Origin of the sequence: Rhizobium sp. 32-5/1 (assembly GCF_029537235.1) — a bacterium.
In the GTDB taxonomy this organism is placed as follows: domain Bacteria; phylum Pseudomonadota; class Alphaproteobacteria; order Rhizobiales; family Rhizobiaceae; genus Pararhizobium.
Window position 1 is genome coordinate 2,187,501 of sequence record NZ_CP120638.1, and the last position, 57,671, is coordinate 2,245,171.

General features: G+C 60.6%; 43 protein-coding genes and 11 pseudogenes (2 of these 54 cut by a window edge). 27 read left to right on the forward strand and 27 right to left on the reverse strand.

Annotated elements, in window-relative coordinates:
• From hrpB to P6U16_RS11280, 3 genes and pseudogenes are all read left to right on the forward strand, one after another.
• A protein-coding gene (gene hrpB, locus P6U16_RS11270) for an ATP-dependent helicase HrpB (protein WP_277703821.1) crosses the window boundary here: on the forward strand, nucleotides 1-1,888 show its 3' portion. It extends 575 nt beyond the left edge of the window; the window shows 1,888 of its 2,463 coding nt (coding positions 576-2,463); its start codon lies beyond the left edge, outside the window; the stop codon is at nucleotides 1,886-1,888.
• Nucleotides 1,889-1,920: 32 nt separating this feature from the next.
• Nucleotides 1,921-3,225 carry an ActS/PrrB/RegB family redox-sensitive histidine kinase gene (locus P6U16_RS11275; RefSeq protein ID WP_277700680.1) on the forward strand — a complete coding sequence of 435 codons (1,305 nt, stop codon included), beginning with the start codon at nucleotides 1,921-1,923 and terminating at the stop codon, nucleotides 3,223-3,225.
• Between the two features lie 133 nt (nucleotides 3,226-3,358).
• Nucleotides 3,359-3,903, forward strand: a pseudogene (locus P6U16_RS11280) (ActR/PrrA/RegA family redox response regulator transcription factor).
• Nucleotides 3,904-3,909: 6 nt separating this feature from the next.
• Here the strand turns inward: P6U16_RS11280 and P6U16_RS11285 are convergent.
• Nucleotides 3,910-4,443 carry an MmcB family DNA repair protein gene (locus P6U16_RS11285; RefSeq protein ID WP_277700681.1) on the reverse strand — a complete coding sequence of 178 codons (534 nt, stop codon included), beginning with the start codon at nucleotides 4,441-4,443 and terminating at the stop codon, nucleotides 3,910-3,912.
• A 177-nt stretch (nucleotides 4,444-4,620) separates the two neighbouring features.
• Between P6U16_RS11285 and P6U16_RS11290 the strand changes: the two genes are divergently transcribed.
• Entirely contained in the window at nucleotides 4,621-5,283 is a 663-nt protein-coding gene (locus P6U16_RS11290; protein WP_277700682.1) for a L,D-transpeptidase, read from the forward strand.
• Between the two features lie 810 nt (nucleotides 5,284-6,093).
• On the opposite strand, the gene P6U16_RS11295 is transcribed toward P6U16_RS11290, so the two are convergent.
• Both P6U16_RS11295 and P6U16_RS11300 read right to left on the reverse strand, forming a co-directional pair.
• Entirely contained in the window at nucleotides 6,094-8,256 is a 2,163-nt protein-coding gene (locus P6U16_RS11295) for a malate synthase G (RefSeq protein ID WP_277700683.1), read from the reverse strand.
• 105 nt (nucleotides 8,257-8,361) lie between these two features.
• Nucleotides 8,362-10,360, reverse strand: a pseudogene (locus P6U16_RS11300) (hydantoinase/oxoprolinase family protein).
• A gap of 156 nt (nucleotides 10,361-10,516) precedes the next feature.
• Here P6U16_RS11300 and P6U16_RS11305 point away from each other — a divergent pair.
• On the forward strand, nucleotides 10,517-11,131 hold the full coding sequence (locus tag P6U16_RS11305; RefSeq protein ID WP_277700684.1) for a hypothetical protein: 615 nt from the start codon (nucleotides 10,517-10,519) through the stop codon (nucleotides 11,129-11,131).
• Here the strand turns inward: P6U16_RS11305 and P6U16_RS11310 are convergent.
• From P6U16_RS11310 to hslV, 4 genes and pseudogenes are all read right to left on the reverse strand, one after another.
• Nucleotides 11,128-12,078 (reverse strand): DUF1402 family protein, encoded by a 951-nt coding sequence (locus tag P6U16_RS11310; protein ID WP_277700685.1) that lies wholly within the window; start codon nucleotides 12,076-12,078, stop codon nucleotides 11,128-11,130. The two genes, P6U16_RS11305 and P6U16_RS11310, sit on opposite strands and share 4 nt — an antisense overlap.
• A gap of 414 nt (nucleotides 12,079-12,492) precedes the next feature.
• Complete coding sequence (hslU, locus tag P6U16_RS11315) at nucleotides 12,493-13,800, reverse strand: ATP-dependent protease ATPase subunit HslU (RefSeq protein ID WP_277700686.1); 1,308 nt, start codon at nucleotides 13,798-13,800, stop codon at nucleotides 12,493-12,495.
• A gap of 14 nt (nucleotides 13,801-13,814) precedes the next feature.
• Nucleotides 13,815-14,316, reverse strand: a pseudogene (locus tag P6U16_RS11320) (GNAT family N-acetyltransferase).
• A complete protein-coding gene (gene hslV / locus P6U16_RS11325; protein WP_277700687.1) occupies nucleotides 14,306-14,830 on the reverse strand; it encodes an ATP-dependent protease subunit HslV in 525 nt (174 codons plus the stop codon). The pseudogene P6U16_RS11320 and the gene hslV overlap by 11 nt, the downstream one beginning before the upstream one ends.
• Before the next feature lie 221 nt (nucleotides 14,831-15,051).
• On the opposite strand from hslV, the gene hisB reads away from it, so the two are divergent.
• From hisB to coaA, 7 genes are read left to right on the forward strand one after another with little or no spacing between them, the layout of a single operon-like run.
• Nucleotides 15,052-15,660 (forward strand): imidazoleglycerol-phosphate dehydratase HisB, encoded by a 609-nt coding sequence (gene hisB, locus P6U16_RS11330; RefSeq protein WP_277700688.1) that lies wholly within the window; start codon nucleotides 15,052-15,054, stop codon nucleotides 15,658-15,660.
• A gap of 44 nt (nucleotides 15,661-15,704) precedes the next feature.
• Complete coding sequence (locus P6U16_RS11335; protein ID WP_277700689.1) at nucleotides 15,705-16,190, forward strand: DUF2628 domain-containing protein; 486 nt, start codon at nucleotides 15,705-15,707, stop codon at nucleotides 16,188-16,190.
• On the forward strand, nucleotides 16,190-16,840 hold the full coding sequence (gene hisH / locus P6U16_RS11340) for an imidazole glycerol phosphate synthase subunit HisH (protein WP_277700690.1): 651 nt from the start codon (nucleotides 16,190-16,192) through the stop codon (nucleotides 16,838-16,840). The genes P6U16_RS11335 and hisH overlap by 1 nt, the downstream gene beginning before the upstream one ends.
• A gap of 1 nt (nucleotide 16,841) precedes the next feature.
• Complete coding sequence (gene hisA, locus P6U16_RS11345) at nucleotides 16,842-17,585, forward strand: 1-(5-phosphoribosyl)-5-[(5-phosphoribosylamino)methylideneamino]imidazole-4-carboxamide isomerase (RefSeq protein WP_277700691.1); 744 nt, start codon at nucleotides 16,842-16,844, stop codon at nucleotides 17,583-17,585.
• A complete protein-coding gene (gene hisF, locus P6U16_RS11350) occupies nucleotides 17,582-18,358 on the forward strand; it encodes an imidazole glycerol phosphate synthase subunit HisF (protein ID WP_277700692.1) in 777 nt (258 codons plus the stop codon). The genes hisA and hisF overlap by 4 nt, the downstream gene beginning before the upstream one ends.
• Nucleotides 18,359-18,376: 18 nt before the next feature.
• Nucleotides 18,377-18,700: a phosphoribosyl-ATP diphosphatase gene (locus tag P6U16_RS11355; RefSeq protein ID WP_277700693.1), complete on the forward strand. Its 324-nt coding sequence runs from the start codon at nucleotides 18,377-18,379 to the stop codon at nucleotides 18,698-18,700.
• A complete protein-coding gene (coaA, locus tag P6U16_RS11360) occupies nucleotides 18,697-19,692 on the forward strand; it encodes a type I pantothenate kinase (RefSeq protein ID WP_277700694.1) in 996 nt (331 codons plus the stop codon). Before P6U16_RS11355 ends, coaA begins: the two co-directional genes overlap by 4 nt.
• 3 nt (nucleotides 19,693-19,695) lie before the next feature.
• Here the strand turns inward: coaA and P6U16_RS11365 are convergent, their stop codons facing one another.
• The 5 genes from P6U16_RS11365 to P6U16_RS11385 all read right to left on the reverse strand — a co-directional run bounded on the left by P6U16_RS11365 (nucleotide 19,696) and on the right by P6U16_RS11385 (nucleotide 23,485).
• Nucleotides 19,696-20,307 (reverse strand): alpha-ketoglutarate-dependent dioxygenase AlkB, encoded by a 612-nt coding sequence (locus P6U16_RS11365; protein WP_277700695.1) that lies wholly within the window; start codon nucleotides 20,305-20,307, stop codon nucleotides 19,696-19,698.
• A gap of 11 nt (nucleotides 20,308-20,318) precedes the next feature.
• Nucleotides 20,319-20,603 (reverse strand): hypothetical protein, encoded by a 285-nt coding sequence (locus P6U16_RS11370; protein WP_277700696.1) that lies wholly within the window; start codon nucleotides 20,601-20,603, stop codon nucleotides 20,319-20,321.
• Between the two features lie 154 nt (nucleotides 20,604-20,757).
• A complete protein-coding gene (lysM, locus tag P6U16_RS11375) occupies nucleotides 20,758-21,231 on the reverse strand; it encodes a peptidoglycan-binding protein LysM (RefSeq protein WP_277700697.1) in 474 nt (157 codons plus the stop codon).
• Between the two features lie 95 nt (nucleotides 21,232-21,326).
• Complete coding sequence (arfB, locus tag P6U16_RS11380; RefSeq protein ID WP_277700698.1) at nucleotides 21,327-21,761, reverse strand: alternative ribosome rescue aminoacyl-tRNA hydrolase ArfB; 435 nt, start codon at nucleotides 21,759-21,761, stop codon at nucleotides 21,327-21,329.
• Between the two features lie 113 nt (nucleotides 21,762-21,874).
• Entirely contained in the window at nucleotides 21,875-23,485 is a 1,611-nt protein-coding gene (locus tag P6U16_RS11385; protein WP_277700699.1) for a phosphoenolpyruvate carboxykinase, read from the reverse strand.
• Between the two features lie 338 nt (nucleotides 23,486-23,823).
• Here P6U16_RS11385 and P6U16_RS11390 point away from each other — a divergent pair, with 338 nt between their 5' ends.
• The 12 genes and pseudogenes from P6U16_RS11390 to trxA all read left to right on the forward strand — a co-directional run bounded on the left by P6U16_RS11390 (nucleotide 23,824) and on the right by trxA (nucleotide 41,704).
• Nucleotides 23,824-24,555 carry a response regulator transcription factor gene (locus P6U16_RS11390; RefSeq protein ID WP_071832510.1) on the forward strand — a complete coding sequence of 244 codons (732 nt, stop codon included), beginning with the start codon at nucleotides 23,824-23,826 and terminating at the stop codon, nucleotides 24,553-24,555.
• Between the two features lie 186 nt (nucleotides 24,556-24,741).
• A complete protein-coding gene (locus tag P6U16_RS11395; protein WP_277703822.1) occupies nucleotides 24,742-26,505 on the forward strand; it encodes a sensor histidine kinase in 1,764 nt (587 codons plus the stop codon).
• A 35-nt stretch (nucleotides 26,506-26,540) separates the two neighbouring features.
• The gene (locus tag P6U16_RS11400; protein ID WP_277703823.1) at nucleotides 26,541-26,966 is read left to right on the forward strand and encodes an HPr kinase/phosphorylase; all 426 of its coding nucleotides are present in this window, start codon (nucleotides 26,541-26,543) and stop codon (nucleotides 26,964-26,966) included.
• 147 nt (nucleotides 26,967-27,113) lie between these two features.
• Nucleotides 27,114-27,515: a PTS sugar transporter subunit IIA gene (locus P6U16_RS11405; RefSeq protein ID WP_277700700.1), complete on the forward strand. Its 402-nt coding sequence runs from the start codon at nucleotides 27,114-27,116 to the stop codon at nucleotides 27,513-27,515.
• A gap of 17 nt (nucleotides 27,516-27,532) precedes the next feature.
• On the forward strand, nucleotides 27,533-27,805 hold the full coding sequence (locus tag P6U16_RS11410) for an HPr family phosphocarrier protein (RefSeq protein WP_277700701.1): 273 nt from the start codon (nucleotides 27,533-27,535) through the stop codon (nucleotides 27,803-27,805).
• A 174-nt stretch (nucleotides 27,806-27,979) separates the two neighbouring features.
• On the forward strand, nucleotides 27,980-29,380 hold the full coding sequence (gene ahcY, locus P6U16_RS11415) for an adenosylhomocysteinase (RefSeq protein WP_277700702.1): 1,401 nt from the start codon (nucleotides 27,980-27,982) through the stop codon (nucleotides 29,378-29,380).
• A 399-nt stretch (nucleotides 29,381-29,779) separates the two neighbouring features.
• Nucleotides 29,780-32,266, forward strand: a pseudogene (locus P6U16_RS11420) (ATP-binding protein).
• 6 nt (nucleotides 32,267-32,272) lie between these two features.
• Nucleotides 32,273-33,780, forward strand: a pseudogene (gene tsaE, locus P6U16_RS11425) (tRNA (adenosine(37)-N6)-threonylcarbamoyltransferase complex ATPase subunit type 1 TsaE).
• 9 nt (nucleotides 33,781-33,789) lie between these two features.
• Entirely contained in the window at nucleotides 33,790-34,524 is a 735-nt protein-coding gene (locus P6U16_RS11430; RefSeq protein WP_277700703.1) for a nucleotidyltransferase family protein, read from the forward strand.
• A pseudogene (gene addB / locus P6U16_RS11435) lies at nucleotides 34,525-37,715 on the forward strand (double-strand break repair protein AddB). It begins immediately after the preceding gene.
• Nucleotides 37,705-41,276, forward strand: a pseudogene (gene addA, locus P6U16_RS11440) (double-strand break repair helicase AddA). Before addB ends, addA begins: the two co-directional pseudogenes overlap by 11 nt.
• 59 nt (nucleotides 41,277-41,335) lie before the next feature.
• The gene (gene trxA / locus P6U16_RS11445) at nucleotides 41,336-41,704 is read left to right on the forward strand and encodes a thioredoxin (protein WP_277703825.1); all 369 of its coding nucleotides are present in this window, start codon (nucleotides 41,336-41,338) and stop codon (nucleotides 41,702-41,704) included.
• Nucleotides 41,705-41,758: 54 nt separating this feature from the next.
• Here the strand turns inward: trxA and P6U16_RS11450 are convergent, their stop codons facing one another.
• The 5 genes from P6U16_RS11450 to P6U16_RS11470 form a co-directional block, all read right to left on the reverse strand.
• Nucleotides 41,759-43,102 carry a folylpolyglutamate synthase/dihydrofolate synthase family protein gene (locus P6U16_RS11450; RefSeq protein WP_277700704.1) on the reverse strand — a complete coding sequence of 448 codons (1,344 nt, stop codon included), beginning with the start codon at nucleotides 43,100-43,102 and terminating at the stop codon, nucleotides 41,759-41,761.
• A gap of 146 nt (nucleotides 43,103-43,248) precedes the next feature.
• Nucleotides 43,249-44,166, reverse strand: a complete 918-nt coding sequence (gene accD, locus P6U16_RS11455) for an acetyl-CoA carboxylase, carboxyltransferase subunit beta (protein WP_277700705.1) — start codon at nucleotides 44,164-44,166, stop codon at nucleotides 43,249-43,251.
• Nucleotides 44,167-44,216: 50 nt separating this feature from the next.
• Complete coding sequence (gene trpA, locus P6U16_RS11460) at nucleotides 44,217-45,056, reverse strand: tryptophan synthase subunit alpha (protein ID WP_277700706.1); 840 nt, start codon at nucleotides 45,054-45,056, stop codon at nucleotides 44,217-44,219.
• A gap of 4 nt (nucleotides 45,057-45,060) precedes the next feature.
• Nucleotides 45,061-46,281, reverse strand: a complete 1,221-nt coding sequence (gene trpB / locus P6U16_RS11465; RefSeq protein WP_277700707.1) for a tryptophan synthase subunit beta — start codon at nucleotides 46,279-46,281, stop codon at nucleotides 45,061-45,063.
• Nucleotide 46,282: 1 nt separating this feature from the next.
• Entirely contained in the window at nucleotides 46,283-46,975 is a 693-nt protein-coding gene (locus tag P6U16_RS11470) for a phosphoribosylanthranilate isomerase (RefSeq protein ID WP_277700708.1), read from the reverse strand.
• 128 nt (nucleotides 46,976-47,103) lie between these two features.
• Here P6U16_RS11470 and P6U16_RS11475 point away from each other — a divergent pair, with 128 nt between their 5' ends.
• The 3 genes from P6U16_RS11475 to P6U16_RS11485 are packed head-to-tail and all read left to right on the forward strand — an operon-like array spanning nucleotide 47,104 to nucleotide 47,931.
• The gene (locus P6U16_RS11475; RefSeq protein WP_277700709.1) at nucleotides 47,104-47,397 is read left to right on the forward strand and encodes a ribbon-helix-helix protein, CopG family; all 294 of its coding nucleotides are present in this window, start codon (nucleotides 47,104-47,106) and stop codon (nucleotides 47,395-47,397) included.
• Nucleotides 47,312-47,677: a type II toxin-antitoxin system VapC family toxin gene (locus tag P6U16_RS11480; RefSeq protein WP_277700710.1), complete on the forward strand. Its 366-nt coding sequence runs from the start codon at nucleotides 47,312-47,314 to the stop codon at nucleotides 47,675-47,677. The genes P6U16_RS11475 and P6U16_RS11480 overlap by 86 nt, the downstream gene beginning before the upstream one ends.
• 53 nt (nucleotides 47,678-47,730) lie before the next feature.
• A complete protein-coding gene (locus tag P6U16_RS11485) occupies nucleotides 47,731-47,931 on the forward strand; it encodes a YqaE/Pmp3 family membrane protein (protein ID WP_277700711.1) in 201 nt (66 codons plus the stop codon).
• A gap of 12 nt (nucleotides 47,932-47,943) precedes the next feature.
• Here the strand turns inward: P6U16_RS11485 and P6U16_RS11490 are convergent.
• The 10 genes and pseudogenes from P6U16_RS11490 to P6U16_RS11535 form a co-directional block, all read right to left on the reverse strand.
• Nucleotides 47,944-48,704, reverse strand: a pseudogene (locus tag P6U16_RS11490) (M48 family metallopeptidase).
• Nucleotides 48,705-48,802: 98 nt separating this feature from the next.
• Nucleotides 48,803-49,231 (reverse strand): DUF2852 domain-containing protein, encoded by a 429-nt coding sequence (locus P6U16_RS11495; RefSeq protein ID WP_277700712.1) that lies wholly within the window; start codon nucleotides 49,229-49,231, stop codon nucleotides 48,803-48,805.
• A 147-nt stretch (nucleotides 49,232-49,378) separates the two neighbouring features.
• A complete protein-coding gene (phaZ, locus tag P6U16_RS11500; protein ID WP_277700713.1) occupies nucleotides 49,379-50,653 on the reverse strand; it encodes a polyhydroxyalkanoate depolymerase in 1,275 nt (424 codons plus the stop codon).
• Nucleotides 50,654-50,872: 219 nt separating this feature from the next.
• Nucleotides 50,873-51,706 carry an amidohydrolase family protein gene (locus P6U16_RS11505; RefSeq protein WP_277700714.1) on the reverse strand — a complete coding sequence of 278 codons (834 nt, stop codon included), beginning with the start codon at nucleotides 51,704-51,706 and terminating at the stop codon, nucleotides 50,873-50,875.
• Nucleotides 51,703-52,721 (reverse strand): annotated as a pseudogene (locus tag P6U16_RS11510) (zinc-binding alcohol dehydrogenase family protein). The gene P6U16_RS11505 and the pseudogene P6U16_RS11510 overlap by 4 nt, the downstream one beginning before the upstream one ends.
• A gap of 67 nt (nucleotides 52,722-52,788) precedes the next feature.
• Nucleotides 52,789-53,763, reverse strand: coding sequence for an ABC transporter permease (locus P6U16_RS11515; RefSeq protein WP_277700715.1), 975 nt, complete (start codon nucleotides 53,761-53,763; stop codon nucleotides 52,789-52,791).
• A gap of 49 nt (nucleotides 53,764-53,812) precedes the next feature.
• Nucleotides 53,813-55,348 carry a sugar ABC transporter ATP-binding protein gene (locus tag P6U16_RS11520; RefSeq protein WP_277700716.1) on the reverse strand — a complete coding sequence of 512 codons (1,536 nt, stop codon included), beginning with the start codon at nucleotides 55,346-55,348 and terminating at the stop codon, nucleotides 53,813-53,815.
• Between the two features lie 125 nt (nucleotides 55,349-55,473).
• A pseudogene (locus P6U16_RS11525) lies at nucleotides 55,474-56,462 on the reverse strand (ABC transporter substrate-binding protein).
• Between the two features lie 313 nt (nucleotides 56,463-56,775).
• The gene (locus P6U16_RS11530; protein WP_277703826.1) at nucleotides 56,776-57,210 is read right to left on the reverse strand and encodes an RbsD/FucU domain-containing protein; all 435 of its coding nucleotides are present in this window, start codon (nucleotides 57,208-57,210) and stop codon (nucleotides 56,776-56,778) included.
• A 77-nt stretch (nucleotides 57,211-57,287) separates the two neighbouring features.
• Nucleotides 57,288-57,671, reverse strand: a pseudogene (locus tag P6U16_RS11535) (aldo/keto reductase); it runs 635 nt beyond the window's last position.

Genomic DNA, 57,671 nt, shown 5'->3' on the forward strand with positions numbered 1-57,671 from the left:
TCAGGACCGGTCCACCAGCGAGCGCATAGAAGATGCCGTGACGCGGGCGATCGTCGATGCTCACCGCAACGAGGAAGGCTCGATCCTCGCCTTCCTGCCAGGGCAGGCGGAAATCACCCGCACCGTCGAGCGGCTGGAAGGCCGCTTCGATGCCGATACGATGATCACGCCGCTTTATGGCAATCTCAGCCAGAAGGAACAGGACGCGGCCATCCGGCCGGCGCCTGCCGGCAAGCGCAAGATTGTGCTGGCCACCTCGATTGCCGAGACCTCGATTACCATCGACGGCGTGCGCATCGTCATCGACAGCGGACTTCAACGCCTGCCTGCGTTTGAGGCTTCGACCGGCATAACCCGGCTGGAGACTGTGCGTGTCTCGCGTGCATCGGCGGACCAGCGCGCCGGGCGCGCCGGGCGCACGGAGCCGGGAATGGCGATCCGCCTGTGGCATGCCGGACAGACGGCCGCCTTGCCTGCCTTTACGCCGCCGCAGATGCTGGCGAGCGATCTTTCGAGTCTGGCGCTCGACATGGCGCATTGGGGCGTGACCGACCCGGCGCAACTTGCCTTTCTCGACCAGCCGCCGGACGCCACCTGGCAGGAGTCGCAGGCCCTGCTGCGCCAACTCGGTGCGCTCGACAAAAACGGCGCCCTGACGCCGCGCGGAAAGCAGATCCGGGCACTCGCCCTGCCACCGCGACTGGCGGCCATGGCGGTGACCGCCGCAGCGGAAGGTCATGCCGAAGAGGCCTGCCTGCTGGCCGTGCTTCTGACCGAACAGGGGCTGGGCGGCGGCAGCATCGACCTCGAGGACCGCCTGCGCCGTTTCCGTACCGAGCGTGGCGACCGGGCCGAAGCCTCGCGCGGCCTTGCCCGGCGCATGGCCCGCGACTTGAAGCCGGCGATACGGGAAGACACGCCGCTGCAGCCGGGCATTCTGCTGATGTGGGCTTTTCCCGACCGGATCGCGTTGCAGCGTGGCGGTCGTGGACGTTTTGTCATGGCCAATGGCCGTGGCGCAGAACTCCCGGAGACCGAGCGTCTGGCCGGCGCCTCGATGCTGGTCATTGCCGACCTCACCGGGCGGGCCGGCGGACAACGCATTCTCGCCGCCGCCGAAATCAGCCGCGCCGATGTCGAGGCCTATATGCCGGACGCGATCAAGCGTGAGGATCAGACGACATTTGACCGGCCAAGCCGGCAGGTGCGGGCACGTCGCGTCACGCGGCTCGGGGCCATTCTGTTCGACGAGACGCCGCTGCCACGGCCAAGGGGCGAAGCATCGGCGAGAGCCCTGGCCGAGGGCGTTCGCCAGCTTGGTCTTTCGAGCCTGCCGTTTTCCAAGGAGGCAACGCAGTTGCGGGACCGGATCGGCTTTCTGTTCCGGACGCTGGGGGAGCCCTGGCCTGATATGTCGGACGCGGCGTTGCTTTCCGGCCTCGAGGACTGGTTCGTGCCTTACCAGCATGAGACGCGCGGCCTTGACGACGTGACACCGTCCAGCCTTTCAGAAGGTTTTCTGGCGCTCGTTCCGCACGCGGTGAGCCGCGATCTGGGGCGGCTCGCGCCGACGCATTTTGAAGCGCCGACGGGCCAGCGGCATCCGATCCGCTATGACGGCGAGGAACCGGTGCTGGCAATCCGGGTGCAGGAACTGTTCGGTTTGAAGACGCACCCGTCGATCGGCGGCGGTCGCCTGCCGCTGCTGCTGGAGCTGGTGTCACCGGGGCAACGGCCGATCCAGACGACGCGCGACCTGCCGGGTTTCTGGGCCGGCTCCTGGAAAGACGTGCGGGCCGACATGCGTGGACGCTATCCAAGGCATCCGTGGCCGGAGGACCCGGCCAATGCCGCGCCGACGACACGCGCCAAGCCGCGTGGTACATGACTGAAGCAATGACGGCAGGTGGAGACGATGGAATGACCATGGCGGTGCTTGAAGAGGACGACTCGACAAAGAACCGGACATTGCGACTGCAGACGCTGATCCGGTTGCGCTGGCTGGCAGTCGGCGGGCAATCGACCGCGGTCATTACCATCGGGTTCTGGCTGCAGTTTCCCTTGCCGCTCATCGCCTGCTGCGCGTTGATTGCGGCCCTTGCCTGGCTCAACGTCTATCTGACGGTCCGTTATCCGCCGTCGCACCGGTTGAAACCGCCGGCAGCCTTCGTGCTGCTCGGGCTCGACCTGATGCAGCTGACGGCCTTGCTGTTCATCACCGGCGGGCTTGCCAATCCATTCGCGCCGCTGGTCTGCGTGCCCGTGATCATCTCGTCGGCCTCGCAACCGAAGCGCTTGAGCATCGCGCTGGCGCTGGCGGCCATCCTCGGCATTACCGCACTTGCCTTTTCACCCTTTCCTCTGCCCTGGTATCCCGGTGTCGTGCTTCTGGTGCCGCCGGTGCTGACGGCAGGCTTCTGGTTCGCGATTGTCTCGACCACGGCCTTTGCCGCCTTCTACACCTATCGCGTCTCGCTTGAGGCAAGCGAGCTTTCGGACGCCTTGACGGCGACAGAGCTGGTGCTGCAGCGGGAGAAGCATCTCTCCCAACTTGATGGCCTTGCAGCCGCGGCCGCCCATGAACTCGGGACACCGCTTGCGACGATCAGCATCGTTGCCAAGGAGATGGAGCGCGAACTCGGCGATGATCCGCGCTTCGGTGAGGACGTGCACCTCTTGCGCAGCCAGAGCGAGCGCTGCCGCGATATCCTGCGGCGCCTGACGACGCTCTCCTCCGAAAACGAAGCGCATATGCGGCATCTGCCCCTATCCTCGCTGATCGAGGAGGTCATGGCGCCGCATCGCGAATTCGGCATCCGCATCAATCTCGTCGAAATCGGCGAACGCAATACCGAGCCGGTCGGCAATCGCAATGCCGGCATTCTCTACGGGCTTGGCAATCTGCTCGAAAATGCCGTCGATTATGCCAAGTCCGAGGTGACAGTCACCGTTCGGCATACGCCCGAGACGGTAACCGTGACCATAGAGGACGATGGGGACGGTTATGCGCCGGACGTTCTGAGCCGGATCGGCGAGCCCTATGTGACCAAACGCCAGAAGGACGACAGCGCCGGCGGCCTCGGGCTTGGGCTGTTCATCGCCAAGACGCTGCTGGAACGATCAGGTGCCAAGCTCTCTTTCGAAAATGGTGGTCCGGACAAGCCGGGCGCTCGTATCAACGTCGAATGGCCGCGGCATCTGATGGACACGAAACTGACAAAATGACTTTACGGCCTGCGTTGAACGTCGGATAAGCGGCCCTAGCTGAACAGAAGAAACGGCGATAAAATCGCCATGGATCGCGAAAATGTCGGAAAAACCCACAAGTTCATCTGCCGTCGATGGCAATGATGTGAAAATGGATGCCAGCGCCATCGGTCCGGATACGTCGCTGCTGCTGGTGGACGATGACGCGCCGTTCCTGCGCCGTCTCGCACGCGCCATGGAAGCGCGCGGTTTTTCGGTCGAGATTGCCGAATCCGTAGCCGAAGGCATTGCCAAGACCAAGACGCGTCCCCCGAAACACGCCGTCATCGACCTGCGGCTGGGGGACGGCAGCGGCCTCGACGTGATCGAGGCAATCCGCGCCCGGCGCGACGACACCCGCATCATCATGCTGACCGGCTATGGCAACATCGCGACGGCGGTGAATGCGGTGAAACTTGGTGCGGTCGATTACCTTGCAAAGCCGGCTGACGCCGATGATATCTTCGCCGCCCTTGTGCAGCGGGCCGGGAACGGGCAGAGCCGCCGGAAAACCCGATGTCGGCCGACCGGGTTCGTTGGGAGCATATCCAGCGCGTCTATGAAATGTGCGAGCGCAATGTGTCGGAGACCGCACGCCGGCTCAACATGCACCGCCGGACCCTGCAGCGGATCCTGGCCAAGCGGGCGCCGAAGTAACGCGCTCTATCCTTTGTCGTCGAGCGCGCCAGAGACGATCGCCCTCATCGAGGCATCCATGTCGCCCTTGCGATCGGCTGCCCATTCCGCCAGCATCAGCCTCTGGGCGGCGACCCTTGCGAAGATCAGCGAAACCGATTTTCGTGTCGGCGCCGGCAGCCGGTGTTCCGGCGCATCGCGGATCAGTTCGGCGGCATAACCGTCCGAGACGATCAGGCCGCAATCTTCCGGGAAGATATCGAGCGGCACGCCCGGATGGGTGGCGAAGAACAGGCGGTCGGAATGCAGCCTGTAATCAGGCCATTTGCGGTCCACCCTGAAGTCCTCGATCGAGGTTTTGATCTCGACGATCCAGACCTCGCCTTTCGGGGACAGGGATGCGAGATCCGCCCGTCGGCCGCTGGCGAGCGTCAGTTCCGGCAAAACCGCGTGCCGCAATTCGTGCAGGAAGCGCTGCGTTCCCCGGCGCACCATCATGGCGCGCTGGGACTGGCGCCCATCGATCAGCGGGTTGTCATTGTGGATAGAGAGAATCGCCATGCCGGAAGTCTGGCACAGGGGCGGTTTTGTTGCAAAAACAATCCAGCGAGATTTTGCAAGCTCCAGCGAAAATGCTGCAACGCATTCCCTTGCAATCAAGGGGCCGATCGAAAATAAACCATCATTACTGATGGTCGAATCGACCCAGCTATTCCTTGCAGAAATTAAGAGAACCCCATGCGCATTCGCAATGCCCTTCTGCTGTGCAGCCTCGCGGCAACCCTCATCCTGTCCGGCTGCTCCACGTCGCCCATCAGTCCCGTCGGTGAAACAGTCGCCACCAACCAGATCTTCTCGAATGGTTACGGCGCCGTCGAAGATCACGGCTATGCGCTGCCGGCTATCCCGATCTCCAGGGTCAACGAACGCTTCCATCGCCAGATCGTCGATTACGCTACGAAGGAAAAGCCCGGTACGATCATCGTCAACACGCCGAACCGCTTCCTCTATTTCGTGCTGCCGCGCGGCAAGGCCGTGCGCTACGGTATCGGCGTCGGCAAGTCCGGCTTCGCGTGGGAAGGCAAGGCCTATGTCGCCTGGAAGCAGGAATGGCCGACCTGGCACCCGCCGAAGGAAATGGCGGAGCGCAAGCCGGATGTCGCGCAATATGTCGAGGCCGGCATGGGTCCAGGCCTGCGCAACCCCCTCGGGGCCCGCGCCATGTACCTCTTCAACGACGAAGGCAAGGATACCTTGTTCCGCATCCATGGTTCGCCTGAATGGGCCTCGATCGGTACTGCCGCTTCCTCGGGCTGCATCCGCATGATCAACCAGGACATCATCGATCTCTATGCCCGCGTTCGGCCGGGCAAGAACACCCGGGTCATCGTCCAGCAGTAACGGACGGCCCCTCTTGCCGCAAACGCTTCCATCCACGCGCGGAGCTTCCGCCGTGGGTTGAATGCTGGTTCGGCCGGGGCACGACACATGCCTCAGGTTATAGATAGTAAGGTAACACGCGCCGTGCCCCGTTTCGGTGTCTTTTGCCGCGCTTCTCAGGTTCTTCTGCGCTTTCGTCCTTTTGAGACGAAAGCCTCCAATGCCCCAGCCCGACCTCTTACCGCCCGGCCTTTCAATGAGGCGGAGCATTGCCCTGGACCGTCTTTCAACGGCGGGGCATGCCCGGCACGCCTGGACCATCCAAATGTCCGGAGGAGAACCGCCTTTCATGCAGCCCCGGTCTCAAGCGGGCGTTCCGCCATCCCCCAGGGGCACCGGTCCCGCCTCGCCGGCAACGCTCATCCGGTGTATCCGATGGCGGGACGAGGCCATTGTAAGCACAGGTGACAAGCGCGGGGATTTGCGGGGATGATATTTTTCGGGAGCGGGCGGATCGGTCACAACGAGGCGGCAGGCCGTTGGGGCTTGGTCATGGATCCTCGGGTCAAGCCCGAGAATGACGGAGGGTGAGGACGATGTCGCGAGAGCAACTGGCTCTGTCGGCCAAGGGGTTATTGTCCCAAATCTCCCAGCTCGTCGTCCTCGGGCCTGACCCGAGGATCCATTCGCAGGCATCATGGGCAGATGGCGGGCACCAACCTCTGTCGGTACCCGACATCTCCCCCTCAAGGGGAGATTGACCGCAAATTTCCTGCGTCCCTAACTTCAAGTCTGCGGGAAAAGAATGATTGCCCTTGAGGGCAAGGGCAATCAGCTCCCCCGCCGTTGTTTCAGTTCCAGCCGGCGGCGGTGCAGGACCGGTTCGGTGTAGCCGTTTGGCTGCCGGCGGCCCTCGAGAACGAGTTCAACGGCGGCCTGGAAAGCAATGGAGCCGTCGAAATTGCCAGCCATCGGCGCATAGAGCGGATCGCCGGCATTCTGGCCATCGACCACGGCCGCCATCCGGCGCATCGTCTCGATGATCTGCGATTTTGTCACCACGCCGTGGTGCAGCCAGTTGGCCATATGCTGGGCGGAAATGCGCAGCGTGGCCCGATCCTCCATCAGGCCGACATTGTTGATATCAGGCACCTTGGAGCAACCGACGCCCTGATCGACCCAGCGGACGACATAACCGAGGATGCCCTGCGCGTTGTTGTCGAGTTCGCGCTGGATTTCCTCTGCCGTCCAATTGGGACGCGATGCGACCGGAACGGACAGAATGTCGCTCAGCTTTGCCCGCGGCCGGCTTTTCAGCGTGGTCTGAACCGCGGCGACGTCGACCTTGTGATAATGCGTGGCATGCAGCGTCGCTGCCGTCGGCGACGGGACCCAGGCCGTATTGGCACCAGCCTTGGGATGTCCGATCTTCTGCTCCAGCATTGCGGCCATAAGGTCGGGCATGGCCCACATGCCCTTGCCGATCTGGGCATGGCCGGCAAGCCCGCATTCCAGGCCGATATCGACGTTCCAATTTTCGTAAGCCGCGATCCAAGCCGCCTGCTTCATATCGCCCTTGCGGATCATCGGGCCGGCTTCCATCGAGGTGTGCATCTCGTCGCCGGTGCGATCGAGGAAACCGGTGTTGATGAAGACGACGCGCTCGCGGGCAGCACGGATGCACGCCTTGAGGTTGACGGTGGTGCGCCGCTCCTCGTCCATGATGCCCATCTTGATGGTGTTTTCCATCATGCCGATCGCCTGCTCGACGCGGGCGAAGATTTCGCTGGCAAAGGCAACCTCTTCCGGGCCGTGCATCTTCGGCTTGACGACATACATCGAGCCCTCGCGGGAATTCATCCGCCGGCCATTGGCGCCGATATCGTGCAGCGCGATCAGCCCGGTGATCATCGCATCCATGATGCCTTCCGGAACCTCGTTTCCGTGACGATCGAGAATGGCCGGATTGGTCATGAGGTGGCCGACATTGCGCACCAGCATCAGCGAACGGCACTTGACCTCGAAGGGCGAGCCATCAGGCGCCGTATAGGTAAAGTCACTGTAGAGCTTGCGTTCAACCGTCTCGCCACGCTTCTGGACGTTTTCCTTCAGGTCGCCCTTCATCAGGCCCAGCCAGTTGCGATAGACGAGGATCTTGTCTTCGGCATCGACGGCCGCGACCGAATCCTCGCAATCCATGATCGTCGTCAGCGCGGCTTCCATATTGACGCCGGCAATGCCGGCGGGATCGGTCTTGCCGATCTCCCATTCGCGATTGAGAATGATTTCGATGCCGAGGCCATTGTTCTTGAGAAGCAGGTGGCGCCAGCCCTCGTGCTCCGCATGGCCAGCATATTGCTCCGGGTGCTTCAGCGAAACGGCGCGGTCGCCCGTCGCCAGACGCAGTTTGGCACCGGCTTCGATATCGGTGATATCGGCCCAGCGGGCGCCGTCGAGCGGTGCGGCCGCGTCGAGGAAGGCCTTTGCCCAAGCGACCACCTTTTCGCCGCGGACAGGATTGTAGTTCTTGCCCTTTTCCGCACCATCCGTTTCCGGGATCACATCCGTTCCGTAGAGCGCGTCATAGAGCGATCCCCAGCGGGCATTGGCAGCATTCAGCGCATAGCGGGCATTCATGACCGGGACGACCAGTTGCGGGCCGGCAATCGTTGCGATTTCCGAATCGACATTGGCCGTCGAGACCGCGAAATCAGGCCCCTCGGGCAAAAGATAGCCGATCTCCCGAAGGAAGGTCTCATAGGCCTGCATGTTGATCGGCGCGCCGTTCTGGCGGTACCAGACATCGAGCTTTTCCTGCAGCGCATCGCGCTTTTCCAGCAGGGCCCGGTTCCTTGGCGTAAGATCATGGATAAGGGCGGCAAAGTCGGCGAAGAAACGCCCGGCGTCGACGCCCGTGCCGGGCAGCGCTTCTTCAACGAGAAACGCATGCAGCGCCGTGTCGATCTTCAGTCCGTTCGTTTCGGTCCAGGCCATGTCAAACTCCTGCTATTGGTACGGTAATGTTGCGGCAGTTTCTCACGGTTTCATTTCCCGTCAACCGCGCGAAAATAGGAATGATTCTTTCCATAATGGAAACAATCACCCATGGGCAACACGTGGCCGGCCACTGGCGGAGGCGATGAAACGGGCCTCGACGAGCTTACGACTGCCCTCGATCGTCGGCGCGTCGATCTCCTCGCGGATCGTCACCACCGGGTCCGCGGCGCCGTTTGCGCGGGCTGACTGAAGAGCGCCCGTCTCCGCCCGATCGCGGGCCTCGGCAAAGGCCAGCGTTTCGTCCAGGAAGCGTCCGCTTGGTCCGGCGCCGTTGACGATGAAGATGCCCTCTTCCGGCGTCGTCACGAAAACCGTGATCGATGTGCGGACCTGCCCGACGACGGCACCGACGGCATTGGCAACGCCGGCATCCTCCGGGATGGACGATTGCGCGCCGAGCATGTCTGCGATAGCCGGGTAATAAACCGGGGCCGAGGCCCCAAGCCCGATCAACGGCCGGTCGAGTGCCAGCGAAAACCCGACGATACCCGGCGAGCGCTTCAGTGCCCGATCCACCGCCAGCGACACGGCCGGATCGATCGCCGCACCGTCTTCCGCCAGGCAAGCAGACAGGATGACCTCCGCCGACTGCCGCGTCAGGCGCTCGACGATCATTGTGGAGAGTTCCTCCGGCGAGGCGGCGATCGGGCGGCCCTGGCCGTCCTTGATCCGGGCGGCAAGGGCTGCCCCCAGTCGCGCCGCCTGCGCATTCCACTGCCCCTGCCGGCCAAGCACGTGCATGGCGTCCGATGGTGTCAGTCCGCAGATATGCACCAGTCCGCGCGACACCAGCCGATCGAGCGTCGCCTTTTGCGGCATGCTGGTGAGGAGAATATCGAGCGCCTCCGGTACCGTCCCGATCCGATCATAGAGCGCCAACTCCTGCGGCTGCAGGCCACGCCAGATGATCCGGCAAGCCGGTGCGCACGGCAAGCCGCCCATCATGGCGACCGAGATGTGAGGCGCGCAGCTGTCGTTCCAGAACTGCGATGACCGCATCGGGATGGTGCGTGGCCGCAAGGCTCAGGGGCAGAAAGCGGCGCGGGCCGAGATCGATCCTGGCGTTAAGGCCACGCTCGTTGATGCGGACCTCGGAATCGCCGCCGAGCCCGAAGGTGCGCATGGCAACCGCCTCGACCATGGTGCGGAAGCCGCCGACGACAGCGCCTTCGGAATCAAGCCGCGGCTTTCCCTTGTCGAGTACGGCAACATCGGTGGTGGTGCCGCCGATATCGGAGACGACGGCATCGTCGAGACCCGTCAAATGCCGCGCACCGACCAGGCTTGCGGCCGGTCCCGACAGGATCGTCTCGATCGGCCGCAGCCGCGCCTCGTCTGCCGAGATCAGCGCGCCATCGCCCCGCACGACCATCATCGGCACATGGATGCCACGCGAAGCGAGGAAGCCTTCGCAGGCGCCGATCAACCGGTCGAGCATAGAGACCAACCGCGCATTGAGCAGCGTCGTCAGGGCCCGGCGCGGCCCTCCGAGCTTCGAGGACAGTTCGTGGCTGCAAGTCACCGGTAGATGCGAGACTTCGCGGATGCGATCGCGAACCCTTTGCTCATGGGCCGGATTGCGCACGGCGAAGTAGCCCGCGACTGCGAAGGAGGAGACCTGAGTGCTCAGTTCCGGCAGGGCCGCGTCGAGCGCCGTCATGTCGAGCGGCGTTTCGCCGCCATGCACATTGTGGCCACCGGGCAGGAAGATCACCGGATCGGAACCGAGCGCTTCCGCCAGGCCATCGCGCTTCAGGTCTTCCGGGCCAAAACCGATCATCACCAGACCGGCGCGACCGCCCTGTCCTTCCACCAGCGCGTTGGTGGCAAGCGTCGTCGACAGAGACACAAGGGTGATGGCCGATGGGGAAACACGGGCCTGCTCCAGCACCGATTCGACCGCACCGGCGATACCGATTGCCAGATCGTGACGCGTCGTCAGGGATTTCGCCTTGGCGACGACGCCATCCGTTTCGCTGAAGAGAACGGCATCCGTATAGGTGCCGCCGGTATCGATGCCGAGGAGAAGATGTGCAGTCAAGGAAACGTCCATTTAAAAAACACGGCTGAACGGCGCCGGCGAACCGGCTTCAAGAAACATGCGTCCGGTGATATGACATCTTTCGGCGAAAGACCATTGCCACAAGAACAGGAAGACAGGCTGGAAGCGACATCCGGCGGAAAAGGAACGATGCGAATGCGAGTGAATATCCGGATGATCGCAAGGCTCTTGATCCTTCCGCTTTCCCTTGGACTTCCTTTGAGTGCTCAGGCACAGGACAGCGACGAGGAGGAATACAAGCCGGAGCTTCCGGATGTCGCGATCTACAAGGCGATGCTCGACGCCAACAAGCAGACGGGCTGGGTGCAGTTCCGGGAGTATGGCGACAAGCAGCTGATCTACTTCAGCGGGTTGCAGGTGATGCATTGCCGGCTGTCCGAGATCCGCTATTCGGTCAACAGCGATTCACTGGACAAGCGCTTTCCGCTGGGTGCCTGCGATCCGCAACTGCCCTTCAATCTGCCTTCGGACAACACCAACGAATATGTCTACATCTCGCTGGCAGCACAGGAAGCGCAGACGATTGCCGTCCAGGTGGTCTGGGATGACGGCGCCGGCAGCGAGATCATCGTCTACAAGCCCTGCGACAATGTCGGCGATGCCAGCTGCGCCCGGATCAAGACAATCAAGAAGCCGAAGAAACAGTTGCTGGAGCCTGGTATCTCCGATTCGCCGATCCGCTCGACCCAGACCGCGCCGCGCGGCAAGACTTTCAACGAGCCGACACCCTCAACGGCAGCCCGCCCCTAGAGCAGGCCGCGCAATTCGGCGAGCTTGTCGTTCACCAGCCAGCCATAATAGTTCTCTTCCGGCCAGCGGAATTCGCCGCCATTGTTCTTCGCAGCAAGGGCCGCCGCGCGCTGGTCCGGATTGCCGACATTGTAGAGCGTCGCGGTGATGCCGGGATTGCTTGAGATGTCGATGCCCGCGATCGAACGATAGGCATCAATCGAATGACGGATGGATGCCGCCATATAGGTCAGCGAAATATCCGGATCCATGATCGCCTTGTAGACGCCGTTTGCATCGTTTGCATCCAAACGCTCATAGCCAGAAACACGGGCAACCATGTCGGTTAGCATCAGCGCCGTCAGAGGATTGATCTGGCCGAGGCCGAAGGTCTGCCCGGCATAGAAGGGCTGGAAGAATACGGCGCTGAACCGGTTGTTCGGGAAAGACGTGCCACCCACCGACTTGCCGCGGAACTGGCGGTCCCAGATGTTTTCGCGGCAGCTCCAGAGAGCATAGGAATTCTTCTTTGAGGCACAGTTCGAAAATTGCGGACGGGCGACGAAATCGTCGATCGTTTCGTCTTCATAGCCAAACCGGAAGCTGTCTCCCGCATAGGCGGCGGCCTTGACGTAATAGGACTGCAGACGATCATAGGCATCGACATTGTAGGTATGCTCACCGACGATCGCACCGACCATGTGGATCGGATCGATGCCGTATGCGCGGGCGATCGACTTGATCTTGCCGATCAACTGGCGGTCGGTGGCCAGAAGATTGCGCACCTTCTCATATTTCGCATCGAAGGAGGTACGCCCTGCCTTTGTACGGCGCACCGAGGCGCCGGGGATATCCGGCTGCTCCTGGAAACGATTGCCTTCCGGCACTGCGCGCCCGCCAGCGGCCAGGACCGGACCACCGGTGACAAGCATCGCGGCAACGAGAAGCATGGAGACGATAGGGCGCACGGTGTGTTTCCTGTAAACCTGTGGGCTGAATGCGCGGCGACGCATGGGGCAAAATCGTGTCGGAATCATGCCCGAGACGGACGAAGGCATATCTTGTGAAGCAGACGCAGACAAGAAGGGCACTCGACCGCTGGACGTAATTTGGGGTGCGGAGGAATTCCTCGATACGGCTGTTTCGCTGGGGGCCAACCCCACTCTCCGTCATCCTCGGGTTTGACCCGAGGATCTGGTTTAGCAACTGATTTGGCGAAAAATTCACATTATAACAATGCGTTATGCGACGCTCCTATGGATTCTCGGGTCAAGCCCGAGGATGACGGGGGCAGGGGTATCGTCCGCGCAAAACTGCGGCTTCCACCTGCCGCCGACCAAGATGCTCGACGGCAAGCTTTACCCATCCACTTGGATAGCCGCTTACAGAATATAGCGCGACAGGTCGGTATTGGCAGCAAGATCGCCGACGTGCTTCTTTACGTACGCGGCATCGATCGTTAGCGCCTCGCCAGATTTGTCGGGTGCGGCGAAAGAGATCTCGTCGAGGACCCGTTCCATTACCGTTTGCAGCCGCCGTGCGCCGATGTTTTCGACGCTGGTGTTGAGCTTGACGGCAACATCGGCCAAAGCATCGAGCGCGTCCTCGGTAAAGTCGAGATTGACGCCCTCGGTTTCCAGCAGCGCCTTGTACTGGCGGATCAGGCTGACCTCGGTTTCGGTCAGAATCCGGCGGAAGTCCTCCTTGGTCAGCGCCTTCAGTTCGACGCGGATCGGCAGGCGTCCCTGAAGCTCGGGCAGCAGATCCGAGGGTTTCGAAACGTGGAAGGCGCCGGATGCGATGAACAGGATATGGTCGGTTTTCACTGGACCATACTTAGTCGCAACCGTCGTGCCTTCGACCAGCGGCAGCAGGTCTCGCTGTACACCTTCGCGCGACACGCCAGCCCCCATGCCGCCATCGCGCGCGGCGATCTTGTCGATTTCGTCAAGGAAGACGATGCCGTCATTTTCGGCCGAGCGGACTGCTTCGCGCTGAATCTCGTCATTGTCGAGCAGCTTGTCGGATTCGTCGTTGATCAGGATGGCGTAGCTCTCCTTAACGGTGGTGCGCACTTTCTTGGTGCGCGGCCCCATCGCCTTGCCGAACATTTCCGACAGATTGAGCACGCCGATATTGGCGCCGGGCATGCCAGGGATCTCGAAGCCGCCGCCGGGGGTGGCGGTATCGGCGATCTCGACATCGATTTCCTTGTCATCAAGCTCGTTGGCACGCAGTTTCTTGCGGAAACTGTCGCGGGTCGCCGGCGAGGCGGTGGCGCCGACCAGCGCATCAAGAACCCGCTCCTCAGCATTCAGATGCGCCTTGGCCTTGACGTCGGCGCGCTTCTTTTCGCGAACCAGACCGATGCCGACCTCGACCAGATCGCGGATGATCTGCTCGACATCGCGGCCGACATAGCCGACTTCGGTGAATTTCGTCGCCTCGACCTTGATGAAAGGCGCGCCGGCGAGCTTTGCCAGACGGCGCGAAATTTCCGTCTTGCCGACGCCGGTCGGTCCGATCATCAGGATGTTCTTGGGCATGACTTCGTCGCGCAGCTCGTCATTCAGCTGCTGACGGCGCCAGCGGTTGCGCAGCGCAATCGCCACGGCACGCTTGGCGTCGTGCTGGCCGATGATGAACCGGTCGAGCTCCGAGACGATTTCGCGAGGTGAAAATGTGGTCATGGGAAATCCGTTCTTTAAGGCTTGTCCAGCACCATGAAATGGGCGGGACCGTAGATGGAATGGCGCGTCTCCAAAAGCAGAAACCCGCTTTCTCGTAGGCGCGAATGGCTTGCGCATTGGCCGGATCGGGATCGATCACGATGCGCCTTGCACCGCTGGCGAAGAGCTCGGCGCAGAACTGGCGGATGATGGCACTGCCATGACCTTTGCCCGGCAGGTCGGGATTGCCAATCGAGATATCGATACCAAGCGTGCCTTGCGGCTGGTCGCGATAGGGGTGGCCGTCTTCCAGATGCGGATCGTAGCTCTGCAGATAGGCGATCGGTATTCCGTCCAACTCAACGATCAGCGGGCGCGTCTCGATACTATCCATCGCCGCAGCAATGCTTTCCAGTTCTTCCTCGGATCGCCCCACCATTTTGCGACGTGCGGCTCTGCCAGCCAAAGGCCAAGCATGGGAAAATCTTCCCGGCGCACGTCGCGAAATCTATAGCGGGGCGGGTCCTCAGGCTGCATCGAGCGTTTCGACGACGATATTGCCATTGGTGTAGACGCAGATGTCGCTAGCAATCTCCATTGCCCTGCGTGCGATCTCTTCCGCCGTCTTGTCGGTGTCCATCAGCGCCCGGGCCGCCGCAAAGGCATAGTTGCCGCCCGAACCGATGGCGATCGTGCCATGTTCCGGCTCAAGCACGTCGCCATTGCCGGTGATCGCCAGCGTGATCGACTTGTCGGCGACCAGCATCATCGCTTCGAGATTGCGCAGATACTTGTTGGTGCGCCAATCCTTGGCAAGCTCGACGGCGGCGCGCATCAACTGATCGGGATACTGTTCGAGCTTGGCTTCGAGCCGCTCCAGCAAAGTAAAGGCATCGGCCGTGGCGCCGGCAAATCCGGCAACGACCTCGCCCTTGCCGAGGCGGCGCACCTTGCGGGCGTTGCCCTTCATTACGGTCTGGCCCAGGCTCACCTGGCCATCGCCCGCCATCACCACCTGCCCGCCCTTCCGGACAGTAATAATCGTTGTCATGAAACCCTGCCTGCCCGGATGCCGGGCGCTTTTAAGGAGCCGTACATCGGCCCTGTTGACGACTATGTAAGTGCGCTTTTTACGATTGCAAATAGCCCCGGTTCACTCCCCCTCATGCCTGATCCTGGATCGTTTCGCATCCAAGAGAATCATGGCGGCAGTTCTGGATATTTCATCCACCGCCTGATATGGAGCGGCTCTGTCACATTCTGGAGAACCTGATGGCCGACCAGCAGTCAAGCCGCAGCGCAAACGTTTCGCGCAAGACGAATGAAACGTCGGTGACCGTATCCGTCAATATCGACGGCACCGGCGCCTCGACGATTTCGACCGGCGTCGGCTTTTTCGACCATATGCTCGATCATCTCTCCCGGCATTCGCTGATCGACATGGACATCAAGGCCGATGGCGATCTGTATGTCGACGACCACCACACGGTGGAAGACGTCGGCATCGTGATCGGCCAGGCGCTGTCCAAGGCCCTGGGCGACCGGCGCGGCATCACGCGCTATGCCTCGATCGATCTGGCCATGGACGAGACGATGACCAAGGCGGCCGTCGATGTTTCCGGTCGGCCGTTCCTCGTCTGGAACGTCGCCTTCTCGGCGCCGAAAATCGGCACCTTCGATACCGAACTGGTGCGTGAGTTCTTCCAGGCGCTGGCCCAGCATGCCGGCATCACGCTGCATGTGCAGAACATCTACGGCGCCAACAACCATCATATCGCCGAGACCTGCTTCAAGGCCGTTGCGCGTGCTTTGCGCAGCGCGACAGAGATCGATCCGCGCCAGGCAGGCCGTGTTCCCTCGACCAAGGGCACGCTGGTCTGAACCGGATTGCCTGAAACTGCGTTTAGGGAAAGTCGGCTGACACCATGTCCGTTTCCTATCTGGTTCTGACACCGCCCGGCACAGCCGGAAATGACGAGAAGGCCCGCTTTGTCGCGGATCGCTTCGCGTGGCTTGGCTTCGTCTTCCCCGCCATCTGGCTGCTGATCCAGCGGCAATGGGTGGCAGGGGTCGTCGTCTTCGGTCTGCAGCTTGCGCTCGGGTTTGCATCCGCCGTGCCGCATCTCTTCCTCGCAAGCCTTCTCCTGGAGCTGGCGCTTCGCCTGCTTGTCGCCTTAGAAGGGCCTGCTTTCGTGGCTGACAGACTGGCGGCTTCAGGCTGGACCTTGCGTGCGGTCATCCCGGCTGACGACCCGACGACGGCGGAGATGATGTATTTTCACGCGGCCGAACCGACGGGGCATCAAACGCCGATGCCCGTTGTTGCATTGCCGGAACTGGCAGGCGGCGCGACCGCCCGCACCCATACCCGTCCCGGCTTTGGCCTGTTCGGCTCCTACGGAGAACGCTGATGCGCGTCGCCATAATCGACTACGGATCGGGCAATCTGCGCTCGGCCACTAAGGCCTTCGAGCGCGCCGTGCGTGAGGCCGGTTTGAATGCCGAAATCGAACTAACCGACAGACCGGACCGGGTGGCCAGTGCCGACCGTATCGTCCTTCCGGGTGTTGGCGCCTATGCCGATTGCCGCCGCGGGCTCGATGCCGTCGACGGCATGCATGAGGCGCTGACGGAAGCGGTCGAAAAGACAGCGCGGCCATTTCTCGGCATCTGCGTCGGCATGCAGCTGATGTCCTCGCGCGGCCTTGAAAAGACGACGACGAAAGGGTTTGGCTGGATCAAGGGCGATGTGATCGAAATGATGCCCTCCGACCCGGACCTCAAGATCCCCCAGATCGGCTGGAATACGCTCGACCTTCACCAACCGCATCCGCTGTTTGATGGCATCAAGACCGGACCTGACGGGCTGCACGCCTATTTCGTGCATTCCTATCATCTGGCCGTGGAAAACCCGGACGAACTGGTGGCGACGACATCCTATGGCGGCGCGATGACGGCCTTTGTCGCCAAGGACAATACGGCCGGCGCGCAATTCCACCCGGAAAAGAGCCAGACGCTCGGTCTCGCCTTGATCACGAATTTCCTGCACTGGACGCCATGACATGATCCTTTTTCCCGCAATCGACCTGAAGGACGGCCAGTGCGTGCGCCTCAAGCTCGGCGACATGGACCAGGCAACCGTCTACAATCCCGACCCGGCCGACCAGGCGAAAGCCTTTGAGAACCAAGGCTTCGAGTGGCTGCATGTCGTTGACCTCAACGGCGCCTTTGCCGGCGAGACCGTGAACGGTGCCGCGGTTGACGCAATCCTCAAGGCTACGAAGAACCCGGTTCAGCTTGGCGGCGGTATCCGCACGCTGGCCCATATCGAAAACTGGCTGTCGCGCGGGCTTTCCCGCGTCATTCTCGGTACCGTTGCCGTGCGCGATCCGGCTCTGGTGATCGAGGCCTGCCGTCTCTTCCCCGGCAAGGTCGCCGTCGGCATCGATGCCAAGGGTGGCAAGGTCGCGGTCGAGGGCTGGGCGGAAGCCTCGGAACTCGGCATTGTTGAACTCGCCCGGAAATTCGAGGGTGCCGGCGTTGCCGCGATCATCTACACCGATATCGATCGCGACGGGATTCTGACCGGCATCAACTGGGCCTCGACGCTGGAACTGGCCGACGCCGTTTCCATTCCCGTCATCGCCTCGGGCGGCCTCGCCTCCATGGATGATATTCGCCGCATGATGGAACCGGATGCAGCAAAGCTCGAAGGTGCCATTTCCGGGCGCGCACTTTATGATGGCCGGATTGATCCCACGGAGGCGCTGGCGCTTCTGCGCCAGGCGAAAGGAAAAGCGGCATGACCCTGAAAGCCCGCGTCATCCCCTGCCTGGACGTCAAAGACGGACGTGTCGTCAAGGGGATCAACTTCGTCGACCTGATTGATGCCGGGGATCCGGTGGAATCGGCCAAGGCCTATGATGCGGCCGGTGCCGACGAGCTGTGTTTCCTCGACATTACTGCCTCCTCCGACAATCGCGACACGATTTTCGATGTGGTTGCCCGGACGGCGGATCATTGTTTCATGCCGCTGACGGTGGGTGGCGGGATTCGCCAGATTGCCGATATCCGCAAATTGCTGCTTGCCGGCGCCGACAAGGTCTCGATCAATTCGGCAGCTGTGAAGAACCCGGACTTCGTTGCTGAAGCCGCCGACAAGTTCGGCAACCAGTGCATCGTCGTCTCGATCGACGCCAAAAAGGTATCCGGCGTGGGCGAAAACGACCGCTGGGAAATCTTCACCCATGGTGGTCGTCAACCGACGGGGATCGATGCCGTCGAGTTTGCGCAGCGCATGGTGAAGCTCGGAGCCGGCGAATTGCTGGTGACCTCGATGGACCGTGACGGCACGAAGAGCGGCTACGATATCGCGCTGACGCGCACCATCGCCGATTCGGTTCGTGTGCCTGTCATCGCATCCGGCGGCGTCGGCACGCTGGACGATCTGGTTGCAGGCGTGAGGGACGCGCATGCAACGGCGGTTCTGGCTGCCTCGATCTTCCATTTTGGAATCTATAGCATCGGGCAAGCCAAGCGCTACATGGCCGACCACGGCATTGCCATGCGTCTCGACTGACGCTGAAAAGGACGCCTAATGAGTGATTTCACCCTATCGGATCTCGAGGAGATCGTTGCAGAACGCGCCAAGGCGTCGCCCGACGAATCCTGGACGGCAAAGCTCGTGGCGCAGGGCCAGGCACGCGCTGCGAAGAAACTGGGCGAGGAAGCCGTCGAGACGGTGATCGCCGCCATTGGCAACGATCGCGCGGAGCTTGTGACAGAGAGTGCCGACCTCCTCTATCACCTGATGGTCGTATTGAAAATTGCCGGCATCCCGTTGCATGATGTGATGAGCGAACTTGCAAAGCGGACCGCCCAGTCCGGACTTCAGGAAAAGGCGAACCGGAAGAGTTCATGACGATCGTCGCAAAAGACCTTGAACCGGCCGATATTCCGGATCATTTCGGAAACAAGGACTACTCGCCCTACCGCTTCTTCTCGGCGGACGAGTGGTCAAAATTCAGGGCCGATACGCCGCTGACGCTGACGGCCGACGAGGTGCAGCGGTTGCGCTCGCTGAACGACCCGATCGATCTCAGCGAAGTGCGCCGCATCTATCTGTCGCTGTCGCGACTGCTTTCGGCCCATGTCGAATCCTCGCAGCTTCTGTTTGCGCAACGCCAGCGGTTTCTCTCGATGCCGGAGGAGGTGAAAACACCCTTCGTTATCGGCATTGCCGGATCGGTCGCCGTCGGCAAATCCACCACTGCGCGTATCCTTGCCGAACTTCTCTCCCGCTGGCCATCGAGCCCGAAGGTTGATCTCGTGACGACCGACGGGTTCCTCTATCCGAATGCCGTGCTGCAGCGTGAAAACATCATGGATCGCAAGGGGTTCCCCGAAAGCTATGACATCGGCGCGCTGTTGCGGTTCCTGTCGGCGATCAAGGCGGGCCAGCCTTATGTGAAGGCGCCCTCCTACTCGCACCTGACCTATGACGTGCTGCCCGACAAGTTCAAGATCGTCGATCGACCCGATATCCTGATTTTCGAGGGTATCAACGTGCTGCAATCGCGCAATCTGCCGGCCGATGGCAAGATCGTGCCGATGGTTTCGGATTTCTTCGACTTCTCTATCTATATCGATGCAGAGGAAAGCCTGATCCACAGCTGGTACGTCAACCGCTTCATGCACCTGCGGCAGACAGCCTTCAAGGATCCGGACTCCTTCTTCAAGCGCTATGCGCAGATCAGCGAAGACGAAGCCCTGACCATTGCGGAGGGGTTGTGGCACAATATCAATCTAAAAAATCTGCGCCAGAACATCCTGCCGACCCGTCCGAGGGCGGACCTCATCCTGCAGAAGGGCGAGAATCATCTGACGGAAACGGTTGCGCTGCGCAAACTTTAAGGATCAGAGCGTGACGCGGCGTAGCGTCAGGTTGATACGTCCGCCATTCTTCAGAAGTGTTGATGTCGACGGGTAGATCTTGTCGACGCCGTGGAAACACAGGCGCCCCTCTCCGCCCAGCACAACGATATCGCCACTCGACAGCTTGAACGACAGCGTGCGCCCGCCCCGTTCATTGCCACCGACGCGGAACAGGCAGGTATCGCCGAGCGAGATCGACAGCACCGGTGTCTGAAGATCCTGCTCGTCGCGGTCCTGATGCAGGCCCATGCGAGCGTCATCGGTGTAGAAATTCACAAGACAGGCTTCCGGCGGCTTTCCACTGCCGCAGACCGTCGTCCAGATGTTCATGAGTTCGTCCGGCATTGGCGGCCAGGGTTTCCCAGTTACCGGATGTTCCGCCTGGTAGCGATAGCCGCGCTGTTTATCGGTGATCCAGCCAAGCGAACCGCAGTTGGTCATGCGCACCGACATCGGTTTGCCGGTTTTGGGCATTTCGGGCACGAAGAGAGGCGCTTGCAAAACGACCTTGCGGATCGTTTCGACCAGCGCCTCTTGCCGATCGCGATCGAGAAAGCCCGGCAGATGCCTGATACCCTTGGGCAGGACCTGCATGACCGTCCCTTCTATTCCAGGCCCAGAACGGCGGGCGGCGCACCGAAGCGTTCCGCCCAGTCCAGATAGGTGACATCCGTCGGGCCGACCACGTGCTCGACCAGATTCCACCGCCCCGACTGGAAGCGTAGCAAGGCAAAGACCGTGAGCCCATCCATCATATCCGCCCCATCGGCAAAACTCGTCTCCTCGATATCGATCGCTTCGCCACCCGGACGTTGCGGATCGACCTGGACGAAAGCCCACTTCGGCGTAGTGCGCAAGACGCTGACGACGAACTCGACCGGTCCGCGCATCTCGGATTCCACCGCGGGTCGCAAGGCGTCGAGAACCGCCGCCGCTCCGCGGAGCCTTTTGCCGGCTCATGGACCGTTTGCGCCGCGGCAAAACCCGCCCATGCGATCAGGAAGACCGCACCGAAAACCCGTAAAAACTGCTTCATGGAAGCGCTCATGCTTCCTCGATATCCGGAATGCGCAGGACCTGACCTGGGTAGATCTTGTCAGGATGGGTCAGCATGGGTTTGTTGGCATCGAAGATTGCGGTGTTCTTTGCGCCCTTGCCCTTGCCATACTGGGCCTCGGCAATCTTCCAGAGATTGTCGCCCTTCTTGACCGTGTAGAACACAGGATCTTTTGCCGCGACAGGCGCCTCGGCAGCATCCGCAACCTTCAGCTCGGAGGCTTCGACTTTCGATATTCCCAGCGTATTACCGACCGCGATGACGGCTTTTTCGAAAACGGACTGGTCCTTGACGACACCGGTCAAAACAACCTTGTCATCGACGACGGCAACGTCCACCTTGTCGGTGCCGAGGTCATGGGATGCCAGTTCCTTTTTTACTGCCTCGACATCAGGCGCATCGTCGTCGCCACCAATTCCGAGCTTCTTGCCGGCGTTTTTGATAAAGCTGAAAAGGCCCATCGCACATCTCCCTTGACGTTTTTGTCTCGGCCTAAAAGAGGGCAGTTGGTAGCAAAAGACAAGGCACTCATCGCAAACTTGTCGTCTCAATCGCTTCAATCGCCATCCGGTCGTCCGCGCATTTTCTTGATCTCGCCGCGCCCGGTCTTGGCCTTCAGGCGCCGTTCGATCGATCCCTTCGTCGGCTTGGTTTTTCGCCGCGGCGGCGGCGGCGGTTCGGCCGCCTTCAGGATCAGCTCCTTCAACCGCTCCCGCGCATCCTCGCGGTTGCGCTCCTGACTGCGGAACCGCGACGCCTCGATCATCAAGACGCCATCCTTGGAGACCTTGCGGCCGGCGAGCTTGATGGCATTGTCACGCACGCGTTCCGGCAGTGCGGGAGAGGCTGCGATACCGTAAAACAATTGTACCGCGGTCGAGACCTTGTTGACGTTCTGTCCGCCGGGGCCACCGGCCAGCACGAATTGCTCCGTCAGCTCCCAGCCGGCGATGACGATGCGGTCGTTGATGTAAAGCGGATCACTGGCCATCACTGTCTTCCTTTGACAGCGTCTATCTCACAGGACGCGCGCGTTGAAAACGCCACGACGCAAAAACCCGGCTATAGAGCCGGGTTTCACGTGAATCATCGCCTTCGATGCTTCTATTCAGCGGCAATCTTCAGGCCGGGAGCAGCATCGCGCACGCTGCCATCGACATGGCTTTCGAACTTGGCGAAATTGCCGACGAACATATCGACCAGCTTGCGCGCCTGGGCGTCATAAGCAGAAGCATCGCTCCAGGTGGAACGTGGATCGAGGATAGAATCAGCGACGCCAGCGACCGCAACGGGAACGGCAAAGCCGAAATTCGCATCCGTGCGGAATTCGGCACTCTTCAGCGACCCGTCCAGAGCGGCGGCCAGAAGCGCCCGCGTGGCCTTGATCGGCATGCGGTTGCCGGTGCCGTAGGCGCCGCCGGTCCAGCCGGTGTTGACCAGCCAGCAGGTGACGTCGTGGCGTGCGATCAGTTCCTTCAGCAGATTGCCGTATTCCGATGGATGACGCGGCATGAACGGCGCGCCGAAGCAGGTCGAGAAGGTCGCCTCGGGCTCCGTCACGCCCTTTTCCGTGCCGGCCACCTTGGCAGTGTAGCCGGACAGGAAGTGATACATCGCCTGTTCAGGGGTCAGTTGTGCGATTGGCGGCAGCACGCCGAAGGCATCGGCCGTCAGCATGATGATCGTCTTCGGATGGCCGGCCTTGCCGCTTTCACTGGCATTCGGGATGAAATCCAGCGGATAGGCACAGCGTGTGTTTTCGGTCAGGGAGCCGTCATTGAAGTCCGGAACACGATCCCCATCGAGGATGACGTTTTCCAGCACTGTGCCGAAACGACGGGTGGTTGCGAAAATTTCCGGCTCGGCTTCGGCCGAGAGACGGATGGTCTTGGCGTAGCAACCGCCTTCAAAATTGAAGATGCCGTCTTCACCCCAGCCATGTTCGTCATCGCCGATCAACGTGCGCTTCGGATCGGCCGAAAGCGTCGTCTTGCCGGTACCGGACAGCCCGAAGAACACGGCCGAATCACCAGCCGGCCCAACATTGGCCGAGCAGTGCATCGGCATGACGCCCTTTTCCGGCAGCAGGTAGTTGAGCGCGGTAAAGACCGACTTCTTCATTTCGCCGGCGTAGGAGGTGCCGGCGATGAGCACGAGCCCATTGACCAGGTCGCAGGCAATCACGGTTTCAGTGCGGCAACCATGACGGGTCGGATCCGCCTTGAAGCTCGGCAGGTCGATGATCGTCAGCTTCGGCGAAAATGTGGCCAATGCGTCGCGTTCCGGACGGATCAGGAGATTGCGGATAAACAGCGAATGCCAGGCGAATTCGGTGACGACACGGGTCGGCAGCGCATTGACGGCATCGGCACCGCCGATCAGGTCCTGAACATAGAGCGACATCCCCTCGGCGTGGGCCAGCATGTCGGTATGCAGAACGGCAAAGTGTTCAGGCGACATTTCCTTGTTGTTGTCCCACCAAATCTGGCCGGAGGTCGTTGCGTCACGGACGACGAACTTGTCCTTGGCAGAGCGACCGGTGTGCTGCCCTGTCAGGGCCCGAAGTGCACCCTGGGCGGTAAGCTGCGCTTCGCCGCGTCGCAGCGCTTCCTCGTAGAGTTCGGCCGTGCCGAAATTGTAGCGGACCGTATCGAAAGCCTTGAACCCAACGGATTCCAGCCCAAGTGCCGGGTTGCGAATACCAAGTTCTTTCATGGTTCAGCTTTCCTTCCCAATTTTGCCAAAAGGCCTTTGAATTTTTCGGACCATAAAAGCGGAATATCTAAAACACAAGATTGCAGATTAAAAAATGTAATAATTTCAGTATATTAATCGATTTAAAGAAAAATATCGCTTTTTTAATCGGTTGAAATTGCCGCTCCAAACGTCATATTCGACAGGAAGAATCGGGTTTCCCGGGTGCGGAAGATTTTTGGTGTTTTACTTCGCCACAATTTGTTCCACCTTTATACTCAAGAAGCGCTTGGACTGGCGGCAGACGCCTGGGGCTGGATCATTCGACCAGGAGCGCCTTACTGATGGAGCCACTTACGATGCAGACGATTGCACTTGTCGATGACGACCGAAATATCCTGACGTCCGTTTCCATTGCCCTGGAAGCGGAAGGGTATAAGGTCGAGACCTATACCGACGGTGCTTCCGCCCTTGACGGACTTCTCGCCCGCCCGCCGCAGCTGGCGATCTTCGACATTAAGATGCCGCGCATGGACGGCATGGAACTCCTGCGCCGGCTGCGCCAGAAATCCGATATTCCGGTGATCTTCCTGACGTCCAAGGATGAGGAAATCGACGAACTCTTCGGCCTGAAGATGGGCGCGGACGATTTCATCACCAAACCGTTTTCCCAGAGGCTTCTGGTCGAGCGGGTCAAGGCGATTCTGCGACGCTCGGCAAACAGAGAGGCAGCTGCGGCCGCCAACGCCGCCGGAACCCCCAAGTCGGCCGCCGACATTCAGGCCCGCTCACTGGAGCGCGGTCAACTCGCCATGGACCAAGAACGCCATACCTGCACCTGGAAGAACGAGCAGGTGACGCTGACCGTCACCGAATTCCTGATCCTGCATTCGCTGGCGCAGCGTCCCGGCGTCGTCAAGAGCCGCGATTCGCTGATGGATGCCGCCTATGACGAGCAGGTCTATGTCGACGACCGCACCATCGACAGCCACATCAAGCGGCTGCGCAAGAAGTTCAAGATGGTCGACAACGATTTCGACATGATCGAAACCCTCTACGGTGTCGGCTATCGTTTCCGCGAATCCGCCTGATTGTCACTGTGGGTTGTAGGGCACGGGTTGCGGCGGGGCCAGACTGGCGCGTTGCCTGACCTGCCTGTATGATTGTGTCGGGTTCCGCGCTTAAACCCATCTCGATGGCCTTGGGCTGAATGCCTGCCATACTCTTTAAGGACCGCACTGGCGGAAGTGGAAGGCTTGGTCGAAGTCTTGCGAAACATGGATGGGGATGACACCGACGGAAGAGGCCCTTCCGATCGGCGATGGGCGCATCCGTTTACCCTTGTCCGCCGCATCTTCGGCAATGCCGTCTTTTCCAGCCTGACACGCCGTATCCTTTTCTTCAATCTCGTCGCCCTCGTCGTTCTGGTCGGCGGCATCATGTATCTCAACCAGTTTCGCGAGGGACTGATCGACGCGCGTGTCGAAAGCCTGTTGACCCAGGGCGAAATCATCGCTGGCGCGATCGCGGCGTCCGCCTCCGTCGATACCAATTCGATTACCATCGACCCGGAAAAACTGCTCGAATTGCAGGCAGGGCAGAGCATCACCCCGCTGCCGAGCGACGAGGACCTCGAATTTCCGATCACCCAGGAGCGCGTGGCGCCCGTTTTGCGGCGGCTGATTTCGCCCACTAGAACCCGCGCCCGCCTGTTCGATGCCGATGCCGATCTGCTGCTTGATTCCCGCCACCTCTATACCGGTGGCCAGGTGCTGCGTTTCGATCTGCCGCCGATCGATCCGGAACCGGCCACCTGGTCGGAACGGCTGAATGGGCTGTTCAACCGCATCCTGCAGCCCGGCAATCTGCCGCTCTACAAGGAGCCACCCGGCGGCAACGGCTCGATCTATCCCGAGGTCATGAATGCGCTTACCGGTGTCCGTGGCGCTGTGGTGCGCGTTACAGAGAAGGGCGAGCTGATCGTCTCCGTCGCCGTGCCGGTGCAGCGGTTCCGTGCCGTGCTCGGCGTGTTGCTCCTATCGACCCAGGCGGGCGATATCGACAAAATCGTCCATGCCGAGCGCCTCGCCATCATACGCGTCTTCGGGGTGGCGGCCCTCGTCAACGTCATCCTGTCGCTGCTTCTGTCGAGCACGATCGCCAATCCCTTGCGCCGGCTGTCTGCGGCAGCCGTTCGTGTCCGCCGTGGTGGCGCTAAGGAGCGCGAGGAAATCCCGGATTTTTCCTCCCGCCAGGATGAGATCGGCAATCTCTCCGTGGCACTGCGCGAAATGACGACTGCACTCTACGACAGGATTGCCGCGATCGAGAATTTTGCGGCTGATGTCAGCCACGAACTGAAAAACCCGCTGACCTCGCTGCGCAGCGCCGTCGAGACCTTGCCGCTGGCCCGCACCGACGATTCCAAGAAGCGACTGATGGACGTCATCCAGCACGACGTGCGCCGCCTCGATCGCCTGATCAGCGATATTTCGGATGCGTCGCGGCTGGATGCCGAATTGGCGCGCAGCGATGCCAGCATTGTCGATCTGGAAAAGCTGCTTGGCGATCTCGTCAGTATTTCGCGCCAGATCCGCAGCCACAAGAAGGCCGTGCTTCTCGATTTCGTCGTCGATCGCAAGGATAATCCGAAAGCGCGCTTTGCCGTTGCCGGCTATGAACTGCGCATCGGCCAGATCATTACCAACCTGATCGAGAACGCCCGTTCCTTCGTGCCCGATCCGGGTGGCCGGATCGTCGTTCGGCTGACGCGGACCCGCAGCCGCTGCCTGATCCATGTCGAGGACAATGGTCCCGGCATTCAGGCGGAAGACATCGACCGCATCTTCGAGCGATTCTACACGGATCGACCGGATGGCGAGGATTTCGGCCAGAATTCCGGGCTTGGCCTGTCGATTTCGCGCCAGATCGCCGAAGCGCATGATGGAACGCTGAAGGCCGAAAACATCATTGATGCCAAGACCGGAACCATCGCCGGCGCGCGGTTCATCCTGTCCCTGCCGATCGAGTCCAACCCGTGACCGCCACGCCCTTCAATGTGCACGGCACGGCTATTGTGCTTGGGACGAGGGGATTTCTGCTGGTTGGACCATCCGGGACAGGAAAATCGACGCTCGCATTGACGCTGATGACGCAAGCAAGGCTGCATGGGGTCTATGCGGCTCTGATCGGCGACGATCAGGTTTTTGTCTCTGTAACCGGTGGACAGGTGATTGCACTTGGTCCGGAATCCATCCACGGCCTTCTGGAAATTCGCGGTGCCGGTATCGCTAACGTCGAGACGATTCCGTCCGCCGTTCTCCATTTCGCTCTCCGTCCGATCAGGATCGAAAAAGCGGATCGCCTGCCGCCCGAGGAGGAAGTCCATTGGCTGAGTGAGCGGATGTCTTTGCCTCTGCTGCGCTTGCCCTATGGCGACGGGCAGGATTCCTTTGCGATTTTGGAGCACTTCCTGCCTCAAAATTCAGCGTTTTGGGGATGAGTATATCGCAATTGCTGTCTCTGCGGCATTTTGGGCTTGCACTTCGGCTTTTCCTTGCCAAGATGGCCGCCCCAAAGGTGGACGAAATTGCTGCATTGCGATATCTGACCATCGAAGCGTTGCAGATGCACTTGGAGCATAGACATTATGATCGGACTTGTGCTTGTCACACACGGCAAGCTGGCTGAAGAGTTTCGTCATGCACTTGAGCATGTGGTCGGTCCGCAAAAGGCCATCGAAACTGTCTGTATCGGCCCCGAAGACGACATGGATCAACGGCGCCAGGATATTCTGGAGGCCGTCATCTCCGCCGATTCAGGCAAGGGTGTCATCATTCTCACCGACATGTTTGGCGGTACACCGTCAAATTTGGCCATTTCCGTGATGAAAAGCGGCGTTATCGAGGTGATTGCTGGCGTTAACCTGCCGATGCTGATCAAGCTGGCCGGCGTGCGGAGCGAAAGCGACATGGACCGAGCTTTGGTCGAGGCGTCGGAAGCCGGTCGTAAATACATCAATGTCGCCAGCCGCGTGCTCAGCGGTAAGTAACCGGAATGCACGCGCCGATGCCGCTCTCCCGTGAATTGCTGATCGTCAACAAAAGAGGCCTGCATGCCCGCGCCTCTGCCAAGTTCGTACAGATGGTCGAAGGCTATGACGCCGAAATCACCGTGTCGAAGGACGGCATGACTGTCGGCGGCACATCGATCATGGGCCTGATGATGCTGGCTGCCAGCACCGGATGCACCATCTTTGTCACCGCAAGCGGTGTACAGGCCCAGACGGCGCTTGATGCGCTCGACGCTCTCGTCGCCGACAAGTTCGGTGAGGAAATGTAAGTCAACGACATAAACATATAAAGACCTCTTTATATGACTGTTGCTCCAGGCGCTTTTTCCTGATAGGGGAATGCCAAACTCCCGCATCTGTTCGGGAGAACATGATTCTGTGCCACGCCTTCGCCTCTCTTATCTGGGGCCGGCCGGCGGAATGCCACCAGTCAGGAGACATCCATGAGCACCACCAACGACTATATTGTTGCCGATATCGGCCTCGCCGACTTCGGTCGCAAGGAAATCACCATCGCCGAAACCGAAATGCCGGGCCTGATGGCCTGCCGCGAAGAATTCGGCGCGTCCAAGCCGCTGAAGGGCGCACGCATCACCGGCTCGCTGCACATGACCATCCAGACAGCCGTTCTGATCGAGACTCTTGCCGTTCTCGGTGCGGAGATCCGCTGGGCCTCCTGCAACATCTTCTCGACGCAGGACCATGCTGCCGCCGCGATCGCTGCTAGCGGCATCCCGGTCTACGCCGTCAAGGGAGAAACTCTTGAAGACTATTGGATCTACACGGACAAGATCTTCCAGTGGGCCGATGGCGGCGTCTCCAACATGATCCTCGACGATGGCGGCGACGCCACCATGTATATCCTGCTCGGCGCCCGTGCCGAAGCTGGCGAAGACGTCTTGTCGAACCCGACTTCCGAGGAAGAGGAAATCCTCGTCGCCCAGATCAAGAAGCGCCTCGCCGCTTCACCGGGCTGGTTCACCAAGCAGCGCGATGCGATCAAGGGCGTGACCGAGGAAACCACGACCGGCGTCAATCGCCTGTACCAGCTCCAGGCCAAGGGCCTCCTGCCCTTCCCGGCGATCAACGTCAACGATTCCGTCACCAAGTCGAAGTTCGACAACAAGTACGGCTGCAAGGAATCGCTGGTTGACGGTATCCGCCGCGGCACCGACGTGATGATGGCCGGCAAGGTTGCCGTCGTCTGCGGTTACGGTGATGTCGGCAAGGGTTCAGCTGCCTCGCTGTCGGGCGCCGGCGCCCGCGTCAAGGTCACGGAAGTTGATCCGATCTGCGCCCTGCAGGCCGCCATGGACGGTTTCGAAGTCGTCCAGCTCGAGGACGTGGTCTCTTCCGCCGATATCTTCATCACGACGACCGGCAACAAGGACGTCATCCGCATGGACCACATGCGCGAAATGAAGGACATGGCGATCGTCGGCAATATCGGTCACTTCGACAACGAGATCCAAGTCGCATCGCTCAAGAACCTCAAGTGGACAAACATCAAGCCGCAGGTCGACATGATCGAGTTCCCGAAGGGCAACCGCATGATCCTGCTTTCGGAAGGCCGCCTGCTCAACCTCGGCAATGCCACCGGCCACCCGTCCTTCGTCATGTCTGCCTCGTTCTCGAACCAGGTACTGGCGCAGATTGAACTGTTCACGAAGGGCGATCAGTACGGCAAGGAAGTCTACGTTCTGCCGAAACACCTCGATGAAAAGGTCGCGCGTCTGCATCTTGCCAAGCTCGGCGTGAAGCTGACGGAGCTCTCCGAGGAACAGGCCGGCTATATCGGTGTGCCGACGCAGGGCCCGTTCAAGTCGGAACACTACCGCTACTAATCCTTACCCGGATAATCCACAACATATAGAAGCCGCGATCTTGACAAGAGATCGCGGCTTCTTTTTTGGGCCGCACCCTTCCCGACGATTCCCCGACCAAGTATGTTTTCAATATTGATTCGTGATGGAGATGCGGACCTCCGGTATCGCGAATTGGGATGTCTTGTCGTTTATGCGGCAACGGACGAAGACATGCCGGAAATGCGATCGGATTGAACGAGCCTGCGTTTGCGGGACATCATTTGTATTCTGCGTGGCGATTTGCAACCGGACCAGAAACCTCACGATCGCGCTCCACTGACAAGGTCGGGGCACGCTCCAAGGTATTGAATACGCGTGTGATCGCCATGGCCGATTCGGCTTTGGCATCATGTGTTGTGCAAACGGGGAAAGCACGCCATGAAAACAGACTTTTTAGTGCGCGCTTGCGCCGGCGGACTTATGCGGCGGCTCGTACGCCGGCTGGGCTCCGGTACGGTGTTTGTTGCAGCCACGACCCCGGCCCATGCCTCCGTCAATGACTTCCTCGCCACCGGTACAATCTTTCGGTCATCGGAGGTGATTACCTTCTCCGTGCTGATCGGCGTCATTTCTGCAGCGATGATCTCTGCCATCTGGCTCATTCGCCAGCGCGGCAATATCGAAACCGAAAACCGCGAGTTGAATGCGGCGCTTGCCGATGCCAATCAGCGGATTTCCCGCTTCCAGGCCCTGATTGCCGACAAGAACCGCCGCATCGTCGTCTGGGACGGCCTATCCGACAAACCGGAATTCCTAGGACAGCTGCCGGCCGAAACCGGCGCACCGCAGGACGATCGGGATTTCCTCGCCTTCGGCCGCTGGATCAAATCGACATCCGCATCCGAACTGGAAAAGGCGATCGAACTGTTGCGCTCTTCAGCGCAGAGCTTCGATCTCGTTTTGGAAACAAGCCGAAACGAGGTGCTCGAGGCGCAGGGACGCGTGTCCGGCGGCCGCGCCTTCGTGCGCTTCGTGGCACTCAACAATCTGCGCGCAGAACTCGCCGATCTGAAGCTGGAACGCGATCGCCTGCATTCTTCACTTTCCTCGTTCCAGACGATGCTCGATTCGATCGACCTGCCTGTCTGGCAGCGCGGGCCGGACGGCAATCTCCTTGGGTCAACCATGCCTATGCCGAATCGGTCGAGGCACCGGCTCCGGCCGTTGCGATCCGGGAAGGCCGGGAATTGCTGGCCACCGTCGCCCGGGAAAAGATCCGGTCCGTCAGCACCTATGACACGCCTTACCGCGACAAGGTCTCGACCGTGGTTCGCGGGAACCGCACCTTCTTCGACGTTGTTGATGCCAAGAGCCCAGTGGGTTCCACCGGCATTGCCATCAATGTCTCCGAGGCCGAGGCTGTTCGCGAGGAGCTGAACCGGACGCTGAAAAGCCATTCGGAGACGCTCGACCATCTTGCCACGGCTGTTGCCACATTCGACGGCAGCCAACGTCTGCAATTCTACAATCAGGCATTTCAGGCTCTTTGGGAGCTTGATATGGGTTTCCTCGAGCGCAAGCCTGGGAACGGCGAAATTTTTGACCGCCTACGCGCCGGTAGCAAGCTCCCCGAACAGCTGAACTGGAAGCAATGGAAGGATCAGGCGCTTTCCGTCTATCAGGCGATCGATACACAGACCGATCTCTGGCATCTGCCGAACGGACAGACGCTGCGGGTTTTCGCCACCGCCCGGCCGCAGGGCGGCGCCACCTGGGTGTTCGAAAACCTCACCGAGAAAGTCGACCTGGAAACGCGCTACAATACGCTCGTCCAGGTGCAGGGCGAGACCATCGACCATCTATCGGAAGGCGTCGCGGTGTTCGGACCGGATGGCCGCATCAAGCTTTCCAACCCGGCCTTCCGCGCGCTCTGGGGCGTAAGCGAGGCGGAAATGAAACCCGGCACGCATATCCGCGCGATCGAACAGGCCTGCATTTCTTCCTACGACCAGCCTGATGGCTGGAAGCGCTTTGCGCATATCATCACCAGCTTCGACGACGAGCGGCCATCCTGCCAGGGCGTGCTTGAACTACGTACCGGGTTGATCCTCGATTTTGCCGTCATTCCGCTGCCGAATGCCCAGACGATGCTGACCTTCGTCAACATCACCGACAGCGCTCGCGTCGAGCGGGCGCTTACGGAAAAACGAAGCCTTGCGGCTTGCGGATTCGCTGAAAAACGACTTCGTCCAGCACGTCTCCTATGAGCTGCGCTCGCCGCTCACCAACATCATCGGTTTTGCCGACCTGTTGAAGACGCCGACCTTCGGCGAACTAAACGAACGGCAGGCGGAATATGTCGATCACATCTCGACGTCATCCTCCCTGCTTCTGACCATCGTCAACGACATTCTCGATCTTGCCACCGTCGATGCCGGCATCATCGAACTCGATCTGTCCGAAATCAACCTGACCGACTTCCTCGACGAAGTGTCGCTGCAAATGGCGGACCGGCTGCAGGAAAGCGCCGTCACGCTGCGCGTCGACGCGCCAGACATGCTCGGCCTCTTTGTCGCCGATCATCAGCGGCTGAAGCAGATCCTGATCAAGCTTTTAACCAACGCAGCGAATTTTGCCCCGGATGGGAGCACGATCAGCCTGAAGTGCCGCCGCGAAGGCTGCGACTTCGTCTTCAGCGTTTCGGACAACGGTCCCGGCATCCCGCAGGATATTCTCGATACCGTGTTCAACCGCTTCGAGAGCCACGGCCAGCATGGCGGCGCCGGGCTTGGCCTGTCCATAGTGGAGAGCTTCGTCAGCCTCCACCACGGCACGGTGTCGATCCACAGCGATGAAGGCAAGGGCACGGAAGTCACCTGCCGCATTCCCTCCGGCGACCTGCCCAAAGCCGAAGCGGCGGAATAACGGGACATGCAGCCGATCGAGCTTTTCCTCAAGGACGAGGCGGCGACCATCGCGTTCGGCGAAGATCTGGCGCTGGCGCTGAAGGCCGGCGACTGCCTGGCTCTCTCCGGCGATCTCGGGACCGGCAAATCGACGCTCGCCCGCGCCTTCCTGCGCGCCATGGCCGACGACGAAACGCTCGACGTGCCGAGCCCCACCTTCACGCTCGTTCAGGCCTACGACCTGCGCATTCCAGTTGCGCATTTTGACCTCTATCGCCTGGGCGATGTTTCGGAGCTGGACGAGCTTGGCTTTGATGAGGCGCTCGCGGACGGCATCTGCCTGGTCGAATGGCCTGAAAAGGCGCTGGCTGGCCTGCCGAAGGACCGGCTGACAATGGCTTTGTCACATATCGGCGAAGGCCGTGCCGTGATGCTTTCGGGCAGTGACCCAGCGCTGGAGAGGATTGCCCGCAGCCTGACGATCCGGGCCTTCCTGACGGACAACGGCTATCCTTCAGTACGGCGGCGGCATCTGAGCGGCGATGCCTCGGCACGGGCCTATGAACGCATAGAGACTGCGGACGGCCCGGCGACCATCCTGATGGATGCAGCACGCCACAAGCCGGGCCCGATCCTGCAGGATGGAAAATACTACCAGCAGCTGGCCCATATCGCCGAAGACGTGATCCCGTTCGTCGCGATCGGCGCGGCGCTGCGGCGCAAGGGGCTATGCGCACCGGAAATCCATGCGGCGGATCTCGATGCCGGCATCCTGCTGATCGAAAATCTCGGCAGCGACGGCATTGTGGATGCGGACGGCAAGCCAATCGCGGACCGCTATCTCGAAAGCATCCGACTTCTGGCGCAGCTGCACGCGGCACCGCCGGAGCGCGACATCAAGGTGGCTGACACTATCGTCCACCATGTTCCGGATTTTGATCGCACGGCGATGAAGATCGAGACACAGTTGCTGATTGATTGGTTCCTACCCTGGAAACGCGGCGCACCGGCCTCGGACGAGGAGCGAGCGGGCTACGCATCGATCTGGGACAACCTGATCGATCTCCTGGCGTCATCGGAGAAAAACCTGCTGCTGCGCGATTATCATTCACCCAACATCATCTGGCGCGAGGAGCGCAGCGGCACCGACCGGATCGGGATCATCGATTTCCAGGATGCGATGATCGGTCCGACGGCCTATGACGTCGCCTCCCTGACCCAGGATGCAAGGGTGACCATCGAGCCGGACCTTGCGGCCGCCTTTCTCAGCGAATACATCGCTATCCGCCAATCGCAGGGCGGATTCAATGAGGCGACCTTCCTGCGCGATTGGCATCTGATGTCGGCGCAGCGCAACTGCAAGCTTGTCGGCATCTGGGTGCGATTGATGCAGCGGGATGGCAAAGCCGGCTACATGAAGCATATGCCGCGCACATTTGCCTATCTCAACGTCGCGCTTCAACATCCTTCCTCGCGCCCTTGCGCGATTGGTGCATAAAGGCTGGAATCCTTTCCACCGAATCAGCGGATTGATTGCCAGATATGCCGATTACGAATGCCATGGTGCTGGCCGCAGGGCTGGGTACCCGCCTGCGCCCGATCACCGATACCATGCCGAAGCCTCTGGTGCGCGTGGCCGGCGCCCCGATGATCGATACTGTGCTCGACCTTCTGGCTGGGGCGGGGGTAAAAACGGCCGTCGTCAACGTGCATCATTTCGCCGACCGCGTGGAAGCGCATCTTGCCAAACGGACCAGCCCGAACATTCTCTTCTCGGATGAGCGCGACGGGCTGATGAACTCCGGCGGGGGCCTCGCAAAAGGCCTGAAGCTGCTGCCAGATGGACCGGTGCTGGTGATGAATGCCGACCTGTTCTGGATCGGCGAAACGCCGGGAAAACCGACGAACCTGCAGCGCCTCGCCGGCTTTTTCGATGCCGACACGATGGATATGGCGCTGCTTTGCGTCCGGCTGGAGGACACCACCGGCCACAACGGCAAGAAGGACTTCTCGCTGGCTGACGACGGCCGGCTGACCCGCTACGCCGAGGGCCTTCCGAACCCGGTGGTCTATGCCGGCGCCATCGCCATGCAGTCCGGCCTTCTCGCCGATGCACCCGAAGACGCCTTTAATCTCAATATTTATTTCGACCGGGCTATCGAAAAAGGCCGGCTCTTCGCCATCGTCCTCGAAGGACACTGGCTGACGGTCGGAACGCCCGAGGCGATCGGCGATGCGGAAGAGACGATCGCCCGGTTCCAGGCAAAGGCCGGCTGAATGGCGGACACCGCAACCAATGTCTTCACGATCCCGGCCGGGTTGCCTTTCCTGAAGACCTTGGTCAAGAGCTTGTGTCAGGGCAAGCTCGTCCCCGGTTTCCGCTATGACCCGGCCGATCCACTGTCGCTGGCCGGCGTGACGATCTTCGTGCCGACACGGCGCTCCGCCCGCGTGCTGCGCTCGGAACTGGTGGATTATCTCGGCGGCCGTTCGGCGATCCTGCCGATGATCCGGGCGCTGGGCGAAACCGATGACGACAGCGGTTTCTTCGATGCCGAAGTCCCAGCCATCCTCGATCTCAGCCCGCCGCTGCCCGGCACATCGCGGCTGATCGAGCTCGGTCGGCTGGTGCTCGCCTGGCGCAACCAATTGCCCAAGATCGTGCTCGACATCCACGCCGAAAGCCCGCTGATCGCGCCGGCGAGCCCTGCGGATGCGATCTGGCTTGCGAAAAATCTCGCCGAACTGATCGATGCGATGGAAACCGAGGAGCTGGATTGGGAGGCGCTCGATACGATCGAGGCCGCAGATCATGCGCTCTGGTGGACACTGACGCTGGAATTTCTGAAGATCGCCCGCACCTACTGGCCGGCACGATTGGAGGAACTGAAGCAATCCTCGCCTGCGCGGCACCGCAATGCCATCTTGCAGGCCGAAGTCCAGCGGATCGCCGCCGGCAAGGTTACCGGACCGATCATCATTGCCGGCTCGACAGGTTCCATTCCAGCAACGGCAGACCTGATCGCAGCGGTCCAGAAGCTTGAAAACGGTACCATCGTCCTGCCCGGCCTGGACGAAACCATGAGCGATGCGGAATGGCCGATGATCGCCTCGGACGGCGAGACGGTCTCCGGGAAGCCCGGCCCGGCCAGCCGCAGCCACCCGCAATATGGTTTCTTCCGCCTGCTCAAGCGCATGGGGATCGCGCGCAGCGACATCCCGGCACTTGCGCCGGCCGAGCCTGACCTCGCCTACCGGGCCATTCTGCTGTCCCAGGCGCTGCTGCCGGTTCAGGCGACGAGCGGCTGGCCGGGCCTGCGCGCCGATGTCGATACAGTCCGCAGGGATGACGCCTTCCGGGATGTGGCCTTGATCGAAACCGCCAATGAACGGGAGGAGGCGACCGCCATCGCGATCGCCCTGCGGTTGGCACTCCAGGACAATGATGAAAGCCAGGCGGCGCTGATCACACCGGATCGCGATCTCGCACGCCGGGTTGCGGCCGAACTGACACGGTTTGGCATCGAGGCGGACGATTCGGCCGGTACGCCGCTCTCCTCGACGCCGGCCGGGACGCTGCTGCGCCTTTTGCTGGAGGCAACCTTGCGCCCCGGCGATCCGGTCGCCGTCACCGCGCTTCTGAAACATCCGCTGGCGCGGTTTGGTCTGCCCGCCGATCAGGTACGGAAGTCTACCGATACTCTGGAACTGCTCGCCCTTCGCGGCGGCACGGCCATGGTCGATATTTCCGATCTCGAAGCGCTTCTCGACCAGGCGCTTGCCCGGCAGGTCGATGACCGCCATCGCCCGGAATGGCGCGCCGGCCTCGACGAGGAGGCCATTGTCGCCAGCCGGGGCCTCGCCATCCGGATCGCCGCTGCCGTCGAGCCGTTGGCTGGAACGCTGGTGCGCCGCCAGCCGAGCGGGCGCGGCCTCACCGCTTCCCTGACGCTCGCCGAGTGGGCGACGAAAACCGGGCAGGCGTTGGAAGCGGTCACCACGGACGAAAATTCAAGCCTGGCCGGGCTCTGGTCTGGCGAAGCCGGCGATGCGCTGGCGACGCTGCTGCGCACCATCATCGAGACCGATGGCCAGATGACCGCCGACGGGCCGCAATGGAGCGACATCATGGAGGCGCTGTCGGCGAGCGAGGCGATCAAACCGCGCTCGATGCGGCATCCCCGCGTGTTCATTTTCGGCGCACTGGAATCCCGCCTGCAGAGCGTCGATCTCGTTGTTCTCGGTGGTATGAACGAAGGCACATGGCCGGGACAGACGGCAAACGATCCCTTCCTCTCCCGCACCATGAAGACTGCCATCGGGCTGGAACCGCCGGAGCGGCGCATTGGTCAGCTGGCGCACGACCTGCAAATGGCCTGCGGCACCCGCAAGCTGATCTTCACCCGCGCCATGCGCAAGGGGCGACGCCGACGGTTGCGTCGCGCTGGCTGCAACGGCTGCTGGCGGTCGGCGGCAAGAGTTTTGCGGAAGGACTGCGTGACAATGGTCGGGACTATGTTTCCTGGGCCGGCATGCTCGACAAGGACGGGTTCCAGCCTCTGGCGGAACGGCCACAACCGAAACCCGAGCCGGAATTCCAGCCGCGCAAATATTCTTTCAGCGAAGTGAGCCAGCTTCGCCGCGATCCCTATGCCATCTATGCGCGGCGCATCCTGCGCCTGCAGCCGGTGGATCCGTTCAATCGCGATCCAGGTGCCTCGGAGCGCGGCACGCTTTATCACCGCATCGTTGATCGGTTTGTCCGCGGCGGCTTTGATCCTGCCGCGCCCACGGCAAACGAGGAGATGAGCCGGATTCTGAACGAAGTCTTCGATGCCGAAATGCTGCCACCCCATATCGACGTCGTCTGGCGTCCGCGCTTCGCCGCGGTCGGAAAGGCCTTCATCCAATGGGAGGCGGAGCGCAAAGGGGCTATCAGCAAATCCTATACCGAGGTTCCGGCCAGCATGGAGCTCGGCATTGGGGGCATCCGCCTGACCGGTGTCGCCGACCGCATCGATGTTCTCGGCGACGGTTCGGTTTCCCTCATCGATTACAAGACCGGCTCCAATCCATCGCTCAAGGAAGCGCGAGCTCTGCTCGATCCGCAGCTGGCGCTGGAGGCCGCAGCGGTCAAGGCCGGCAACTTTTCAGTCGTCGGCAAGCGGCATCCGCAATCGCTGCTTTATGTCAGGCTGAAACCCGGCGAACGTTTTTCGTCCGAAGAGGTGAACAACGAGCATGCCAAGGCGCGCGCCAATGTGCAGAACAAATCCGCCGACCAGCTGGCGGAAGAATCCCTGAAGGAACTGACGGGCCTGCTTACGGCGCTTATGAGCAGGAAACACGGATTTGCCTCCCGCCTGATCGTCCAGAAGGAACGCGACTATGGCGGCGAGTACGACCATCTCGCCCGCGTCGCCGAGTGGACCACCGCCGACAGCGAGGATGACAGCGATGAGGCATGATGATTTCGGCCCGGCTGAACCCTCGCCGCAGGGCTGGCTCGATTGGACCTCGGCGAAACAATCGCTGGCTTCGGATCCTTCTCGCTCCGCCTGGGTCTCAGCCAATGCCGGCTCCGGCAAGACGCATGTGCTAACGCAGCGCGTCATCCGACTGTTGCTTGCTGGATGCCGGCCCTCCGCCATTCTCTGCCTCACCTATACCAAGGCGGCTGCGTCCGAAATGTCGAACCGCGTCTTCGAGCGGCTGGCGGAATGGGTGACGCTTGACGATGCCGCGCTGGAGGCACGGATCCGAGAGATCGAGGGCGAACCGCCTTCGCTTTTCAAGCTGCAGGAGGCGCGCCGCCTGTTTGCCGAGCCCTCGAAACACCGGGTGGCCTGAAGATCCAAACCATTCACGCCTTCTGCGAAGCGCTTTTGCACCAGTTTCCGCTGGAGGCCAATGTCGCCGGGCATTTCTCGGTTCTCGACGACCGGGCCTCCGCGACGCTGCTTGCCGATGCCCGGCGCGCGCTTTTGACGGCAACCGCCAGCGAAGACGATATCGAACTGACCGAGGCCTTCGCCACTGTGCTGGAACTGGCCGACGATACGGGGCTGGAAAAGCTGCTGTCGGCAATCATTGCCAATCACACCGCCATCCAGGCGTTCCTCGACCATGCCGAAACCAGGGGCGGCACGCAGGCAGCGCTTCGCTCAGGCCTTGGCCTCAATCCAGACGAGACGGCGGAGACCATCATAGCTTCGGCTTGGCCGCTTGACGGGCTGAACGGTGCGGCGCTGGAACGTTACATTTCGCTGGGTCTTGGCGCCGGCGCAAAGGTCGCGGCCGTGGCCGAAAGTCTGCGGCTCGCCAGTCGAACGGCGAATTCTCTTCAGCGTTACGCGGCTCTTCGCAGCGCTTTTTTCAACGACGACGGTCAAGGCAAGCCGAAGGCAGAATCAAGTTTCTTTTCCGTGCCGATGCGCAAGGGTGCGCCAGACTTGGAAACCCTTGTGATCGCCGCTCGCGATCAGATGCTAGCATTGAGCGATCGGCTCAATCTCCTGCGCATGTTCGAGGCGACGCTGGCGGCGCTGGTGCTCGCCGATCGCTTGAACCGGGACTATGAGGACATCAAGAAGAGCCGCAGCCAGCTCGATTTCGACGACCTGATCAACCGGACGGCGACGCTTCTGTCGCGTGGCGATGTCAGCCCGTGGATCCACTACAAGCTCGACCAGGGCATCGATCATATTCTCGTCGACGAAGCGCAGGATACGAGCCCCGTTCAATGGACGATCATCCAGTCGTTGACGGAGGATTTCTTTTCTGGCGAAACGGCCCGCGGCGACAACCGCACCATGTTTGCCGTGGGTGACGAAAAACAATCGATCTATTCATTCCAAGGTGCCCGACCCGAGCGCTTCTCCAACGAGAGCATCGAAACGGAACGGCGGGTGCGGGCCGGCGAGCGGCTGTTCAGCGCCATCCGTCTGCAACTGTCGTTCCGCTCCACCGAGGACGTGCTTTCGGCCGTCGATACCGTCTTTGAACATCCGGCCCACGCGCGGGGTTTGAGTGCCCGCAACGAGGCGGTGGTGCATGCCTCGAACCGCATCGGGCATCCGGGCATCGTCGAGGTCTGGGACGAAATCGCGCCCGCCAAGACCATCCAGGAAGACGAATGGACGGCCGCCTTCGACGCAACACCGGAAAGCGCGCCGGTCAACATTCTGGCCCAGCGGATCGCGGCTGTTCTTGCCGAATGGATCGCTCGCGAGAACGTGGTGGAAAAGGGCGTCGCGCGGCCGATGCAGCCCGGCGACATCATCGTTCTGGTGCGCAAGCGCGATGCCTTCGTCAATGCACTGACGCGGGCTCTGAAGAGACGGGGCAATATTCCGGTTGCCGGCGCCGACCGGCTCGTTCTCACCAGCCATATCGCCATCCAGGACCTGATGGCGCTGGGCCGCTTCGTCCTGCTTCCGCAGGACGACCTGTCGCTGGCAGCGTTGTTGAAAAGCCCGCTCTTCAATCACAGCGAAGAGGCGCTTTTCGATCTGGCGGCGCGACGGGGGCCGACCGAGGGTCTCTGGTCGCGGCTGCAGACCGTGGCTGCGGATGAGGCAAGCCCCTGGCACGGGACGGAACGGCTGCTTTCGACCTATGCGAAGCTCGCAAGACAACTGCCCGTCCATGATTTCTATGCGCGCATTCTGGGGCCTGCCGGCGGGCGGGCGGCGTTTCTCGGGCGGCTCGGCAGCGAAGTCAGCGATATCCTCGACGAATTCCTGACCTTTGCGCTCGATCACGAGAAAAACGGCCTGCCCGGCCTGCAGGCCTTCATTTCCGGCCTCGAAATGGAGGCACCGACCGTCAAGCGTGAGCAGGACAAGGAGCGCAACGAGGTGAGAATCATGACCGTGCATGCGGCCAAAGGGCTGGAGGCGCCGGTGGTGTTTCTGGTCGATGGCGGCAGCAAGGCATTTAAGCCCCAGCATGTCTCCGGCTTGCGCCTGATGGAGAGCGGCAAGGATTTCATGTCTCCTGTCAAGCTACCGATCTGGCGCCCGCCCGGTGCCGCCTCCAATTCAATCACGGACCTTGATACCGAAAGATTGAAAACCGCAGCCGAAGAGGAATATCGCCGTCTGCTCTATGTCGGCATGACGCGAGCGGCTGACCGGCTGATCGTCTGCGGCTATCGCGGCAAGCTACAGAATTCGGATACATGGCATGCAATGGTCACGACAAGCCTCTCGACCGACACCAAGGGACGCTGCACGCCGCAGCTCTTCGAAGTGGCCGAGCAGCAATGGTCCGGCCATGTCTGGCGCGTATCGGGCGGCCCCCAGCGATCTGGGGTCGCGGTCCGTAGCGAGCGGGAAACAACGGCCGAGCGCAAGCCCCTGCCGCCGGCCTTGTCGCAAGTCCTGCCACCGCAAAGGCATCTGCCGCGCCCCTTGAGCCCTTCCGGTGCCGGCGTCATCATCGATGATGACGCTGCGGATCTGGCCATCAGATCGGCCCTGTTTTCGCCCAAGGCCGCTCCGCACCTATCGCTGCTGCGCGGTTCGATCCAGCACCGTTTTCTGCAGATGCTGCCATCGATCCCGCCGGACGATCGCCTGGCCGCCGCCGAGCGCTATCTGGAACGCTCCGTTCCAACCTGGTCACTGGAAGAGCGGCAATCACTGATCGCGTCTGTTTTCGGCGTGCTGGATCATCCGGATCTGACCGATCTCTTTACCGAGCAGGCCCGCGCCGAAGTCGCCCTGATGGGCACCTTGAAGCTTGGACGACGCGATTATGCCGTGTCGGGGCGGATCGACAGGCTGGCGGTGACGGGAAAGACCGTCGTAATCGCCGATTTCAAGACCAACAGGGACGTGCCGGAAACGGCAGACGCCGTGCCCTTCACCTACAAGGCGCAGCTGGCGATCTACCGGGCACTGCTGCGGCCGCTTTATCCGGATCACGCTTTCCGCTGCGTGCTGATCTATACCGAAGGGCCGCATGTTCTGGCCTTGCCGGAGGCAATGCTCGACAGCAGCCTTGAAGAGCTCGCGACAAAGTGAGATACCCCATATTGAAAACCAGGGGCCGGCGCCTCACATCATGGGCAACCGTTTCCCGAATACCGAATTCGGAACCGCCAAAATTCGAAACCAAGGAGCAGCCTATGGCTACCGTAAAAGTCGATACATCCAATTTTCAGGCCGAAGTCCTGAATTCTGCCGAGCCTGTGGTCGTGGACTTCTGGGCCGAATGGTGTGGTCCGTGCAAGATGATCGGACCGAGCCTCGAGGAAATCTCCAACGAGATGGCCGGCAAGGTCAAGGTCGTCAAAGTCAACATCGACGAGAACCCGGAAATCGCCGCCCAGTACGGCGTGCGCTCGATCCCGACGCTGGCAATGTTCAAGGCCGGTGAAGTGGCTGACATCAAGGTCGGTGCAGCGCCGAAGACAGCACTGACATCGTGGATCTCCACAGCAGCTGCCTGATCGTTTCCCACATGGATTCCGAAGGCCCGGCTTGCCCGGGCTTTTTTGTGCCGGTTATTTCGGCGGCGTTCCATTGTCGGCCAAAACGTCACCGACAAGATAGAGCGAACCGCCGATGAGGATTCGCGGCGAAACCAGGTCGTTTTCGAACATCTCACGGATGGCTGCCAGTGCTTCCGAAACGCCTGAGACGGCGCCGGACTCAAAACCTGCGGACGCTGCATCATCCGCCAGCGCAACCGGATCGATGCCAGCATCGGAGCCGCGGATCGGCACGGTGAAGACCTGTTCCGCCAGTCCCTTGAAAGCATTGAAGTAACCGACTGGATCCTTGGTATTGATCATGCCGATGATCAGGAACAGGGGACGCGGATCGCGTTCCTCGAAATTCGCCATGGTTTCGGCGATCACCTGGCCGGCGCCGGGATTGTGCCCGCCATCGACCCAGATTTCCGCGCCGGGAGGCGCGATTTCCGCTAGGTTTCCGAGCGTCAGCCGCTGCATGCGGCCCGGCCATTCCACCGATTGCAGCCCCTGCTCGATGGCGCGGTCAGGTACATCGAAACCGGCCGCCTTGACCGCGCGGATGGCTGCAGCTGCATTGGCATATTGATGGCGACCGACAAGCCGCGGCAAAGGAAGATCGGAAAGGCTGAATTCGTCCTGATAGATCAGCCGCCCGAATTCTTCATGGGCCATGAAGTCCTGGCCGTACACCGTATAGGGACAGCCGAGGCGATCTGCGGTCGATATCAGCACTTCGCGTGCCGCATCCTCTTCCTGATAGCCGATCACCACGGCGCAGCCGCGCTTCATGATACCGGCCTTTTCCGCCGCAATCAGTTCCACCCGGTCGCCGAGATAGGCCTGATGATCGAGCGAGATCGGCATGATCACCGAGACGGCCGGCTTCGCAATGACGTTGGTGGCATCGAACCGACCGCCGAGGCCGACCTCGAGAATGGCGACGTCGGCGGGGTTCTCCGCAAACAGCAGGAATGTGACCGCCGAAAGAATTTCAAAAACCGTGATCTTCTGTCCGCCATTGGCATCTGCCACGCGCCGGACGGCATCGGCCAGCACGGCATCGGCGACCAGCTCGCCCCGTCCGTCCTTGACGCCCAGCCGGTAGCGTTCATGCCAGTTGACCAGATGCGGCGAGGTATGCACATGGACGCTCAGGCCCGCCGCCTCGAGCATGGCGCGCGAAAAGGCCGTTACCGAGCCCTTGCCGTTGGTGCCGGCGACATGGATGACCGGAGGCAGACGGTCCTGCGGATTACCGAGGGTGGCGAGCAACCGGGTGATCCGGTCCAGCGAGAGATCGAACCCCTTGGGATGGAGACCGAGAAGCTTCTCGATTTCCTGCGCCGCTTCGCTGACTTTCACTGCCGTCATCGTCTTTCCCCGGATATCCCGGCGACCGGCGGCTCAAACACGGACGCCGGCGTCACACGAGTAGCTTAACGTAAAACCGCCTCTGCGCAGATACGAACGCAAAGGCGGCGATAGCGGCAAATCTTGCCCGGAGGCCGACCGTTAAATCAGGCGCTGGCCGCGATCGGAAGTGCTGCGACCGGAACGGCCGCGCCATTGGTCTTTACGGCTTCGGCAGGCTTCTTCATCAGGATCTTCAATACGCTGGCAAGCGTTTCGGGAATATCGTGCCGCTTGATCACCATATCGACCATACCATGCTCCAGAAGGTATTCCGACGTCTGGAACCCTTCAGGCAGCTTTTCGCGAATCGTCTGTTCGATGACGCGCTTGCCGGCAAAGCAGATTTCAGCACCCGGCTCCGCCAGATGCAGGTCGCCCAGCATGGCATAGGAGGCGGTGACGCCGCCAGTGGTCGGATTGGTCAGGACAACAATATAGGGAAGGCCCGCTTCCTTCAGCATCTGCACGGCAACGGTGGTGCGCGGCAGCTGCATCAGCGACAGGATGCCTTCCTGCATACGGGCGCCCCCGGATGCCGGGAAAATCACCAGCGGACATTTTTCTGAGATTGCCCGCTCAAAGGCCTTGATGATCGCTTCGCCGGCAGCAATACCAAGCGAGCCGCCCATGAAATTGAATTCATGCACGACGCCGACGAGCTTGACGCCGCGGCAGCGGCCGACACCGGCAACGATCGTGTCTTCGAGATCCGTCTTTACGCGGCTGTCGCGCAGGCGGTCAGTGTATTTCTTGGAATCGCGGAATTTCAGCGGGTCCTGTGCCACCTTCGGCTGGGCCAAGGCCTCATAGACGCCGTCATCGAACAGGTCCTTCAACCGCGCCTTGGCCGGCATTTTCATGTGGAAGCCGGAGGCTGGAATAACCCACTTGTTCTCCTCGAGATCGCGGTGAAAGACCATTTCGCCGGTTTCCGGGCATTTGATCCACAGATTCTCGGCGACTTCCCGACGACCCAGCATCGAGTTGATCTTCGGGCGAACGTAGTTTGTGATCCAGTTCAAATCGAAACTCCTGAATATTCACAGTCGGGTCTGCGCCACAATGTGGGCAATTATTCGGCCGCTGCAAGTCTTGCGGTGCGGACGCCGGCCGAAAGGCCCCGCACCAGCGTTTCTACACCGGGCACGGTCGCACCGGTGGCCTGTCCATCTTCGGTCAGGCTTGATGCAACCTGATTGATGATCGCCGTGCCGACGACGACACCGTCAGCAGACGCGCCAATCGCTCGTGCATGCTCCGGCGTCTTGACACCGAAACCGACGCAGACCGGCAGCTTCGTGTGGCCCTTGATCCGCTGGACGGCGCCCGACACCAGCGACGGATCCGGCAAAGCCGAACCGGTGATGCCGTTCATCGATACGTAGTAGACGAAGCCCGACGTGTTCTGCAAAACCTTCGGCAGGCGTTTGTCATCGGTCGTCGGTGTTGCCAGGCGGATAAAGTTGAGACCTTTTTCCAGCGCCGGGATGCAAAGCTCATCATCCATTTCCGGCGGCAGATCGACGACGATCAGGCCATCGATACCGGCGGTTAGCGCGTCCTCAACGAAACGATCAACGCCATAGATGTAGATGGGGTTGTAATAGCCCATCAAAACGATCGGTGTATCCTGATCGTCCGCACGAAACCGTCGGGCAAGCTCAAGCGTCTTGACCAGCGTCTGGCCGCCCTTCAGCGCACGCTGGCCGGCCAGCTGGATTGCCGGACCATCGGCCATCGGATCGGAAAACGGCATGCCGAGTTCGATGACATCGGCACCAGCCGACGGCAGCGCTTTCATGATCGACAGCGAGGTTTCGAAATCCGGATCACCGCCCATGAAATAGGTGACCAGCGCCGGCCGGCCTTCGGCGGCGAGATCGGCAAAACGTTTGTCCATGCGTGCGGTCATCGTCTTACAGTCCCATTCCAAGCAGCTTGCCGACGGTGAAGATATCCTTGTCGCCGCGGCCGCAGAGATTCATCACGATGATCTGGTCCTTGTCCATCTTCGGCGCCCTTTTCATCACTTCTGCCAAGGCATGGCTTGGCTCAAGTGCCGGAATGATGCCTTCGAGGCGGGTCAGGAACTTGAAGGCTTCGAGCGCCTCGTGATCCATGATCGGCACATATTCAACGCGGCCGGCATCCTTCAGCCAAGAATGTTCAGGGCCAATGCCAGGATAGTCGAGGCCGGCGGAAATCGAATGGCCTTCCTTGATCTGTCCGTCGCCATCCTGCAGCAGGTAGGTACGGTTTCCGTGCAGGACGCCCGGCGAACCGGCGGTCAGCGAGGCGCAATGTTCCTCACCGTCCAGCCCCTTGCCACCGGCTTCGACGCCGACGATCTTGACGCTGTCATCGTCGAGGAAAGGATGGAACAGGCCGATGGCATTCGATCCGCCACCAACGGCGGCGATCAGCATGTCCGGCAAACGGCCTTCGGCGGCCATCATCTGCTCGCGCACTTCCCGGCCGATGACCGACTGGAAGTCGCGGACCATTTCCGGATAGGGGTGCGGGCCGGCGGCGGTGCCGATCATGTAGTAGGTGTCATCGACATTGGTGACCCAGTCGCGCAGCGCCTCGTTCATCGCGTCCTTCAGCGTGCCGTGGCCGGCCGTGACCGGCTTGACCTCGGCACCGAGGAGCTTCATGCGGAAAACGTTCGGCGCCTGGCGCTCGACATCGGTGGCACCCATGTAAACGACGCAGGGAAGACCGAAACGGGCGGCAACCGTCGCCGATGCGACACCATGCTGGCCGGCGCCGGTTTCGGCGATGATGCGGGTCTTGCCCATGCGCTTGGCGAGAAGGATCTGGCCCAGGCAATTGTTGATCTTGTGCGAGCCGGTATGATTGAGTTCGTCGCGCTTGAAGTAGATTTTCGCGCCGCCCAGTTCCTGCGTCATCCGTTCCGCGAAATAAAGCGGGCTCGGGCGACCGGTATAATGCGTATTGAGATGCTGGAGTTCGGCCTGGAACGCCTCGTCGGTCTTGGCGATATTCCACTTTTCCTCGAGATCGAGGATGAGCGGCATCAGGGTCTCGGCAACGAACCGGCCGCCGAAAATGCCGAAGCGTCCGTCTTCATCCGGCCCGGCCTTGAACGAATTCAGTTTTGGCGTCTCGTTCACTTCATTCTCCCTGCAACTGCATTCTTTTCGAGGCCATCTTTTCAAGGACAGTTTCCGCCCGCCTGACGGCATCGAAAAACGCGTCCATGCGCGTCAGATCCTTCACACCCGGGGCACTTTCGACGCCTGACGACGTATCTATGGCCTTTGTTCCGGATATTGCCAGTGCTTCGGCGAGATTGTCCGCGCTCAAACCACCGGAAAGCATGTAATCGACGGTGTCGTCAAGCGCTTCAAGCAGCCGCCAATCGAAGGAAACCCCGTTGCCGCCCGGAAGCTGTGACCCCTTGGGTGGCTTGGCGTCCAGCAGGAACCTGTCGGCGATGCCTATATAGGGATCGATCCGGCGCAGATCATCGGCATCGCGGATCGAAAGTGCCTTGATGACGGGCAGTCCGTAGACCGCCTTGATGTTCAGAACGCGCTCCGGGCTTTCCTCGCCGTGCAACTGCAGCATATCGGGAGCGAGCGCCGAAACGATTTCGTCGAGATCGTCATTGTCGGCGTCCACGGTCACGGCGACGATCTTCGCCTTTCCGCGGATTCGCTCGGCCAAGCGTCCCGCATCATCAGGTTCGATATTGCGCGGACTTTTCGGGAAGAAGATGAAACCCACATGCGAGGCGCCGAGCGTGACAGCCCGGTCCACGGCTTCGGCAGTCTTCAGACCGCAAATCTTCACTTCCGTTTTCATGGAAAGCGACGTGACATGAAATTCGGTGTGAGTCGAGCCAAAAAGCGGCGTCAATTGGTCCCGGAGACTTGTCGGCGTTATGCCTTCAATGATATATGCTATGTATATATTATATCAAGCGAGGCTTCATGAAAACGCTGATCGATATCGCCGAGCCACAGATAAAAGCCCTGGAGGAGATTGCACGTACGGAAAACCGTTCGCGGGCAGCTATCATCCGCGCTGCCATAGATGATTATTTATCCCGCCGCGCCAATGACAACAATGGCGACGCCTTCGGGTTGTGGGGGATCGCAAGATCGACGGGCTCAACTATCAGGAAAAGATCCGTAGCGAATGGTGAAAGCCCTGTTCGATACCAATATCCTGATCGATTACCTGAACGGAATTACCGAGGCGCGGGACGAAATCCAACTTTATGAAGACAAGGCGATCAGCATGATTTCCTGGATGGAAGTCATGGTTGGCGCCGACACTCCATTCGAGCAGGCAACACAGGCATTTCTGGGCCGGTTTCGGTTGATTGAACTGAACGACCAGATTGCCGCCCGCGCCGTGGTTCTGCGCCGGGAACGAAGGATCAAGCTGCCGGATGCAATTATCGAGGCGTCTGCGCAGGTCAATGGCATGCTTCTGGTCACACGGAACAAGAAGGATTTCGACGCCGGTTCGCCTGGCGTGCGTATTCCCTATGTATTGTAAGCCGGCGCCAGACGAACCATATCCCGTTCAAGCATAACGAACGGAGAACCAACATGCGCCTTGTGCTTGCCCTGCTCCTGCCATGGCTGCAATTCTTCACGATCGGCCGGCCTTTTGCGGGCATTATCTGCCTGATCCTGCAGGTAACATTGATCGGCTGGATTCCGGCGGCGATCTGGTCGGTCTATGCACTCAGCCAGTACAAGACGGACGAAAAGATCAGGGAAGCGCTTGGCAGCCAGCATCGCCGCTAACCCGAAGCGCCCTTAATCGAAATCGATGGCGTGAAGCATCGTGCCGTTGCGCTTCAGCCAACGTTTGGCATCGTCGGTTGCCGGGCACAGGTCCGCGCAAGATCCCAGAAATCTGGGCCGTGGTTCATCTCGCGCAGATGTGCGACCTCATGGGCTGCGAGATAGTCGATGACCTTAGGAGGCGCCATGACGATGCGCCAGGAGAAACTCAGAGCGCCATCGGCCGAGCACGAACCCCAGCGGCTACGGGTGTCCTTGAAGCTGAGGGATTTGACCTTGCGACCCACCGTTCGTGCGTGGATAGCAACCAGCCGTTCAAGATCCTTGCGGGCTTCCTTTTTCAGGAAATCGGCGATTCGCCGACCGAGATGCTCTTCCGCCCCGCTGACTTTTAAAATTTGCTCTTCATCTACGGTAATCGCTTCGGTCAGCCCCCGCAGCTTGCCGGTTCGCTCGATGCGATGCGCAACGCCGCGAATAAGAATGCTGCCACCATCCTCCAGTGTGCTTTCGCCGGAGAAACGGGAAAGCTTGGTCATCAGCCATCCCTGATGCCGGTCGAGGAATGCGTTCACCTCGCGCTCAGCCAAGCCAGAGGGGATGGTCATCTTCAGGGCCCGGCCACCCGGCTCGATTCGTAACGTCATGCGCGTGGCCCGAGCATTCTGCTTGATCGTCAGCGACAGGATCTTGCCGGCGACGTCGATGCTGCGCACCGTCGGCGGTGGCGGCTTCTTTGGTGAGCGAGCGGGTTTTCTGAGCAACGAGAACATCAGACGGTGATATCCGATTCGGATGAAAGGCGCATGAGGCACGTAAAAAGGCCGGCACCTTTGGAAAGGCGCCGGCCGGCATTTCAGATGGTTTCAGATCAATTGGCCGGGAAACCCGGAACAGAGCCGGAACCGCCGGAATTGCGCTCGCGCATGAAGCGGTCGAAATCGTCCTGGTCCTTGGCACGGCGAAGTTCACGCACATAGGAATCGAACTGCTCGCGCATTTCGTCCAGTTTGCGGCGCTCCTCGTCGAGACGGGCCAGTTCGGCATCGCGCCAGTCGTCGAAGGCAACGTTGCCGGTACCGAAGGACGGGCGATAGCGGTTACGCCCGCCGCGCTTAAAGGACGAAAATACACCATCGACGGTGTCGTTGGCATCCTTCTTGAACGTCTTCAGCCGTTCGCCGAAGATGATATAGGCGAGCATGGCCAGGCCAAGCGGCCAGAAAACCACGAAACCGAGCACCATCATTGCAATGGTCGCGGGCGTCCAGTCCGGACGGATCAATGCGGATTGGTTCATCTGTGGAAGTCCTCGTTTATCGTGGGCCGCCCTGTGCGACCCGCTAACGAAGATGTGGGAAGGTGTTGCCGCCTCTGCAAGATATTCTCCCATCCCAATCGATCAAGTCCCTGATCACACTGGAAGAAATCCTTGCAGACCAAAGCCTCAGGCGGACTTTCCGCCCTTGATCACACGTCGCACCGGTTTGGCGCTGCGGGTGTGGTCCCGGTGGAAGGCCGAGATTCGCGGGGCGATTTCGCGACGGAAACGCGATCCGTTGAAGACGCCGTAGTGGCCGACATCCGGCTGCACATAGTGCATGCGCATATGGTCCGGGATGTTGGTGCAGATCGTTTGCGCGGCCTGCGTCTGACCGGCACCGGAGATATCATCGTTCTCGCCTTCAACCGTCAGCAACGCCACCTTGCGGATCGCTGTCGTATCGACCTTCTGCCCCCGGTGCATCATCTCGCCCTTCGGCAGGACGTGCCTGATGAAGACGGTATCCACCGTCTGCAGATAGAACTCCGCCGTCAGGTCCATCACCGCCAGATATTCATCGTAGAAATCACGGTGCTTTTCGGCGGCGTCCCCGTCATTCTTGACGAGATGCTCGAAAAAGTCCTTGGTCGCGGTCAGATGGCGGTCGAGGTTCATCGACATGAAGCCGGAGAGTTGCAGGAAGCCCGGGTAAACCTGGCGCATGAAACCCGGAAGCGGGAACGGCACCGGCATCACGACATTGTCGCGAAACCATTCGATCGGCTTCTGCTCCGCCAGCTTGTTGACCGCGGTCGGATTGATGCGCGTGTCGATGGGGCCGCCCATCAGCGTCATTGATGACGGCGACAGCGGATCATCATTGGCTTCCATGACGGCAACTGCAGCCAGAACAGGCACTGCCGGCTGGCAGACCGCGATCACATGGGTGTCAGGTCCGAGGAAATGGAGGAGGTTGATGATGTATTCGATGTAATCGTCGAGATCGAACGTGCCTTCGGCGAGCGGCACGTTGCGTGCGTCGATCCAATCGGTGATGTAGACATCGGAATTCGGCAGCATGGCTTCCACCGTGCCGCGCAGCAGCGTCGCATAATGCCCCGACATCGGCGCGACGATCAGAACTTTCGGATCGGCTGCGCGGCTCTTCGGCAGGGCGCGCTGGAAATGGATGAGATTGCAGAACGGCTCGCGCCAGACGATCTTTTCGGTCACGGCCACCGGCACACCGTCGATGACAGCTTCCGGAAGGCCAAAGGTCGGCTTGCCATAGCGCCGGGTAGAGCGCTCGAAAACCTCAAGGCCAGCAGCGGCTGCACGTCCCATATAGGTATGCGACATTGGATTAAGCGGATTGCTGTAGGCGAGCCGCATGGCATCGGCCGCAGCCCGCCAGGGCGCCATCATTGCATGATTGAGCTCATAAAGCTGGTAAAACATCGGAAGCGCACTCCTTGTTACCGTAAACGACAACGCCGCTCCCTACCGGACGCAACCCTGCATTCTTGTTTTCTCGCCACAACGGCCAAAGACACTAGCATTTTTCTATTGCAACGCAATAAATAGGGCGTCAGACCATTTGAGCAACCACTCCTGCCGGACCCTACAGAACAAGGCTTGATATATCGTGAAGTGGCTTGCTCCGGGCTGTTTTGTCCTTCAATCGGCAATCCCGTAAAATGCAGCGGCCGTCCCGTGAAACACCGCCTGCCTTCCTTCCTCGTCCAGATGTGCGGTAAGCGCAGTTGCGGCTTCCATCCAGCGCTCGTAGGTAGAGGCGAGTTCGACGACCGGCCAATCACTGCCGAACATCACACGCGCGGGGCCGAAAACCTCCAGAAGATGTGAGGCGTAAGGCTTCAAGCATTCGACCGACCAGCTTTCACCCGCCTCCGTGACAAGACCCGAGAGCTTAACCGAAACATTGGAGCGCTCAGCCAACGCCGCCATATCAGCGCGCCAAGGCTCGATTATGCCCTTTTCGATGAATGGCTTGGCTCCATGATCGACAACGATCGGCAAAGCGGGAAGATGATCGGCCAGGGCTGATATCACCGGCAGATGACGCGGCTGGATCAGCGCGTCGAAACGCAAGCCCATTTCGGCGACAAGATGCAAAGTCTCCAACGCTGCAGGCTGCAGGATATAGGCCGTATCCGCGATCCCCTGCAGCATCGGCCGGATACCCCTGAATTTCGGATATTGGCCGAGCCGACGGAGATCCTCGGCGGCGTGAGGTGCGCATATATCGACCCAGCCAACAACGGCGGCAATGGTGTCTTCCTTTTCCGATAGGTCCAGCAGGAAAATCGTTTCGGCGATGTTCGGCGCCGCCTGAACGAGAACGGTGCGGACTACACCGCAGGCCTTGAGATGCGGAGCAAGGTCGGCAGGCGTAAAATCCCCGTAGATTGCCGAAAGATCCGGCGTCGGCCAGTTGTTGTGGCCAAGGCCAAGCGTCCAATAGTGCTGGTGGGCGTCGATCCGCTTCATGCCGAAACCTTGATCACCGCCTTGATCAGACCGGATTTTTCATGTGCCCAGCGCGGCAGGTCTTCGACAGCGCGCTCAAGCGTGGTGCGGTGGGTGATCAACTTGTCGATCGGGACATGTCCGGCACGGATCGAAGCCGCGACATGCTCGAAATCCATCCGCGTGGCATTGCGGCTGCCGATCAGCATCATCTCACGCTTGTGGAATTCCGGGTCGGAAAAGCGGATGTCATCCTTGACGACGCTGACGAAGACGAGGCAACCACCATGGGCGACGAAGGAGAAGGATTTCTCCATCGAACCCCCGTGACCTGTGGCATCGAAGACCACGTCGAAACCTTCGCCATCGGTTGCCGACAAGACCGCCTGCAGCGCATTTTCCCCGCCAGGATGCCACCCGTGAATCCAAGCCGGTCACCGGCCATTCCCAGTCGCTCGGCGCTTGCGTCGAGCAGGGTCACGGCATGACCGGCAATCCGCGAGAAGATTGCGGTCCCCAGGCCGATCGGCCCGGCGCCGATAACCAGCGCCCGGCTGCCGGCGGGTGCCAGCGATCGCCGTACGGCATGGGCGCCGATCGCCAGGAATTCCACCGTCGCTGCCGCTTCGAGCGACAGGTCCCCGGCCGGATAGAGATTGGTTTCAGGAACAAGAATTTCCTCGCAGAAGGCGCCATCGGTATGAACGCCCAGAACCTTGATGGCGGTACAGCAATTGGGCTTGCGCTGCCGGCAGGCGACACAGGTCCCGCACGAAAGATAAGGGTTGACGATGACCGGCGTTCCCGGCTCCAACGTCGCGCCGGCTCCGACTTCGAGTACGGTCGCGGAAATCTCGTGGCCCATGACCCGCGGATATTCCAGAAACGGATGCTTGCCTTCGAATATATGATAGTCGGTGCCGCAGATGCCGACATGGCTGACGGCAAGCCGCACCCAGCCTGCCGGTGGCGTCGGCAAAGCCTTTCGCTCGACGATTTCCAGACGTCCGGGTTCGGGGCAAAGAACTGCTTTCATGGCGTCGTCCGAGTTTCACTTTGGGAAGAAATTGGCACGGCGAATGCCGTGCCAGAGCCAAGCAGGATCAGCGCGAACCGCGGCGGCGCAACTGATCGACATAGACGATGATGATGATCAGGGCGCCGGTGATGATTCGCTGCCAGAACGAATTGACGTTGAGAAGATTGGCGCCATTGTTGATCGTCGCCAGGATGAATGCCCCGATCAGGGGACCATGCACCGAGCCGACCGCCCCAAACAGGCTGGTGCCGCCGATCACGGACGAGGCGATCGCCTGCAGTTCCCAGCCTTCGGCCTGGGTCGCATTGCCGATACCGATGCGAGAGGCAAGGAGCAGGCCGACGAAGGCCGCACAGGTCGAGGACAGGATATAGGCGAGATAGATGGTCCTGTTGACGTTGACGCCGGACAGACGCGCCGCCTCGCTGTTGGAGCCGACCGCGAAGAGATAGCGGCCCCAGCGGCTGAGATGCAGGAATATGTAGGCCGGCACCGCGACAACCAGGACCATCCAGAACAGGCTCGGAACGCCAAGGAAATCAGCGCGAGAGAAATCGGTGAAACCATCATTGCTGATCGAGATGGTCGATCCATTGGTGATCAAAAGGCCAATGCCGCGCAGCGATGTCAGCGTTGCGAGCGTGATGATGAAGGCCGGCAGACCCATGCGCACGATGCCGAAAGCATGAAACGCGCCGATGGCGACGCCCACCAGTAGGGTCAGCGCCATGGCCGGCCAGAGCGGCACGCCTGCCTGCAGCAGCCAGGCGATGGTGACGCTGGAGAAGCCGACAACAGCACCCACAGACAGGTCGATACCGGCCGTGATGATCACGAAAGTCTGGCCAACGGCGAGGATCGCCGTCATCGCGCCCTGACGCAGCAGGTTGCTGATGTTGTTCGGCGTCCAGAAGCTGTTCGTAAAGATGCCGAGCAGCAACCAGAGGAGCAGCAGGAGGCCGAGCAAGATCAGACCGAACAGGATGTTCATGCCCTTCTTCGGCACCGGTGCGGATTCCGTTGTGGTCTCTACGCTCATGATTTTGCTCCCTCACACATTCTTATCTTGTCTTTTCAGTTCACCCGCGTCAGACGCCGATCGCCTGCGTCAGCACTTCCTCATGCGAGGCGCTGCGATAGGTATGGCTGGCCACGAGCTTCCCCTGCCGGAAAACATGCAGCCTGTCCGAAAGCTCATAGACTTCAGGAAGGTAGGACGAGATCAGGATAATGCCTGCGCCCTGCTCAAGAAGCCGCGCGAACAACCGGTAGATTTCCGCCTTGGTGCCGACATCGACGCCGACGGTCGGCTCGTCGAAGATAAACAGCTTGGCGCCATGGCTCAGCCACTTGCCGATAACGATCTTCTGCTGGTTGCCGCCGGACATGGCGGACGCGAGCACGCGCCGCGTCGGCGTCTTGATCTTCAGGTCGCTGATCTGCTTGTCAGCATTCTCGATTTCACGGCGCCGGTTGATGGTCAGGCCACTGGTCAACCGGTCGAAAATCGGAAGGTTGATGTTCAACCCGATCGGCAGGTTCAGGCAAAGCCCCTGGTCGCGTCGGCTTTCCGGCGCCAACGCAATGCCGAGATCCATCGCCTTGCGCTCGTTGCCGATCGTGACTTTATTCCCCTGCCAGAAGATTTCGCCGGCGCTGAGGGGCTGGCGGCCGTAAAGCCCGAGCGCGAACTCGCTGCGTCCGGCGCCGATCAGGCCGTAGAGACCGACGATCTCGCCGGCCTTGACCGACAGTGAAATATTCTCGAAGCCGGGACCGGACAGTCCGCGCGTTTCGACAATCATCTCGCCGATCGGCAGGTGTTCCTTGTGATAAATCTGCTCGATGGTCCGATTGATCATCATTGAGATCAGCTCGGCATCGTTGGTCTCGCCGATCAGACGCGTTCCGACATGGGTTCCATCGCGCAGAACCGAGACACGGTCGGCCAGTTCGAAGACTTCTTCCATGCGGTGGCTGATGTAGACGATCGTCACACCTTCATTCTGAAGCCGGCGAATAAGCCGGAAAAGCTGCGCCGATTCCTGTCGCGTCAGATAGGCGGTCGGCTCGTCGAAAATCAGGAACTGGGTGCCGCGCATGGCCGCGCGCGCCGTCGCAACGAGCTGCTGCTGGCCAATCGTCAGGTCGCTGAGGAGAGCCGCCGCCGGCAGGTTGAAGCCGAGATCGTTGAGCACCACCTGCGCGGCGTCGGTCATGGCGCGTTGGCGCATCAGACCTTTGGCCTGCATCTCATCGCCAAGAAACATATTGGCAGCGACCGTCAGGTGACGACAAAGCACGACCTCCTGGTGCACGGCATTGATGCCGCGGGAAATGGCCTCGGTCGGCGTCGCAAGCTGCACCGATTGGCCGCACCAGTAGACTTCCCCGGATGTTCGGCGGATCACGCCTGTCAGAAGCTTGATAAGAGTGGATTTGCCGGCGCCGTTTTCACCGACGATGGCGTGGATTTCGCCGGAGAGAAAGGTGATGTTCGCCGGCTTCAAGGCCTCGACGGCACCGTATTTCTTCTGCAGTCCACGCAATTCGAGGATCGGCTGCCCCTTGGCAACAGGATGCCCCGCTGTGTGCAACTGGCTGATGTCGTGAAGTCCTGTCATGACGGCTCCCTCCCCACATTCGAAAACCTGCCTCACGCGGCGCGAGCCCTATGAGGCAGGACGATTCGTCTGGATTGACGTCGGCAGGCCCCGGTCTTGAAGCCGGGGCCTGCCGCTCAAACGGATCAGTTGACCTTCGGGTTCAGAAGGGCATCGATCTTCGGGTCGGCCATATTGGCCTTGGTCACCAGGTTTGCACCGGTATCAACATTGGCCTCGACCTTTTCCTTCTTGGAAGCAGCGAGAGCCGTCTTGATGCCGTCATAGCCCATACGGTAGGGATCCTGCACGACGAGGCCGGCAAGCACGCCCTCCTTCAGGAAGCCAACCGTTTTTTCGTCGCTGTCGAAGCCGATGACCTTGATCTTATCGCCGAGCTTGTTTTCAGCGATCGCCTGGCCAACGCCCTGCGCCATGATCAGGTTGGAGGCAAAAACGCCAACGAGGTTAGGATTTGCTGTGATCAGGTCGGTCATCATGTTGAGACCGGTTGTCGCCTGGCCGTCGGCATACTTGTCGGCAACGATTTTCAGGCCCGGATATTTCGCACCGATGACCTCGACGAAGCCTTCATGGCGCTGATCGAGCGAACCGACACCCGGCAGGCTGGTGATGATGGCGATTTCGCCCTCTTCCTTGCCTGTGGCTTCCTTGATGGCAGCGGCGAGACCTTCAGCGGCGATACGGCCACCCTGAACGTTGTCGGTGGTCAGGAACGACGTGAAAGCCTTCGAGTCGGCCCCTGAGTCGATACCGATGATCGGAACAGCCTTGGCGGCTTCATCGATGGGCTTGCCGAGTGCCTTGAATTCCGTCGGCGAGATGACGACGGCCGCAGGCGCGCCGGCAACGGCGTTTTCAAGAATGCTGATCTGGCCGTTGATGTCGGATTCCGACTGTGCGCCGAGTTCCGGTACGTTGACACCGAGATCCTTGCCGGCAGCCCGGGCGCCAGCCAGAACGATCTGCCAGTAGAAGGATGTGGTATCCTTGACGATGATCGGGATGGTGACGTCCTGCGCGAACGAGGTCATCGGCATCATGGTTGCAAAACCGCGGCGCCAGCGAGGCTGGTGAATGCGCGGCGGGACAGAATGTTCTTCATCATTGTCATGTTGTTCTCCTCCAACAACGTCTCGTTAAGTTCTCCTCAGACCGGGCAGCGAGACGTAAACCGCTCGATCTTTTATCCATAAAAAACATTGCACAGAGGCAAGCTATCTTAGTGTTTTTGAAAATGCAAGCGACATCAAACGACTTTTCGACGGATGGTGCAAACTCTCAACTCATTGAAATTACTGCTTTTCCAACCAGCATTACAACCTCCCACAAAGGTCAGCCGTAGGAGGCGGAAACTTCTCCCTATTCCGATGCTAGTTCAGAGATATTTCAAACGCAACAAAAATATGATATTTCTGTTCCGAATTTCATAAATTTGGAATGTCCAGTCCAATTTGGAAATCCTCAGTCGCTATCAACGGTGAAGAGTTCCCCGGGCCGAACGACCCCTTCTTCAGAATGATGTTTCCGTAGAGTTGGAATTCCGTGGTCGCGACGATGTAAGCAGCACTGCGCGCGCGTTCGTAGAAGGCAAAACGCTCGATCGGCATGACCTCGAAGTCCCCGGCAAGTTTTTTGACGAGGCTCTGGAACTTGACGCAGACCGCCGGCACAGCCGTCGGGTCGCCGACAACCTCCATCCGCCAGGCGGCTTCGTCCACGAAGGTATCAAGCGGCATATGCGCCAGTATCGCTTCAAGAATGCTTGGCGCACCAATGCCATCAGCGCGCACGACCGTCGGCCCCATGGTACTGGCGGGGAAATTCGCGTCGGCAATGACGATCTCGTCACCATGGCCCATGGTGCGGATCGCGTGCAGCAATTCCGGTCCGAGCAGGGGTGGATACCCTTCAGCATTTCGTCTTCCTTTCCGTCCAGCTAGACCCGGACAGCATCTATTCCAAGTTCCGGCGCGACAAGCGTGTGGGCTTCGTAGGCCGTGAAATCCTCCGGCGTGAGACGCCGGTCGGTCAGTTCCATATTGCGCAGAAGGCTGGACGGTTTTGCGGTGCCGAGAAGAACCGATGCGACCAGCGGATGCTGCAGGGGAACTGGATGGCCGGCTGCGCAAGAGGCGAGCCCTGCGTGGCGGCAATCGTTTCCATGGCGGTTACTTTCTCCAGAACATCCGGCGTTGCCGGCATGTAATCGAAATGCGCCCCTTCAACAGGACCTGTTGCCAGAATACCCGAGTTGAAGACCCCACCAATCACCAGCGAGGTCTGCTTTTTCTCGCAAAGCGGCAACAGTTCGGCCTCCGCC

Excerpts from the sequence above, each read along its gene's own strand:
- P6U16_RS11275 (WP_277700680.1), top strand. The coding sequence starts at position 1,921 with ATGACCATGGCGGTGCTTGAAGAGGACGACTCGACAAAGAACCGGACA.
- P6U16_RS11285 (WP_277700681.1), bottom strand. The coding sequence starts at position 4,443 with ATGGCGATTCTCTCTATCCACAATGACAACCCGCTGATCGATGGGCGC.
- P6U16_RS11290 (WP_277700682.1), top strand. The coding sequence starts at position 4,621 with ATGCGCATTCGCAATGCCCTTCTGCTGTGCAGCCTCGCGGCAACCCTC.
- P6U16_RS11295 (WP_277700683.1), bottom strand. The coding sequence starts at position 8,256 with ATGGCCTGGACCGAAACGAACGGACTGAAGATCGACACGGCGCTGCAT.
- P6U16_RS11305 (WP_277700684.1), top strand. The coding sequence starts at position 10,517 with ATGCGAGTGAATATCCGGATGATCGCAAGGCTCTTGATCCTTCCGCTT.
- hslU (WP_277700686.1), bottom strand. The coding sequence starts at position 13,800 with ATGACCACATTTTCACCTCGCGAAATCGTCTCGGAGCTCGACCGGTTC.
- hslV (WP_277700687.1), bottom strand. The coding sequence starts at position 14,830 with ATGACAACGATTATTACTGTCCGGAAGGGCGGGCAGGTGGTGATGGCG.
- hisB (WP_277700688.1), top strand. The coding sequence starts at position 15,052 with ATGGCCGACCAGCAGTCAAGCCGCAGCGCAAACGTTTCGCGCAAGACG.
- P6U16_RS11335 (WP_277700689.1), top strand. The coding sequence starts at position 15,705 with ATGTCCGTTTCCTATCTGGTTCTGACACCGCCCGGCACAGCCGGAAAT.
- hisH (WP_277700690.1), top strand. The coding sequence starts at position 16,190 with ATGCGCGTCGCCATAATCGACTACGGATCGGGCAATCTGCGCTCGGCC.
- hisA (WP_277700691.1), top strand. The coding sequence starts at position 16,842 with ATGATCCTTTTTCCCGCAATCGACCTGAAGGACGGCCAGTGCGTGCGC.
- hisF (WP_277700692.1), top strand. The coding sequence starts at position 17,582 with ATGACCCTGAAAGCCCGCGTCATCCCCTGCCTGGACGTCAAAGACGGA.
- P6U16_RS11355 (WP_277700693.1), top strand. The coding sequence starts at position 18,377 with ATGAGTGATTTCACCCTATCGGATCTCGAGGAGATCGTTGCAGAACGC.
- coaA (WP_277700694.1), top strand. The coding sequence starts at position 18,697 with ATGACGATCGTCGCAAAAGACCTTGAACCGGCCGATATTCCGGATCAT.
- P6U16_RS11365 (WP_277700695.1), bottom strand. The coding sequence starts at position 20,307 with ATGCAGGTCCTGCCCAAGGGTATCAGGCATCTGCCGGGCTTTCTCGAT.
- P6U16_RS11370 (WP_277700696.1), bottom strand. The coding sequence starts at position 20,603 with ATGCGCGGACCGGTCGAGTTCGTCGTCAGCGTCTTGCGCACTACGCCG.
- lysM (WP_277700697.1), bottom strand. The coding sequence starts at position 21,231 with ATGGGCCTTTTCAGCTTTATCAAAAACGCCGGCAAGAAGCTCGGAATT.
- arfB (WP_277700698.1), bottom strand. The coding sequence starts at position 21,761 with ATGGCCAGTGATCCGCTTTACATCAACGACCGCATCGTCATCGCCGGC.
- P6U16_RS11385 (WP_277700699.1), bottom strand. The coding sequence starts at position 23,485 with ATGAAAGAACTTGGTATTCGCAACCCGGCACTTGGGCTGGAATCCGTT.
- P6U16_RS11390 (WP_071832510.1), top strand. The coding sequence starts at position 23,824 with ATGCAGACGATTGCACTTGTCGATGACGACCGAAATATCCTGACGTCC.
- P6U16_RS11395 (WP_277703822.1), top strand. The coding sequence starts at position 24,742 with ATGGATGGGGATGACACCGACGGAAGAGGCCCTTCCGATCGGCGATGG.
- P6U16_RS11405 (WP_277700700.1), top strand. The coding sequence starts at position 27,114 with ATGATCGGACTTGTGCTTGTCACACACGGCAAGCTGGCTGAAGAGTTT.
- P6U16_RS11410 (WP_277700701.1), top strand. The coding sequence starts at position 27,533 with ATGCCGCTCTCCCGTGAATTGCTGATCGTCAACAAAAGAGGCCTGCAT.
- ahcY (WP_277700702.1), top strand. The coding sequence starts at position 27,980 with ATGAGCACCACCAACGACTATATTGTTGCCGATATCGGCCTCGCCGAC.
- P6U16_RS11430 (WP_277700703.1), top strand. The coding sequence starts at position 33,790 with ATGCCGATTACGAATGCCATGGTGCTGGCCGCAGGGCTGGGTACCCGC.
- P6U16_RS11450 (WP_277700704.1), bottom strand. The coding sequence starts at position 43,102 with ATGACGGCAGTGAAAGTCAGCGAAGCGGCGCAGGAAATCGAGAAGCTT.
- trpA (WP_277700706.1), bottom strand. The coding sequence starts at position 45,056 with ATGACCGCACGCATGGACAAACGTTTTGCCGATCTCGCCGCCGAAGGC.
- P6U16_RS11470 (WP_277700708.1), bottom strand. The coding sequence starts at position 46,975 with ATGAAAACGGAAGTGAAGATTTGCGGTCTGAAGACTGCCGAAGCCGTG.
- P6U16_RS11475 (WP_277700709.1), top strand. The coding sequence starts at position 47,104 with ATGAAAACGCTGATCGATATCGCCGAGCCACAGATAAAAGCCCTGGAG.
- P6U16_RS11480 (WP_277700710.1), top strand. The coding sequence starts at position 47,312 with ATGGTGAAAGCCCTGTTCGATACCAATATCCTGATCGATTACCTGAAC.
- P6U16_RS11485 (WP_277700711.1), top strand. The coding sequence starts at position 47,731 with ATGCGCCTTGTGCTTGCCCTGCTCCTGCCATGGCTGCAATTCTTCACG.
- P6U16_RS11495 (WP_277700712.1), bottom strand. The coding sequence starts at position 49,231 with ATGAACCAATCCGCATTGATCCGTCCGGACTGGACGCCCGCGACCATT.
- phaZ (WP_277700713.1), bottom strand. The coding sequence starts at position 50,653 with ATGTTTTACCAGCTTTATGAGCTCAATCATGCAATGATGGCGCCCTGG.
- P6U16_RS11505 (WP_277700714.1), bottom strand. The coding sequence starts at position 51,706 with ATGAAGCGGATCGACGCCCACCAGCACTATTGGACGCTTGGCCTTGGC.
- P6U16_RS11515 (WP_277700715.1), bottom strand. The coding sequence starts at position 53,763 with ATGAGCGTAGAGACCACAACGGAATCCGCACCGGTGCCGAAGAAGGGC.
- P6U16_RS11520 (WP_277700716.1), bottom strand. The coding sequence starts at position 55,348 with ATGACAGGACTTCACGACATCAGCCAGTTGCACACAGCGGGGCATCCT.
- P6U16_RS11530 (WP_277703826.1), bottom strand. The coding sequence starts at position 57,210 with ATGGGCCATGGTGACGAGATCGTCATTGCCGACGCGAATTTCCCCGCC.